The 45,103-nt window shown below is 67.1% G+C and carries 43 protein-coding genes, 1 tRNA gene and 1 pseudogene; 13 read left to right on the forward strand and 32 right to left on the reverse strand.

The features are described from left to right. Window positions 1-7 precede the first annotated feature (7 nt). A complete protein-coding gene (locus LI953_RS01385; protein WP_227074173.1) occupies window positions 8-1,000 on the forward strand; it encodes a succinylglutamate desuccinylase/aspartoacylase family protein in 993 nt (330 codons plus the stop codon). A 39-nt stretch (window positions 1,001-1,039) separates the two neighbouring features. Here LI953_RS01385 and LI953_RS01390 read toward each other — a convergent pair whose 3' ends face one another. The 6 genes from LI953_RS01390 to LI953_RS01415 form a co-directional block, all read right to left on the reverse strand. Then, on the reverse strand, window positions 1,040-2,047 hold the full coding sequence (locus tag LI953_RS01390; RefSeq protein WP_227074174.1) for an NAD(P)-dependent alcohol dehydrogenase: 1,008 nt from the start codon (window positions 2,045-2,047) through the stop codon (window positions 1,040-1,042). 18 nt (window positions 2,048-2,065) lie between these two features. Next, the gene (locus LI953_RS01395; protein WP_227074175.1) at window positions 2,066-2,884 is read right to left on the reverse strand and encodes an inositol monophosphatase family protein; all 819 of its coding nucleotides are present in this window, start codon (window positions 2,882-2,884) and stop codon (window positions 2,066-2,068) included. Next, window positions 2,881-4,170, reverse strand: a complete 1,290-nt coding sequence (gene hflX, locus LI953_RS01400; RefSeq protein ID WP_227074226.1) for a GTPase HflX — start codon at window positions 4,168-4,170, stop codon at window positions 2,881-2,883. Before hflX ends, LI953_RS01395 begins: the two co-directional genes overlap by 4 nt. Beyond that, window positions 4,170-4,499: an RNA chaperone Hfq gene (gene hfq / locus LI953_RS01405; protein ID WP_227074176.1), complete on the reverse strand. Its 330-nt coding sequence runs from the start codon at window positions 4,497-4,499 to the stop codon at window positions 4,170-4,172. The genes hflX and hfq overlap by 1 nt, the downstream gene beginning before the upstream one ends. A 152-nt stretch (window positions 4,500-4,651) precedes the next feature. After that, window positions 4,652-5,647 (reverse strand): lipid A deacylase LpxR family protein, encoded by a 996-nt coding sequence (locus tag LI953_RS01410; protein WP_227074177.1) that lies wholly within the window; start codon window positions 5,645-5,647, stop codon window positions 4,652-4,654. Window positions 5,648-5,712: 65 nt separating this feature from the next. Next, window positions 5,713-6,381: a DsbA family oxidoreductase gene (locus LI953_RS01415; protein WP_227074178.1), complete on the reverse strand. Its 669-nt coding sequence runs from the start codon at window positions 6,379-6,381 to the stop codon at window positions 5,713-5,715. Window positions 6,382-6,494: 113 nt separating this feature from the next. On the opposite strand from LI953_RS01415, the gene LI953_RS01420 reads away from it, so the two are divergent. Continuing rightward, window positions 6,495-6,800 carry a hypothetical protein gene (locus LI953_RS01420; RefSeq protein WP_227074179.1) on the forward strand — a complete coding sequence of 102 codons (306 nt, stop codon included), beginning with the start codon at window positions 6,495-6,497 and terminating at the stop codon, window positions 6,798-6,800. Window positions 6,801-6,817: 17 nt separating this feature from the next. Here the strand turns inward: LI953_RS01420 and LI953_RS01425 are convergent, their stop codons facing one another. The 3 genes from LI953_RS01425 to LI953_RS15550 all read right to left on the reverse strand — a co-directional run bounded on the left by LI953_RS01425 (window position 6,818) and on the right by LI953_RS15550 (window position 12,288). Beyond that, window positions 6,818-7,225: a hypothetical protein gene (locus LI953_RS01425; RefSeq protein WP_227074180.1), complete on the reverse strand. Its 408-nt coding sequence runs from the start codon at window positions 7,223-7,225 to the stop codon at window positions 6,818-6,820. Window positions 7,226-7,354: 129 nt separating this feature from the next. After that, on the reverse strand, window positions 7,355-7,969 hold the full coding sequence (gene rpsD / locus LI953_RS01430; RefSeq protein WP_227074181.1) for a 30S ribosomal protein S4: 615 nt from the start codon (window positions 7,967-7,969) through the stop codon (window positions 7,355-7,357). 116 nt (window positions 7,970-8,085) lie between these two features. After that, a complete protein-coding gene (locus LI953_RS15550) occupies window positions 8,086-12,288 on the reverse strand; it encodes a Hint domain-containing protein (protein ID WP_227074182.1) in 4,203 nt (1,400 codons plus the stop codon). A 127-nt stretch (window positions 12,289-12,415) separates the two neighbouring features. On the opposite strand from LI953_RS15550, the gene rnr reads away from it, so the two are divergent. The 3 genes from rnr (at window position 12,416) to rpmG (ending at window position 16,434) form a co-directional block, all read left to right on the forward strand. Continuing rightward, window positions 12,416-14,674 carry a ribonuclease R gene (gene rnr / locus LI953_RS01440; protein ID WP_227074183.1) on the forward strand — a complete coding sequence of 753 codons (2,259 nt, stop codon included), beginning with the start codon at window positions 12,416-12,418 and terminating at the stop codon, window positions 14,672-14,674. Further along, complete coding sequence (locus tag LI953_RS15555) at window positions 14,671-16,194, forward strand: S41 family peptidase (RefSeq protein ID WP_227074184.1); 1,524 nt, start codon at window positions 14,671-14,673, stop codon at window positions 16,192-16,194. Before rnr ends, LI953_RS15555 begins: the two co-directional genes overlap by 4 nt. A 72-nt stretch (window positions 16,195-16,266) precedes the next feature. Beyond that, window positions 16,267-16,434: a 50S ribosomal protein L33 gene (rpmG, locus tag LI953_RS01450; protein ID WP_048877824.1), complete on the forward strand. Its 168-nt coding sequence runs from the start codon at window positions 16,267-16,269 to the stop codon at window positions 16,432-16,434. Between the two features lie 114 nt (window positions 16,435-16,548). Here the strand turns inward: rpmG and thiL are convergent, their stop codons facing one another. The 10 genes from thiL to LI953_RS01500 are packed head-to-tail and all read right to left on the reverse strand — an operon-like array spanning window position 16,549 to window position 24,829. After that, window positions 16,549-17,484 carry a thiamine-phosphate kinase gene (gene thiL / locus LI953_RS01455; protein WP_227074185.1) on the reverse strand — a complete coding sequence of 312 codons (936 nt, stop codon included), beginning with the start codon at window positions 17,482-17,484 and terminating at the stop codon, window positions 16,549-16,551. Next, entirely contained in the window at window positions 17,484-17,960 is a 477-nt protein-coding gene (nusB, locus tag LI953_RS01460; RefSeq protein WP_227074186.1) for a transcription antitermination factor NusB, read from the reverse strand. The genes thiL and nusB overlap by 1 nt, the downstream gene beginning before the upstream one ends. Continuing rightward, window positions 17,957-18,433: a 6,7-dimethyl-8-ribityllumazine synthase gene (ribH, locus tag LI953_RS01465; protein ID WP_227074187.1), complete on the reverse strand. Its 477-nt coding sequence runs from the start codon at window positions 18,431-18,433 to the stop codon at window positions 17,957-17,959. Before ribH ends, nusB begins: the two co-directional genes overlap by 4 nt. Further along, the gene (gene ribB, locus LI953_RS01470; protein WP_227074188.1) at window positions 18,430-19,551 is read right to left on the reverse strand and encodes a 3,4-dihydroxy-2-butanone-4-phosphate synthase; all 1,122 of its coding nucleotides are present in this window, start codon (window positions 19,549-19,551) and stop codon (window positions 18,430-18,432) included. Before ribB ends, ribH begins: the two co-directional genes overlap by 4 nt. 47 nt (window positions 19,552-19,598) lie before the next feature. Next, entirely contained in the window at window positions 19,599-20,213 is a 615-nt protein-coding gene (locus LI953_RS01475; protein WP_227074189.1) for a riboflavin synthase, read from the reverse strand. Beyond that, complete coding sequence (ribD, locus tag LI953_RS01480) at window positions 20,213-21,307, reverse strand: bifunctional diaminohydroxyphosphoribosylaminopyrimidine deaminase/5-amino-6-(5-phosphoribosylamino)uracil reductase RibD (RefSeq protein WP_227074190.1); 1,095 nt, start codon at window positions 21,305-21,307, stop codon at window positions 20,213-20,215. The genes LI953_RS01475 and ribD overlap by 1 nt, the downstream gene beginning before the upstream one ends. After that, the gene (gene nrdR / locus LI953_RS01485; RefSeq protein ID WP_227074191.1) at window positions 21,300-21,785 is read right to left on the reverse strand and encodes a transcriptional regulator NrdR; all 486 of its coding nucleotides are present in this window, start codon (window positions 21,783-21,785) and stop codon (window positions 21,300-21,302) included. Before nrdR ends, ribD begins: the two co-directional genes overlap by 8 nt. Window positions 21,786-21,792: 7 nt before the next feature. Next, entirely contained in the window at window positions 21,793-23,076 is a 1,284-nt protein-coding gene (glyA, locus tag LI953_RS01490; RefSeq protein ID WP_227074192.1) for a serine hydroxymethyltransferase, read from the reverse strand. After that, window positions 23,073-23,531 carry a ribose 5-phosphate isomerase B gene (gene rpiB, locus LI953_RS01495; RefSeq protein ID WP_227074193.1) on the reverse strand — a complete coding sequence of 153 codons (459 nt, stop codon included), beginning with the start codon at window positions 23,529-23,531 and terminating at the stop codon, window positions 23,073-23,075. The genes glyA and rpiB overlap by 4 nt, the downstream gene beginning before the upstream one ends. Before the next feature lie 35 nt (window positions 23,532-23,566). Further along, the gene (locus LI953_RS01500) at window positions 23,567-24,829 is read right to left on the reverse strand and encodes an NRAMP family divalent metal transporter (RefSeq protein ID WP_227074194.1); all 1,263 of its coding nucleotides are present in this window, start codon (window positions 24,827-24,829) and stop codon (window positions 23,567-23,569) included. Window positions 24,830-24,981: 152 nt separating this feature from the next. Between LI953_RS01500 and hemB the strand changes: the two genes are divergently transcribed. Together hemB and LI953_RS01510 are read left to right on the forward strand one after the other, a co-directional pair. Next, window positions 24,982-25,974: a porphobilinogen synthase gene (gene hemB, locus LI953_RS01505; protein WP_227074195.1), complete on the forward strand. Its 993-nt coding sequence runs from the start codon at window positions 24,982-24,984 to the stop codon at window positions 25,972-25,974. A gap of 2 nt (window positions 25,975-25,976) precedes the next feature. Then, entirely contained in the window at window positions 25,977-26,894 is a 918-nt protein-coding gene (locus LI953_RS01510) for an oxidoreductase (protein ID WP_227074196.1), read from the forward strand. Here the strand turns inward: LI953_RS01510 and LI953_RS01515 are convergent. Further along, window positions 26,878-27,549: a squalene/phytoene synthase family protein gene (locus LI953_RS01515; RefSeq protein WP_227074197.1), complete on the reverse strand. Its 672-nt coding sequence runs from the start codon at window positions 27,547-27,549 to the stop codon at window positions 26,878-26,880. The genes LI953_RS01510 and LI953_RS01515 overlap by 17 nt on opposite strands. A 52-nt stretch (window positions 27,550-27,601) precedes the next feature. Here LI953_RS01515 and LI953_RS01520 point away from each other — a divergent pair, with 52 nt between their 5' ends. The 3 genes from LI953_RS01520 to LI953_RS01530 all read left to right on the forward strand — a co-directional run bounded on the left by LI953_RS01520 (window position 27,602) and on the right by LI953_RS01530 (window position 29,798). After that, window positions 27,602-28,210 carry a superoxide dismutase gene (locus tag LI953_RS01520; protein ID WP_227074198.1) on the forward strand — a complete coding sequence of 203 codons (609 nt, stop codon included), beginning with the start codon at window positions 27,602-27,604 and terminating at the stop codon, window positions 28,208-28,210. Between the two features lie 108 nt (window positions 28,211-28,318). After that, complete coding sequence (locus tag LI953_RS01525) at window positions 28,319-29,371, forward strand: NAD(P)-dependent alcohol dehydrogenase (RefSeq protein WP_227074199.1); 1,053 nt, start codon at window positions 28,319-28,321, stop codon at window positions 29,369-29,371. A 7-nt stretch (window positions 29,372-29,378) separates the two neighbouring features. Beyond that, entirely contained in the window at window positions 29,379-29,798 is a 420-nt protein-coding gene (locus LI953_RS01530) for a VOC family protein (protein ID WP_227074200.1), read from the forward strand. A gap of 40 nt (window positions 29,799-29,838) precedes the next feature. On the opposite strand, the gene hpnJ is transcribed toward LI953_RS01530, so the two are convergent. Genes hpnJ through dxs form a run of 4 tightly spaced genes read right to left on the reverse strand, consistent with a single transcriptional unit; the run spans window position 29,839 to window position 35,017 of the window. After that, the gene (gene hpnJ, locus LI953_RS01535; RefSeq protein WP_227074201.1) at window positions 29,839-31,281 is read right to left on the reverse strand and encodes a hopanoid biosynthesis associated radical SAM protein HpnJ; all 1,443 of its coding nucleotides are present in this window, start codon (window positions 31,279-31,281) and stop codon (window positions 29,839-29,841) included. A gap of 10 nt (window positions 31,282-31,291) precedes the next feature. Next, on the reverse strand, window positions 31,292-32,419 hold the full coding sequence (gene hpnI, locus LI953_RS01540; protein ID WP_227074202.1) for a bacteriohopanetetrol glucosamine biosynthesis glycosyltransferase HpnI: 1,128 nt from the start codon (window positions 32,417-32,419) through the stop codon (window positions 31,292-31,294). A gap of 28 nt (window positions 32,420-32,447) precedes the next feature. Next, on the reverse strand, window positions 32,448-33,068 hold the full coding sequence (locus tag LI953_RS01545) for an ABC transporter substrate-binding protein (RefSeq protein WP_227074203.1): 621 nt from the start codon (window positions 33,066-33,068) through the stop codon (window positions 32,448-32,450). A gap of 17 nt (window positions 33,069-33,085) precedes the next feature. Next, window positions 33,086-35,017: a 1-deoxy-D-xylulose-5-phosphate synthase gene (gene dxs, locus LI953_RS01550; protein ID WP_227074204.1), complete on the reverse strand. Its 1,932-nt coding sequence runs from the start codon at window positions 35,015-35,017 to the stop codon at window positions 33,086-33,088. A gap of 286 nt (window positions 35,018-35,303) precedes the next feature. On the opposite strand from dxs, the gene ispH reads away from it, so the two are divergent. Beyond that, window positions 35,304-36,257 carry a 4-hydroxy-3-methylbut-2-enyl diphosphate reductase gene (gene ispH / locus LI953_RS01555; protein WP_227074205.1) on the forward strand — a complete coding sequence of 318 codons (954 nt, stop codon included), beginning with the start codon at window positions 35,304-35,306 and terminating at the stop codon, window positions 36,255-36,257. Window positions 36,258-36,268: 11 nt separating this feature from the next. After that, the gene (hpnH, locus tag LI953_RS01560) at window positions 36,269-37,429 is read left to right on the forward strand and encodes an adenosyl-hopene transferase HpnH (RefSeq protein ID WP_227074206.1); all 1,161 of its coding nucleotides are present in this window, start codon (window positions 36,269-36,271) and stop codon (window positions 37,427-37,429) included. A 58-nt stretch (window positions 37,430-37,487) separates the two neighbouring features. Here the strand turns inward: hpnH and LI953_RS01565 are convergent, their stop codons facing one another. The 7 genes from LI953_RS01565 to LI953_RS01595 all read right to left on the reverse strand — a co-directional run bounded on the left by LI953_RS01565 (window position 37,488) and on the right by LI953_RS01595 (window position 43,750). After that, window positions 37,488-38,138: a hypothetical protein gene (locus LI953_RS01565; RefSeq protein ID WP_227074207.1), complete on the reverse strand. Its 651-nt coding sequence runs from the start codon at window positions 38,136-38,138 to the stop codon at window positions 37,488-37,490. 64 nt (window positions 38,139-38,202) lie between these two features. After that, window positions 38,203-38,277, reverse strand: a tRNA-Lys gene (locus LI953_RS01570). An 84-nt stretch (window positions 38,278-38,361) separates the two neighbouring features. Next, window positions 38,362-38,850, reverse strand: coding sequence for a peptidylprolyl isomerase (locus tag LI953_RS01575; RefSeq protein ID WP_227074208.1), 489 nt, complete (start codon window positions 38,848-38,850; stop codon window positions 38,362-38,364). Window positions 38,851-38,909: 59 nt separating this feature from the next. Continuing rightward, window positions 38,910-39,416: a pantetheine-phosphate adenylyltransferase gene (gene coaD, locus LI953_RS01580; protein ID WP_227074209.1), complete on the reverse strand. Its 507-nt coding sequence runs from the start codon at window positions 39,414-39,416 to the stop codon at window positions 38,910-38,912. Further along, the gene (gene gyrA, locus LI953_RS01585; RefSeq protein WP_227074210.1) at window positions 39,409-42,123 is read right to left on the reverse strand and encodes a DNA gyrase subunit A; all 2,715 of its coding nucleotides are present in this window, start codon (window positions 42,121-42,123) and stop codon (window positions 39,409-39,411) included. The genes coaD and gyrA overlap by 8 nt, the downstream gene beginning before the upstream one ends. A 150-nt stretch (window positions 42,124-42,273) precedes the next feature. Beyond that, window positions 42,274-42,855 (reverse strand): guanylate kinase, encoded by a 582-nt coding sequence (gene gmk, locus LI953_RS01590; RefSeq protein WP_227074211.1) that lies wholly within the window; start codon window positions 42,853-42,855, stop codon window positions 42,274-42,276. Continuing rightward, window positions 42,848-43,750 (reverse strand): YicC/YloC family endoribonuclease, encoded by a 903-nt coding sequence (locus tag LI953_RS01595; RefSeq protein ID WP_227074212.1) that lies wholly within the window; start codon window positions 43,748-43,750, stop codon window positions 42,848-42,850. The genes gmk and LI953_RS01595 overlap by 8 nt, the downstream gene beginning before the upstream one ends. A 38-nt stretch (window positions 43,751-43,788) precedes the next feature. Here LI953_RS01595 and LI953_RS01600 point away from each other — a divergent pair, with 38 nt between their 5' ends. Further along, complete coding sequence (locus tag LI953_RS01600) at window positions 43,789-44,511, forward strand: hypothetical protein (protein WP_227074213.1); 723 nt, start codon at window positions 43,789-43,791, stop codon at window positions 44,509-44,511. Window positions 44,512-44,964: 453 nt separating this feature from the next. Here LI953_RS01600 and LI953_RS01605 read toward each other — a convergent pair. Further along, window positions 44,965-45,103 (reverse strand): annotated as a pseudogene (locus tag LI953_RS01605) (3-deoxy-8-phosphooctulonate synthase); the annotation flags it as partial.

Consider the following 45,103-nt stretch of genomic DNA (forward strand, 5'->3'; position numbering starts at 1 on the left):
GGCGGACATGAATGCCGGTCCCTCGCGCGAGCCGCTGCCGACAAACACGACCCCCGCCGGGCTGCCGGATTTCCCCATGGAGATCGCGCCGCCCGACCTTGCCCCGTTCATCGCCGGCAATACCGGCATCCCCGGCTTCACCTTGCGCGATTCAGGAGCGCCCGGCCCGCATGTGGTGATGGTCTCGCTGATTCACGGCAATGAATTCGCCGGGGCGATCGCCCTGGCCGAGTTGCTGCGCGATGGCTTCACGCCGCTGCGCGGGCGACTGACCATCGGCTTCGCCAATCTCGCCGCCTTCGCCCGGTTCGACCCCGCCAACCCGCTCACCTCGCGCTATGTCGAGGAAGACCTCAACCGCGTGTGGGACGATTACCAGCTCTTCGGCGTGCGCCGCTCGGTGGAGCTGGCCCGCGCGCGCGAGATGCGCCCGGTGATCGACAGCGCCGATCTGCTGCTCGACCTGCATACCATGCTCTGGCCCTCCGAGCCGCTGCTGCTCTGCGGCGCGGGCGCGCGCGGGCGGGCGCTGGCCCTGGCCGTGGGCACCCCAGACCTGGTGGTGGCCGATGCCGGGCATGCTGGCGGCAAGAGGCTGATCGATTACGGCCGCTTCACCGAGGGCGCCGAGCAAAAAGCCGCCTGCGTGCTGGCCGAAACCGGCGAGCATTGGACGCAAAGCGCCGTAGCCCAGAGCCGCGCCACCATCCGCGCCATGCTGCGCCATGCGGGGATGCTGGCGGGCGGCGCGTCGGCGGCGCATCCGCGCTTGGCCGAGGTGGTGCGCACCATCACCGCGCGCACCAATCGCTTCCGGTTCACCCGCGCCTGGCGCGGCGGCGAGATCATCGCGCGCGCCGGCACCGTGATCGCGCATGACGGCGACACGCCCATCGCCACGCCCGAGGATGAGCTGATGCTGGTGCTGCCCAGCCTGAAGGTCTCGCACGGGCATACGGCCGTGCGCCTGGCGCGGGTGAAGGCGCCGCCCGTTTTGTAAACAAGCGGCGCCCAAAAACCTTTTATTTTCGAAACGTCATTAAAACTCCAGGCAGATCTTGCCGAAATGCTTGCCCGACATCTCATGCCGGAAGGCCCCGGCGATGTCGTCGAGCGGGAAGACGCTGTCGATCACCGGGCGGATGCCGGTGGCCTCCAGCCCGCGCACCATCTCCATCTGCTGGCGGCGGCTGCCGACGATGATGCCCTGCAACTTCGCCTGCTTGGCCATCAGCGACGCCGTCGGGATCTCGCCGCTGCGCCCGGTCAACACACCGATCAGCGAGATATGCCCGCCGATCCGGACTGCCGCCACCGATTGCGGCAGCGTGCCCGGCCCGCCAACCTCCACCACATGATCCACCCCGCGTCCGCTGGTGATCTCACGCACGGCGCGCCCCCATTCCGGCGTCGTCTTGTAGTTGATGGTATGCGCCGCGCCCATGCCGCGCAGCCGCTCCAGCTTGGCGTCGGAGGACGAGGTGGCGATCACCTCCGCACCCATGGCGCGGGCGAGTTGCAGGGCGAAGATCGAAACCCCGCCGGTGCCCAGCACCAGCACCGTATCGCCCGCCTTCAGCCCGCCTTCCACCACCAGCGCGCGCCAAGCGGTCAGCCCCGCCGTGGTTAGCGTCGCCGCCTCGGCATGGCTCCAGCCGCGTGGGGCATAGGTGAAAAACGCCGCGGGCAGGGTCACGCGCTCGCGGGCATAGCCGTCCACGCCGTCACCCGGCACGGTGGCGAAATTGCCGACCAGCGGCGCGCCATCCAGCCAATGTGGAAAGAAGGTGGTGACGACATGATCGCCCGGCTTGAACTCGGCCACCCCAGCGCCCACGGCCTCGACCACCCCGGCGCCATCGGCCATCGGGATGCGCCCCTCGGGCGTGGGGATGTAGCCCATCGCCACCGCGAAATCGTGATAATTGAGCGAGCTGGCTTGCAGGCGGACCTGGATCTCCCCCGCCCCTGGCGGCGGCGGTTCGGGCATCTCCACGATGGCGAGATTGTCGAGCCCGGCGGGGTGCTTGATCCTGATGGCTTTCATTGGTCCTCCCTTGAGTGTTTAGCGCAGCAGCGCGTTAGCCAGAGCCTCCCAACTGGTGGCGTCGGGTGCCAGCAACAAGCCCCCGGTGATATGCGAAGGGCGATATTCCGTGCCGTCGAAATGCCGCGAATAACCGCCCGCCTCACGGTGCAGCAGCCAGCCCGCCGCATGGTCCCAGGGCAGCAGCTTGCGGAACATCTGCACATGGCAATGCCCGCCCGCCAGCATGCGGTATTGATGCGCGGCGCAGCGGTAATCCGTCACCGCCGCCAGCCGGTCCAGCCGGTGCAGCACATGGCTGCGCAGCGGCTCCTCCATGTAGCGCCAGGACATCGAACCGAACATCTGCCCCACTGGCAGCGGCTCAGCCACGCGCAGCGGGCGGCGCGTGCCATTCGCGGCCTCCAGCCAAGCGCCCTGCCCGGCCAGCGCCACGGCGCAATCATCGCTCACCGGGTCGAAGATGAACCCGGCCTTGACCTCATCTTCCTCGACCAGCGCCGCCATCACCCCGAACAACGGCAGCTCGGCGGCGAAATTCGCGGTGCCGTCGATCGGGTCCACCACCCAGACGCGCCCCGGCTCGGCCAGGCGCTCGATCCGCGCCGTGCCTTGCGCCACCGCCTCCTCGCCGATCACGTCATCGCCGGGGAACAGCGCGCGCAGCCCCGCATACAGCGCCCGCTCGGCGGCCTCGTCGGCCACCGTCACCGGGTCCAGCGGGCCGGATTTGCTGCGTACGTCGCCGCCGCCGAGATGCTTGAAATAGGGCATGATCTCGGTGCGCGACACCTCACGCAGCAACGCGATCACTGCGCGCTGCTCGGCCGGGGTCACTGTGCCTCGAACCGCGCTTTGTCGGCGGCGGAAAGCCGCAGGCGCAGCCGCAGGCGCAGCCGCACGAATTCCTCGCCATCCTCGCGCTCCAGCACCTCGCCATGGCGGTAGAGCCAGGCCAGCTTCGCGCCATCGGCAACCGGGATGCGCAGTTCCACGACCTCCAGCCGCGCGGCGAGGCGGGTGTCGATCTGCGCCAGCAGCCGGGGCAGCCCCTCGCCGGTCAGGGCCGAGACGGCGATGCCCTCGCCCTGCACCACATGCGCCACCCCGCCCACGGCATCGGCCTTGTTCAGCACCTCCAGCGTACGTGAAGGCCAATCCTCGTCCAGCGCGCCATCCTTCACCATGCGCCCCAGCACGGCGCGCACATCCTCGGCCTGGGCCTCGGTGTCGGGGTTGGAAATATCGCGCACATGCAGCAGCAGATCGGCCTCCGCCACCTCTTCCAGCGTGGCGCGGAAGGCCGCGACCAGCTCGGTCGGCAGTTCGGAGATGAACCCCACCGTGTCGGAAAGGATGATATTGCGCCCCGAGGGTAGGGTGAGCCCGCGCATGGTCGGGTCGAGCGTGGCGAAGAGCTGGTTCTCGGCCATCACCGCCGCCCCGGTAAGGGCGTTGAACAGCGTGGATTTGCCGGCATTGGTGTAGCCCACCAGCGCCACGATCGGATACGGCACCTTCTTGCGCGCGCCGCGATGCAGCCCGCGCGTGCGGCGCACCTCCTCCAGCTCGGCTTTCAGCCGCACGATGCGGTCGCCGATCAGGCGGCGATCCGCCTCGATCTGCGTCTCGCCCGGCCCGCCCAGGAAGCCGAAACCGCCGCGCTGGCGCTCCAGATGGGTCCAGGAGCGCACCAGCCGCGAGCGCTGATATTCGAGATGCGCCAGCTCCACCTGCAACGCGCCCTCGCGCGTGCGGGCGCGGGCGCCGAAGATATCCAGGATCAGCCCGGTGCGGTCGATCACCTTGGCGCCCCAGGCTTTCTCCAGGTTGCGCTGCTGCACCGGGGTCAGGGCCGCGTCCACCACCACCACATCCACGGCGGCGGCGCGCAGCGCGGTGGCGGCGATCTCCACCTGCCCCTTGCCCAGCAGCGTGGCCGGGGTGAGGGCGCGCAGCATGAAGATCTGTTCATGCACGATCACCAGCCCGATGGAGGCGGCGAGCCCCACGGCTTCAGCCAGCCGGGCTTCGGCCGAGCGCAACGGATTCCCCGTGCGCGCGGCGTCCTTATCCCAGGGCAGGAGGATGGCCGCCCGGCTGGGCGGCGGCGCGGTCTCGATCAGCCTTCGGAATCCGGGTCGTATTGCGGTTCAGGAGCACGGTGCAGCTTCAGCGTGCTGCCGCCCTCGGCCGGCGCGGGCGCGGCGCCCTCGGCGCGGCTGGCGTCGAACAGCATGATCGGCGCGCCCGGCATCACGGTGCTGATGGCGTGCTTATATACGAGCTGGGTATGCCCGTCGCGGCGCAGCAGCACCGAGAAATTGTCGAACCAGGTGATGACGCCCTGCAGTTTCACGCCGTTGACAAGAAACACCGTCACCGGCGTCTTGCTCTTACGAACGTGATTCAGGAATACATCCTGTACATTTTGTGATTTTTCGGTGGCCACGGCGGAATCCTTATTTTTGTCGCCTGTTCCGGCGATGTCTGGTTGATCTAGTCTAAAAGCCTGAAGTTTCCGGCGGCTGCGTGGCGCGCGCCGCCGGTGTCCGCGATTATATCGAAATTGTGCGCCGCGGCAACCACGTGCGCGCAGACCGGCTAGAACCGGGTGGAGATGGCCACCGAGCCATATTGGAAGGCCGGAGCCGAGTGCCGAAATTCCGGCGTTTCAATCGTCTCCACGGCGGAAATGCGCATACCCCCAAGGATGACCGCCGCACCGAATTCCAAATCCCCCTGCAGCGGAATGAGCGAGGTGCCGCGGCTGCTCGTGAAATCATTGCCCTGGATCAGCATGTCATGCGCCACCACGCGGCCCAGCACACCGCCAAACACATACCAGCTTAACGCCTGCGTCGGCGTATAGGCATCGGTGCCTGAGAGTTGCGGCTGGATCACCGCCGGGCCGAAATCGGCGTCCAGCCCCTGCCCAAAGCGCAGGATGCCGCCCGCCTGGGCATAAATCTCGGTATTGCCCACCTGCCCGGTCATCTGCGGCAGCACCTGCACATCCACCCCGCCGATCTGGCCGACATCCTCGCGCCAGATCCGTCCGCCATAGACATTGAGGGTCGGCTCGTTGCGCAGCTGATAGTGCCAGCCGCGGTTCGGGGTCTGGCCGATGATCTCATGGAAGCCGTTCTGCACCGACTGCCCCAGCGAATCCGGCCCGACCACGCCCAGCGCCACGCCCGCCAGACTGCGCGTCTCCGTGGTGTCCTGAATCAGCCCGACACGCAGGCTGAGCTCACCGGCATAGGGCCGGTCCTTGGGGTTGGGGTTATAGAGCTGCGTGTTGGTGGGGGTGAAAATCACCTGCTGCAGGTCGATCTCCATGCGCTGCGTGCCTTCGCCAAAAAGCCGCCGCCCCAGCCCGGAGACAAAGCCCGGCACATCACCCGTGGGGGTGACATAGCCCAACCGCTCGCCGGAGGTGTAAAGCCTGTCGGTGCTGGGAATGGAGAGCGCATCATTCTCGAGTTGTATGGTCAGGATGCCAGCCGGGTCAGGCGGCGGCGTCGCGGCGCGGGCGGCGGGCGCCAGCAAAACCAGCGGGCTAAGGGCAATGAGCGATGAACGCAAAAAAGTTTTCATTAGGTCAGGCACCAGTGCATGGTGGAGGTGTGACCAAGTTGTAACCCATAGCCGCGAGAATGGAACTACCGTTCTCGGCTCGTGCACAGCGCAAGATCGAGCAGACGCTCCAAAACCTCCGCCTCCTGCGCCCCGGCGATGGCGTGTTCGCCGTCGATCAGCAGACAGGGCACGCCATTAATTCCCAGCCTGTGCGCGTGGAGATTCTCGGCATGCACGGCATCCGCGCCCTCTTCGGTGGCGAGAAACGCCATCGCCGCGCCGGGGTCGGCGCCAAGCTGCGCCGCCAGTCCTGCAAGGACAGCATGGCTGCCAATATCCAGCCCCTCGACGAAATGCGCGGCGAAAATCCGCTCCACCAGCCGGTCCGCGACTCCGTGCCGCCCGGCCCAGCGCACGAGCCGGTGCGCATCCACCGAGCTTGGCGTGCGGCGGATGGCGGCGAAGTTGAAAGCAATTCCCTCCGCCGCGCCCAGCTCGGCGATCGAGGCATAAAGCCGGCGCGCGCGGTCCTCGGCGCCGAATTTGCGGATCATGTAGTCAGCGCGCGGCATGCCGGTGCGCGGCATGTCCGGGTTGAGCAAAAACGGGCGCCAGCTGAGTTCGACATCGAGATCCTGCCGCCGTGCGAGCAGGAAGGACAGCCGCTTCACCCCCAGATAACACCAGGGGCAGACGAAATCGTACACGACCTCGACAACCAGCCGCGCCGGAAGGGGGGCGAGGATATTCATGACAGCGCAGTCTAGCCGATATGCCGCCCGGCGGCGAGAGAATTAACCCGCCGGCCTTGCCCCGGCGGCGGCGCGGCGCGATATGGCGGGGCGAAATCTCTGGAGACCCGCTCGTGACACGTCTTTCCGCCGCCCTGTTCGCCGCTCTGCTGCTGCCCGCCGGAACCGCCCTGGCCAGAGAATCGATGACCCCGCCGTCCTCGGGCATCACCGTGCATCTGTTCGGGCCGAACTCGGTGCTGAACAACGTCATCCCCGGCGGCGATGGCGGCAATGGCGGCGCCACCGCCAGCACCCCGGAAAACGGCGCCAGCGCCGCGCCGGATAACGGCTCCCTGCTGCATGAAATGTTCGTCACCGGCGACCCGAGCGTGCCCAGCAGCGCCCGACTCTCCAAGGGCAAGACCGGCGGGCAGTAACACCCGCCGGCACCGGCTCAATCCAGCGCGCGCAATTCGTCGGCGCGCTGCTCCATGTGTTTGGCGACATCGTCCAGCCGCCAGGCCTCGATATCGTAGAACGTGACATAGCCGCGCTTCTTCACGTCGATCTCGCTGAAATGATCCGCGATCGGCGTGAGCCCGCCGGCCTTGGCCTGGGCCAAGGTCAGATGCCCGTCATGCGTGGTGTTGGCGGCATAGAATTTCATCAGCATCTCATCGGGGCCAAGGCCGCGATGGTGCCATTTACCACCCCCCGGCCCCCAGCCTCCGATCATGCCATCAGGCCCACCGAAATCGGGCGGGGTCGCTTGGGCGCTCTGCGGGGCGGCGGGCGCCGCGCTTTGCGCCAGGGCGAGGCCCGGCAGCAGCGCGATGCAGGAGGCAAGCAGAATACGGCGCATGGGGTGGTCTCCTTGTCGTGAACAAACGCCACCCTGATGCGCCCTGATTGTAACCAAGGTGTCTCCGCTCTGTGACAAACAAAAAACGGCGCCCTGAGGCGCCGTTTTCCGTAATCCGTCTGGTTCCGCTTAGCGGGAGTAGAATTCCACCACCAGATGCGGCTCCATCTGCACCGGGTAGGGCACATCGGCCAGCTTCGGCGCGCGCAGGAACTTGCCCTTCATCGCGCGGTGATCGACCTCGACATATTCCGGCACGTCGCGCTCGGCGGACTGCGCGGCATCGAGCACCACGGCCAGCTGCTTCGACTTCTCGCGCACCTCGACCACATCCTCGTCCTTCACCTGGAAGGAGGGGATGTTCACCTTCTTGCCGTTCACCATCACGTGGCCATGGCTGACCAACTGGCGGGCGGCGAACGGGGTGATCGCGAATTTCAGGCGGTACACCACCGCGTCCAGACGGCGCTCGAGCAGCTCGATCAGGTTCTCCGAGGTGTCGCCCTTACGGCGCACGGCTTCCTCGTAATATTTGTGGAACGCCTTTTCGGAGATGTTGCCGTAATAGCCCTTCAGCTTCTGCTTCGCCATCAGCTGCACGCCGAAATCCGACGGCTTCTTGCGGCGCTGGCCATGCTGGCCGGGGCCATATTCACGCTTGTTCACCGGGGACTTGGCGCGGCCCCACAGGTTAACGCCCAGACGGCGGTTGATCTTATACTTACTCTCGGTGCGCTTGGTCACGGCGCTGAAACCTTTCTTGTTAAAATTCCGCCAGTAGTCCCTCCCCTGCAAATGCAGAAAAGAGCGGGCGCGGGCGACCACCGCCCGTCCACGTTCCCGGCAACAACGCCGCCGCCTTAACCCCCGGCGGCCCGCCCGTCAACCGGCGGCCTCAGCCAACTGGGCGCAATCGCGGCCAAGGGCAGCGTAATGCACCGCCGCGCCCGGCCAAAGCGCAACTCCGCCCGCGCGCCCATCCAGGCGCCCGCATCCTGCGCGCCACGCGCCAGCCAGCCCTCGCCCAGCGCCGCGCCGGGCATTTCACCCAGGCACAGGCTGAGCTCGCGCCAATCCTCCGAGTCCGGGTCGGTCTCGGCCGGGGCGGCGGCGCCCGCCAACAGGGTGAGGCGCTCCACCGGCCGGGCGAATTCCAGCCGCGCCAGCCGCGCCGCGCCGGCGCGGGTGATCTCGGGCAGCAGCGTCTGCCCCTCGGCCACGGCCCGCAGCCGGGGCAGATAGGCCGGGCGGAACCCGGCCGCGAGCGCGACACCGTGCAGACGCTGCCGCGCCGCCGCCAGCCGCGCGCCCTTGGTGATGCTCGGCGCATAAGGCCGCGCCGCCGGGCTGCGCCGCCCCAGCTCATGATACAGCGCGCCGCGATTGCCCGCGCAAAAATAAGATTCGCAGCCCAGCCCCTCGGCCAGCAAGATGTCGTGCCGGTCCAGCTCGACATGAAAATATGTCGCCGCAGCCGCGCCGCGCTCGCGGCGGATCGTCGCACCGTTCACCAGATGCGTGACCGGGATCAGCACCCCGTCCACATACACGCCATGCAGCGGCGAGAGGCGCAGCATCCGGCGCGGCAGCCCCGGCCCGAAGGCGCCAGGCATGATCAACACCGGCAGTGCCGCGCGCGCCGGGTTGGGGCCGAAATCCAGCGTGCGCCAGCCGATCCAGCGCACCGGGCGGCGCTCGCCTGCCGCGGTGATCAGCGGGTCGCCGGGGCGCAAACTCTCCACCGGGCGGTAGCCATCGGGGCTGAGCAGCCGCGTGCCGCGCGCGAAGCAGGGCATCTCGCCACCCAGCGTGAGCAGTGAGCCGCCCGCCCCGTCCGCGACAACGGACATCGCAGGCTGGCCCGCCACCGTCTGCACCGCGAAGGCGGTAATCTCGGCGCCCAGCGTGTCGAACACCCCAATCGTCCCGGCGCTGTAGGTGACGAGGCTGGGCGCCACGCCCACCAGATCCACCGCGTCGCCGCCCTCCATGTTGGCGATGCCCGAGAGCCCCGCCGCCACATCATCCACCACCAACTCGGCGCCTGTGCCCGCGAAACTCACCGCCGCGCCGCTCACCGCGCCGCTCAGCTCCAGCACCGCGCCCGCGCCTACCGCCAGCTTCCCGGCATTGTTCACCACCCCGGCCAGCACCAACCGCCCGCCCAGCGCCTCGATACTGCCGGTGTTGCCGATGCTGCCCGCCGCCAGAACGCCATAGCCGCTGAGCAGCCCGCCGCCCTCGGCGGCGCTGGCGGCGCTGATCTCGCCACCTTGCAGCGTCAGCGTCTCCGCGCTCAGGCTGCCCGCCACACTCACCTGCCCAGCCACGCTCATCACGCCGCCATTTTGCACCAGCATACCCGCGCGCAACCCGGCGCCGAGGCCGATTCCAATCGTTCCGCCCGCCTCCTCGGTCAGCGCGCCGCTCACCGCCATGCTGCCGGTGCCGCCCAGCGTCAGCGCGCCCGCGCCGTCGTAGGATGACGCTGTCAACGTCGCGGCATCGGCCAGGGTCATGCCGCCGGCATTGCTCACCGCGCCCAGCACCCCCGCCCCGCCGCCATAGGCCAGCAGCGTGCCCGCCGCGCCGATGGAAGCCGCGCCCAGTGTTGCCGCGCCGCCGATCTCGAACATGCCCGAGGCCAGCGCCAGCGAACCCGCCGCGCTGAACTCGCCGCTGATGACCGCCTGGCTGGCATTGGCCAGGGTGATATTACCCGTGGAGGAAAACGCCGTGCCCAGCACCGCCAGCGACCCGCCGCTCAGCATGGCGTCGGCGCCCAGCGCCACCTCGGCCGCGGCGCCAAAAATCGCCTCGCCGCCGCCGTTCACCAGCAGCGCCGTGCCCGAATAGCCGCTGGCCTCCAGCAGACTATTGAACTCCACCGTGCCGGAGACCGACACCCCGCCCAGCGCGGCGGCGGCCGTGATCTCGGGCAGGCCGGTGCCGGGGCCGAACCCGGCCAGCTCGGCGGCGCTGAAGGCGGTGGCGGTGTAGCCGTTCACCGTGCCGGCGCTCAGCCCGGCGATGGCAATTTTCTCGTTGAGCCCGGCCAGCAGCCCGGTGCTGCCGGTGAAGCTCAGCGCGTCATTCACGCCAGTGCCGGTATAGCTCAGCCCCGCCAATTCGGCGTTCATCGCCTGCGCATTGGCCGCGCTCAGCGTGAGCGTCGCGGCCGGAGCCAGCGTGCCCAGGCTCAGCGTGCCATGCGCCACGGACACGGTGAGCGAGAGCGTCTGCGCCGCCGTGCCCGCGAGTTCGAGATCCAGCCCCGGCAGCGCCTGCGCCACGCCGGCGCTCGCCCCCAGCGCCGCGCCACTGCTGATGCTGGGCGCCGAGGGGCGCAGATAAATCACCGCGTCACCCCCGGCATCGAGCCCGGCGGCGGGCACATAGCCCGAGGGCAGCGCAGCATGGATGGTGTAGGACTGCGTGGTGCCCCCCGCATCCACGCCCGACACCGCGAAGGAGGACGCGCTTACATTATAGACGCTGAACCCGGTGAGGCCGGGGAAGATCAGCTCATCGCCCGGCGCGAAGCCGGTGATGGTGCCCGAGAAAAGCTGCGGCCCGGTGATGACGAACGCGCCCCCCGCCCCGCCCAGCGTGCCCGCATAGCCGCCGCTCACCGGCACCGCCCCGGCGCCGGGCAAAAAGTTGAGCGTCACATCGCTGGCGATGGTCAGCGGCGTGATGTTGAAAATGCCGTAGAGCGAGGCATCCTCGCCCAGCACCATCACGCCGCCCGGCGCCACATCCAGCGCCACCCCACCCGTGATCAGCCCGGCATTCACCCCCAGCGTCTCCCCGCCCAAGGCGAGCAGCGTGCCCGGCCCGGTGATCTCGGGCGCGGCGGAGAAATTGCCCACGGTGAGCGTGCCGCCGCCCTCCAGCACCGCCCCGGCGGCCAGCGACACCCCTAGCTCATAATCATTGCCCGCATTGCCATCCACGGTGAGCGACCCGGCGAAGTCGAGCAGCGCGCCCGCGCCGAGCGAAACCGGCCCGGCGATGACACCGCCCGCGCTCAGCAACGTGCCGGTCCCGGTGAGGCTGGCGGCGCTGAGCGTGCCGAAATCCAGGCTGGTGCCACCCAGAGTGAGCGCGTTCTGCGCCACTTGCAGCGCGCCATCGGGCGCCACGAACACTCCCGCCCCGGCGCTGAGATTACCGAGCATGGCGGTGGTGCCACTCACACTCAGCACCGAAGCGAGCGTGGTGTCGCCCGTGACCAGCGTGTCCGCGCCCGTTGCGTAAGTGCCGCTGGCCCCCGGCGTGCCCACGGTGTTGAGGTAGATATTGCCATAAGTCGCCATGCGCGGCAGCACGCCGTTCAGGTTCCAGGCGGTGTAATCGAGATGCTGCCCGCCGCTCACCGTTGGCCCGGCGAATTCCAGCCCGGGGAGCAGCGTGTTCAGCGCGCCCAACTCGTCGGCGGTGCAGCTCAGCACGATGGTGCCCGTGCCCACACCCGCAGCGCTGACCCCGCTCATCCCGGTGAGCCCCGGCAGCAGCAGCACGCCCTCGGCCACCGCCAGGGTCACGGCCAGCGCCTCCTGCTTGCCTAGCCCCATCGCCGCCAGCCCCGCCGCCGATGGGTCGGCCAGCAGCAGATCGGGCAGCGTCGTCGGCGTGCCAGGATGCAGGGTGACGATCTTCGCCGGATTGACAAAAGCGGGGCCGGTGGCGGGCGCCACGCTCACCGCGATATCGGTCTGCGCGCTCAGCGCCGCCGGGTCGGTCGCGCTCAGGCGCAGCACATCGGCGCTGGTCCCGGCGGGCTCTGTCACCTCCAGGCTGGCCAACGCCGCGTTCACCTGCGCCGCGCTGCCGGTCAGCGTAATCAGATTGCCCGCGCCGGACACCACGGCGCCGGAGGCCGCGCCAACCGCCAGCACCGCGCCGCTATTGGCGGCCGAAACTTGCACCGTCAGCGTGCCGCCCGCCACCGGGTCGCTCACCATGATCGCGGGCGCCAGCGCCTCCAGCGAGGACAAGGTGGCGTTGCCCGCCAGCACCGTCAGTGTCGCGGGCGCGGAGATGTTCAGCCGGCTGGTCACGTCCGGACCCTATACAATCTCCGGAATTAATCAATGTTAATGTTCAACCAATGGATGTATAGGCGATGCTAAAATTAACGCCGAAAAGGCATGGTCCTGCGTCGTTTCCACCCCCATACTGTTCCGCATGAAAACAAAGCACAAAACGCCCCGCGCCAAGACCAGCAAGGCCGCCACAGCCGCCGCAGCACCCGCCCTGCCGGGCCGCGACGCCCTGAAGCAGTTCCTCGCCGAGGCCGGGCAAAAGGTGCATCTGCGCGACGTGGCGCGCGCCTTCTCGGTGCGCACCGAAGACCGCAAGGCCCTGCGCGGGCTGATGAAATCGCTGGAGCATGCCGGCGATGTCGAGCGCGCCGGGCGCAAGCTATTCGCCGAGCCAGGCCGCTTGCCCGAGAGCGCGCTGGTCGAGGTCACCGGCATCGACCGCGACGGCGAGGCCCTGGCCCGCCCGGTGGTGTGGGACGGCCCCGGCCGCCCCCCGATCATCTTCATGCATCCCGAGGCCAAGGGGCAGGCGGCGCTCGCCCCCGGCGCGCGCGTCTATGCCCGGCTCAAGCGCGTCGGGCCGGATAAATACGAGGGCCGCACGCTCAAGCGCATCGCCGAGCAGGCGGGCAGCATCGTCGGCGTGTTTCACCCCACCGCGCATGGCGGGCGCATCGAGCCCACTGACCGCCGCCAGAAGACCGAATGGATCGTGCCCGCGGGCGAGACGATGGAGGCGCGCGAAGGCGAGATCGTGCGCGCCGAGCCCCTGCCCGGCCGCGTCTTCGGCCCCAAACCCGCGCGCGTGACCGAGAAGCTCGGCACCATCGACGATGCCCGCTCCGTCAGCCTGATCGCCATCGCCCAGCACGGCATCCCCCTGGATTTCACCGACGCGGCGGTGAAGGAGGCCGAGCGCGCCAAGCCCGTGCCGCTCGGCAAGCGCACCGATCTGCGTGAGCTGCCGCTGATCACCATCGACGGCCATGACGCGCGCGATTACGACGACGCGGTGTATGCCGAGAAAGTGGAGCACGGCTACCGGCTGATCGTCGCCATCGCCGATGTCGCGCATTACGTGAAGCCCGGCTCGGCACTCGACAAATGCGCCCGCGAGCGCGGCAATTCCTGCTACTTCCCCGACCGCGTGGTGCCGATGCTACCCGAGGCGCTCTCCAACGGGCTGTGCTCGCTGAAGCCGGATGAGGACCGCGGCTGCCTGTTCGTGGAAATGTTCATCAATGTGCATGGCCATAAGCAGAGCCATAAATTCGGGCGCGGGCTGATGCGCTCATCGGCGCGCAAGACCTATGAGCAGATCCAGGCCGAATTCGAGCAGAATCCCGCCATCCATGCCGATCTGTTCGCCGCCTATTTCGCGCTGCTGCAAGCCAGGCATGCGCGCGGCACGCTCGATCTCGACCTGCCCGAGCGCAAGGTGGTTCTGGGCGAGGACGGCCAAGTGCAGAGCGTGGCCCCGCGCCCGCGCCTCGACAGCCACAAGTTGATCGAGGAGTTCATGATCCTCGCCAATGTCTGCGCCGCCGAGGAGCTGGAGCGCCTGCACCAGCCCTGCATGTACCGCGTGCATGCCCCGCCCTCGCCGGAGAAGCTCGACCGGTTGCGTAACTTTCTGCACACGCTGGACATCTCGCTCAAGCCTGGCGACGAGCTGCACCCGCGCGATCTCGACCACATCCTGAAGCTGGTGGCCGACACCCCCACCGCCCCGCTGGTCAACGAAACGATGCTGCGCGCGCAATCCCAGGCCGAATACGCGCCGGAGAATATCGGCCATTTCGGCCTCGCCCTGAGCCGCTACGCGCATTTCACCTCGCCGATCCGCCGCTATGCCGACCTGCTTGTGCACCGCGCGCTCATCACCGGGCTGAAGCTGGGCAAGGACGGCCTCTCGCCCGACGACCTCGCCGGATTCGCCGCCACCGCCGAGCAGATTTCCGGCACTGAGCGCCGCGCCGCCCTGGCCGAGCGCGACTCCGCCGACCGCTATCTTGCGCTGTATTTGCAACACCGCATTGGAGAGTTGTTCTCGGGACGGGTATCGGGGGTGACGAAATTCGGATTATTCGTCACTTTAACGGAAAGTGGTGCGAGCGGTTTTCTGAGTATGGGATCTTTGCCTGATGATCATTGGATCTTCGATGAAGGCGCCCAGACTCTGTCAGGCCGGCGCAGCCGCCATGTGTTCTCCCTGGCCCAGCCCATCGAGGTGCGACTGAACGAGGCCCGGCCCGTGACCGGCGGGCTGCTGTTCGGGATGGCCGAGGCGCTGCCCGGGCTCTCAGCCCCGCGCCGGGGCAAGCCCGCCAAGGCCAAGCCAGGCAAGGCGGCACCGGGCAAGGCGAAGCCCAGCAAACCCAAGCAGAAGCGGGCAAGGTGAAGCGCGCGGCGTTCCTCTTCGTTATCTGCCTGTGCGGCGGCCTGTGGACGCGGGCCGCCAATGCCGCCGCTATTGGATTCGACGCCGCCACGGCTGGCGCCGTGTGGTCCGCCGCCCTCACCTATATCGCCCCCCGCGCGCTGGAGCCGCTCACCGTGCCGCAGATGACGCTCTGGGGCCTGAACGGACTCGCCGCCCTCGACCCCGACCTCAACACCACGTTGCAGGACGGCCAGGTGCGCCTCTACGGCCCCAATGCGCTGCTGCTGGCCGTGCCGACCCCGGCGGGTAACGACGCCAATGCCTGGGGGCAGCTCGCCGCGCAGATCGCGGCGGCCGCCTATGCCGCCTCGCCGGCACTGCAACAGGCGGGTACGCCGGAGGTCATCAGCAGCTTTTTCGATGAGCTGTTCAACCATTTCGATCCGTATTCGCGCTACGAATCGCCCCAGATTACAGCACAGAACCAGCTTATGATCATGGGCCTGGCCGGCACCGGCATCACCTTCGCCGCCGATTCGGGGCATGTGGTGATCGGCGCCATCGCCGCTGACAGCCCGGCCGAGAATGCCGGCCTCACCCCGGGCATGGTGGTGCTCTCGGTGAATGGCCGCCCCGCCTATACCGGCGCGCTCGACACGCTGAACGCCGAAATGAGCGGCATTGCGGGCAGCACCGCCACCATCGCCCTGCGCGACGACGCCGACAGCCCGCCCGCCACGCAGCAAGTCACGCTGAATTTCGGCTTCATCCCGCCGCCCACGGTGTTCGCCGAGCCCGCCCCCGGCCCGGGGCTCGCGGCGCTGAAGATCACCGGCTTCAACAAGGGCACCTCGACACAGTTCGGCTCCATGCTCGCGGCGCTGATGGCGCAGAATCCCGCCCCCATCGGACTGGTGCTGGATCTGCGCGGCAACCGTGGCGGCGTACTGCGCCAGGCTGTGCTGGTGGCTGATTCGCTGCTCTCCTCGGGCATGATCGTGCAGACCATCGGGCGCGACCCCGATGCCGACCAGAGCTTCAAGGCCGAGGGGGCTGACCTCACCAACGGCCTGCCGATCACCGTGCTGGTCGATGGCCAAACCGCCAGCGCCGCCGAGATCCTGACCGCCGCCCTGGCCGATAATGGCCGCGCCGTGGCCATCGGCTCGGAGACGCTGGGTAAGGGGCTGGTGCAGACGCTGGACAGCTTGCCCGATGGCGGCGAACTCTATGTCACCTGGAGCCGTGTGATCGCCCCGCGCGGCTGGCCGCTGCAAAGCCTGGGGGTGATGCCGCAGGTATGTACCAGCCTCGGCCCGGCGGTGCTGGAGAACGAGCTGGCGGCGCTCGACCGAGGACGAAACCCGCAGGCCGCCGCCGTGGCCGCCGCCCGCGCCATGCGCGCCCCGGCCGACATGGATGCCATTCTGCGCATCCGCAACCAATGCCCGGCCGATATCGGCACTGATCTCGATTTCACCGCCGCCGCGCATATCCTCACCAACCCCCGCGCCTATCAGGCCGCGCTGCTGCACTGAGGCGCCCCCTAAACCGGACTTGACGAAACCGCCGCACCTGCGCCATACGGCGCGCTCTGGAGATTCTTAATCATGGCAAAGTCTAACGTCGTTCAAATCAAGCTCGTTTCCACCGCGGACACTGGTTACTTCTACGTGACCAAGAAGAACGCGCGCGCCCAGACCCAGAAACTGGAGCTGAACAAGTACGATCCTGTCGTGCGCAAGCACGTCAAGTTCAAGGAAGCGAAGATCAAGTAAGCGCCGCCTTCGGGCAGCGCGTCTCCTTTCTCTGGCAACAAGCCCCCGAAGCCCCTGGCTGCGGGGGTTTTTGCGTGTCTGAGCGGCTAAATTAACCAGATTCTGGTTAATTCTCTAAAAATGCTTCCAACCCAGGGTCTTAAGGCTGATTTCGTCGCCGTTGGCCGCCAGCACGCGCACCCCGGCTCCAGGCTCGAACCAACCGATTCGCGCCACCGGCAACGCGCCGCAAGCCGCCCGCAGCGCCGCCTCGCCCCCTGGCGGCACCGCCAGGATCAGCTCGTAATCATCGCCACCGGTGAGGCGGGCTTCCAGCACCGCCTCGCCCAACGCGGCGGCCTCGGGCGAGGCTGGCACAAGCGCCGCCTCGATCACCGCGCGCAGCCCGGAGCAGTGCGCGATATGCGAGAGGTCCTGCACCAGCCCGTCGGAGACATCGATGGCGGCATGCGCGATCCCGGCCAGCGCCAGCCCGAGTCTGGGCTGCGGCAGCAGCGAGCGGCGCGTGAAGACGCCCGTGGGGTCTCCGCGCTCGCCCCGCCGGGCTTGCAGGCCCAGCACGGCATCGCCAATGGTGCCCGTCACCCAGATCTCATCCCCCGCCCTGGCGCCATCGCGGCGCAACGCCGCCCCCGGCGCCACCGTGCCGAGCAGAGTCGCGGTGAGGGCGATGCCGTGGCGGGAGGAGGACGAATCCCCGCCCAGCAATTCCAGCCCGAATTCGGCCTGATCCTGCCCCAGCCCGGCGGCGAAGGCCGCCAACCAGTCTTCGGGCAAAGCGGCGGGCAGCGCCGTGGTCAGCAGATAGCCGAGCGGGGCCGCACCCATTGCCGCGAGGTCGGAAAGGTTACGGCGCAGCAGCTTACGCGCGATCAGCGCCGGATCGTCGCCGGGCAGGAAATGCACGCCCTCCAGCATCTGGTCCACGGTGAGCACCAGCTCCCGCTCTGGCGGCGGGGCGAGCACCGCGGCGTCATCGCGCAGACCCAGCGCCGCCTCTCCCGCCAGCGGCGCGAAATAGCGCGCGATGCGGGAGAATTCGTCGGGCATTAACTCGCTGCCGGAAATTCCGCCGGGCGCAGCAGATGCGCCAGCCGGTCCAGCACGCCGTTGAGCATGCGCGGCTCATCGCCTGAGAAGAAGCCATGCGCCACGTCGAGATACTCGTTGATGACGACGCGGCTGGGCGGGCCGTCGCTCAGCCACAGCTCGGCCCCGCCGGCGCGCAGGGCGGCGCGCAGCACCGGGTCGAGCCGGTTGATCGGCCAGTTCTCGGGCAGGGCGTTGGCGATCATGCCGTCGATCGTGTCCTGCTGCTGGGTGGCGGTGCGGACGATGCGCGCGAAGAGCGGTACATCGGCCGCGGGCAGACGCCCCTCCTCCACCCCGCCCGTGCCCGGCGGGTCGCCGATGCGGTGGCGCACGAACTGGTCGATCACCGTCTCGCCGGTCTGCCCGGCCTGCTCGGCCTGATACAGCGCCTGCACGGCGGCGACGCGCGAGAGGGTCCGCGGGCGGGCGCTCATGCCAGGCTCCGTTTCAGGGCGATTTGTTTGAGGCAGGCCACGGCGGCCTCGGCACCCTTGTTCGAGCCCGTCTCATGGCTGCGCGCAAGGGCCTGGGCAAGGGTGTCCACCGTGAGCAGCGCGGTGCCCAGGCACAGCGCCTCGCGGGTGGCGACGCGCATCAGCCCGTCCATGGCGGCGGCGCAGATGAACTCGTAATGATCGGTCTCGCCGCGCACCACGCAGCCAAGCGCGACATAGCCGTCGAAATCCTGCACCGAGGCGGCGGCGATGGCTAAGGCCTGGGGCAGCTCATAGGCGCCGCCGACCTCGACCACGGTGAGCTCGGCCGCGACCTCGGCGAAGATCGCTTGCGCGGCGGCGAGCATGCCATCGACCACCTGGCGGTAATAGGGGGCGCTGATCACCAGGATGCGCGGCGCCGGGCCGGGCAGGCTGGGCGCGGCGGGCAGCGGGGCGTCGGCGGTGCTCATGCGGCGCCTCCGATCTCGCGCTGCTCGACGACGTTCAGCCCGTAGCCCTCCAGCCCGACGATGTGGCGCTTGGTGTTGGAAAGCAGGATCATGTTCTTGATGCCAAGATCGAGCAGGATCTGCGCCCCGATGCCGTAATCACGCAGGCCCGGCGGCGGATGCGTCCCCTCGACCAGGGTGCGGATACCGGCCGACATCGCCGCCTTGCGCTGCTCGCGCAGCACCACCACCACGCCGCGCCCCTCTTTCTCGATCGCCGCCATCGCCCCGCGCAGCGCGACGAAATGCTCGCCGCCCAAAACGTCGGAGATCAGGTCCATGCCGTGCATGCGCACCAAAACCGGGGCCTCGCCGGAGACATCGCCCTTGACCAGGGCCAGATGCTCCAGCCCATCCACCTTGCTCTCAAAGGCGATCAGCTTCCACGCGCCGCCATTGGGGGCCTGGACATTGCCCTGCTCCACCCGCTTCACCAGCCGCTCATTCATGCGGCGATAGGCGATGAGGTCGGCGATGGTGCCGAGCTTAAGGTTGTGGCGCTGGGCGAAGGCCACGAGGTCCGGCAGGCGGGCCATGGTGCCGTCATCGTTGATGATCTCGCAGATCACCCCGGCCGGGATCAGCCCGGCGAGACGGGCGATGTCCACCGAGGCCTCGGTATGCCCGGCGCGCACCAGCGTGCCGCCATCGCGCGCCATCAGCGGGAAGATATGACCCGGCGAGACGATGTCGTTACGGCCCATCTCGGGGTTGATCGCCACCGCCACGGTGCGGGCGCGGTCAGCGGCGGAGATGCCGGTGGAGACGCCCTCCTTGGCCTCGATGGAGACGGTGAAGGCGGTCTCATGCCGCGTGCCGTTGGCCTGGGTCATCAGCGGCAGGCCCAGCGCCTCGCAGCGCGATTTGGTCATCGCCAGGCAGACCAGCCCGCGCGCGTGCTTGATCATGAAATTGATGGCGTCCGGCGTGGCGAATTGCGCGGGGATGACGAGATCGCCCTCGTTCTCGCGGTCTTCATCATCCACCAGGATGAAGATGCGCCCGGCCCGGGCTTCCTCGATGATCTCGGAAGCGGGGGAGATGTAGTCGTGCAGATGCGAAGATTTCAGGCCTTCCATGGGCGGTATTCCTTTAGGCCGGCGCGCGGGGGCGGCGGCGGTGCGATTTAGGCGGTCTTGAAGCTGAGCTGACGGGCGACATAGCGCGCCAGCATGTCGATTTCCACGTTCACCATCTCGCCGGGGCGCAGGCTGCGGAAATTGGTGTGCGCGGCGGTGTGGGGAATGATGTTGACGCCGAAGCGGTTTCCCTCGACCTCGTTGACCGTGAGCGAGACGCCGTTGATGGCGATGCTGCCCTTGGCGGCGACATAGGGGGCGAGCGCGTCGGGCAGCTCAAACGCCCAGCGGATGGAGCCATGCTCGGGCGTGGCGGAGACCACCTTGGCCAAGCCGTCGACATGGCCGGAGACGAGATGGCCGCCGATCTCGTCGCCCAGGCGCAGCGAGCCTTCCAGATTGATCTCGGTGCCCGGCTGCCAATCGCCCAGCGTGGTCTTGGAGATGGTCTCGGCCGAGACCTCGACCGCGAACCAATCCGCCCCGGCCTCGACGACCGTGAGGCAGACGCCCGAACAGGCGATGGAGGCGCCGAGCGCCTTCTCGGCGTGCTGCCAGGCCGCGTTATCGGGCGTGGCGATGACGAAGCGGGCATCCTGGCCGGTGCCGAGCGGAGTGACCGCGCGCACGGTGCCGATGCCGGTGATCAAACCGGTGAACATTAGGTGATCTTCCTGAAATTGGTGAGCACGTCCTGCCCCCATTGCTGGCGGGAGACGGCGCGGAACCGCGGCATCTCATCGAGCCGGGTGACGCCGAAGGCCTGGGCGGCGGGCCAGCCATCGCCGCCGAGCACGGCGGGGGCGTGGAACCAGGAGAGCCGGTCCACCAGCCGCGCGCGCAGCAGGCTGGAGGCGATCGAGGCGCCGCCCTCGACCATCACGCGGGTTAAGCCATGTTTGGCCAGAGCCTGCATGCCGGCGGCGAGATCCACGCCGATGGTGCTGGCGGGCAGCTCGATCAGCTTGACCCCGGCGCTTTCCAGCGCCTTGGCGCGCAGCTTGTCGGCGCCGTCGCGGTGCAGAATCCAGAGCGGATGCTCGGTGGCGGCGCGCACCAGCTTGGAGAGCAGCGGCGTGCGCAGATGGCTATCCACCACCACCCGCACCAGCGGCGCGGCGCGGAAGCCGTCCAGCCGGCAGGTGAGCTCGGGATCGTCGGCCAGCACGGTGCCGACGCCGACCATCACCGCATCGTGCCGCCCGCGCATGGCGTGTACGGCGCGCCGGGCCTCGGGGCCGCTGATCCATTGCGATTCGCCCTTGGCGGTGGCGATGCGGCCATCCAGCGTGGAGGCGAGCTTGAGCCGCACCAGCGGCCGCCCCGCGCGCTGCACCAGGGCGAAGCCCTCGCTCACTGCCTCACATTCGGGGCGCAGCACGCCCTCGGTCACCTCGATCCCCGCCTCGCGCAGCCGGGCCAGACCGGCGCCGTTCACCTTCGGATGCGGGTCGATGGCGCCGACCACCACGCGCGCCACCCCGGCGGCGATCAGCGCCTCGGTGCAGGCGCCGGATTTGCCGGGGAAGGCGCAGGGTTCCAGCGTCACATACACAGTCGCCCCGCGCGCGGCCTCGCCCGCGGCGGCCAGCGCCACGCGCTCGGCATGCGGGCGCCCTCCCGGCGCGGTAGTGCCGCGGCCAAGCACGCGGCCATCCTTGACGATGACGCAGCCGACCGAAGGATTGGGCGCGGTCTGCCCCAGGCCGCGGCGGGCCAGGGCCAGGGCCGCGCGCATATGGGATTCGTCACTCATGCCGGGCGTCATCCTCCGTGGCCAGCGGGGCGCCGTCCATGCTGCCGAGGAACTGCTCGAAATCCTTGGCCTCGCGGAAATCGCGGTAGACAGAGGCGAAGCGGACATAGGCGACGGCGTCGATGCCCTTTAGCGCGTCCATCACCGCCTCGCCGATTTCGTCGCTCTTGATCTCGGTCTCGCCGCTGGCTTCGAGCTTGCGCACGATGCCGTTGACGATGCGCTCCTGGCGCTCCTCATCCACCGGGCGCTTGTTCAGCGCCACGCGGATCGAGCGGGCCAGCTTGTCGCGGTCGAAGGCGACGCGCCGGCCATCGGCCTTGAGCACCACCAGCTCGCGCAGCTGCACCCGCTCCACGGTGGTGAAACGCTGGCCGCACGCCGCGCAGAAGCGGCGGCGGCGGATGGCGCTGCCGTCCTCGGTAGGACGGCTGTCCTTCACCTGGGTATCGGACTCACCGCAGAACGGGCAGCGCATGCCAGACTTACCGGTAGATGGGGAAACGGGCACAGAGCGCCTTCACCCGCGCCCCGACCGCCGCTTCCGCCGCGTCGTTGGTGCCGTCATTGGACTTCGCCAGCCCGTCCAGCACCTCGCCGATCATCAGGCCGATCTCGCGGAACTCGGCCTCGCCGAAGCCGCGCGTGGTGGCGGCCGGGGTGCCGAGGCGGATGCCGGAGGTGACGGCCGGCTTCGCCGGGTCGAACGGGATGGCGTTTTTGTTGGCGGTGATATGCGCGCGCTCCAGCGAGGCTTCGGCGGCCTTGCCGGTGGTGTTCTTGGGGCGCAGATCGACCAGCATCAGATGGCTGTCGGTGCCACCGGTGACGATCGCCAGCCCCTGCTCCACCAGCGTCGCCGCCAGCACCTTGGCATTGGCCGCCACCTGCTTCTGATACGCCACGAATTCCGGTGTCAGCGCCTCGCCGAACGCCACCGCCTTGGCAGCGATGACATGCATCAGCGGGCCGCCCTGCAGGCCGGGGAAGGTCGCGGAGTTGATCTTCTTGGCGATGTCCTCGTGATTGGTGAGCACCATGCCGCCGCGCGGGCCGCGCAGGGTCTTGTGCGTGGTGGTGGTGACGACATGCGCGTGCGGCAGCGGGTTGGGATAAATGCCCGCCGCGACTAGGCCGGCGAAATGCGCCATGTCCACCATGAAATAGGCCCCAACCTCATCGGCCACGGCGCGGATGCGTGCGAAGTCGATGAAGCGCGGATAGGCGGAGCCGCCGGCGATGATCAGTTTCGGCTTATGCTCGCGGGCCAGGCGCTCCAGCTCCTCGTAATCGAGCAGGCCGTCTTCGCGCCGCACGCCGTATTGCACGGCGTTGAACCATTTGCCGGACATGTTGGGCGCGGCGCCATGGGTGAGATGCCCGCCCGCCGCCAGCGACATACCGAGGATGGTGTCGCCCGGCTGGATCAGCGCCAGGAACACCGACTGATTGGCCTGGGAGCCGGAATTTGCCTGCACATTGGCGAAACCGGCGCCGAACATCTTCTTGGCGCGCTCGATGGCGAGGTTTTCCACCTCGTCCGAGGGGCCGCAGCCGCCGTAATAGCGCTTGCCGGGGTAGCCCTCGGCGTATTTATTGGTGAACACCGAGCCCTGCGCGGCCAGCACGGCGGCGGAGACGATGTTCTCGGAGGCGATCAGCTCGATGCCGTCCTGCTCGCGGGCCAGCTCGCGGCCGATGATGGCCGCGATTTCAGGGTCGGTCTGGGTGAGCGGAGCGGAGAAGAAGCGCGCGAGGGTCTGCGTCATGGCGTGGGTTCCGTGGTCTTGTTGATCTTGGCGAGGCGGCGCTCATGGCGGCCGCCCTCGAACTTGGTGGCGAGGAAAGTTTTCACAATATCCACCGCCACTTCCTCGCCGGTGATGCGCGCGCCGAGGGCGAGCACGTTGGCGTCGTTATGCTGGCGGGTGAGGCGCGCGGTGGTGACATCATGCACCAGGGCGCAGCGTATGGCCGGGTTGCGGTTGGCGGCGATGCTCATGCCAATGCCGGTGCCGCAGACGAGCAGGCCGAAATCGGCGCGCCTCTCGGCCACGGCGTCGCACACTGCATGGGCGAAATCGGGGTAATCCACGCTTTCCGGGCCGTTGGTGCCGTAATCGAGGAGCTGGTGGCCGGCCTCGGCCAGCAACACGGCGAGGCGCTGCTTGAGCGCCACGCCGCCATGGTCGGCCCCCAGGGCCAGGATCAAAGAACGAGTCATGCGGACCCCTTAACACGCTGGGACGGCATGGGAAACTAGCCGAAGAACAGCCCGCCTATGCCACCCAGCACGCCGAAGCCGCAGGTGACGGCGCAGACCGCCCATACCACCCAGAGATACCAGCCCTTGAGGCGCTGCGCGGCGGGCAGCGTGACCATGGCGAGGCGCACGAGGAAGCCCAGCACCACCGGCAACAGCAGCGCGTTCATCACCTGCACGCCCACGTTCAGGCTCACCAGATTGGGGGCAAACCCCACCGCCAGCGCGCCCCCGATGACGCAGAGCGCATAAACGCCATAGAACCATTTGGCCTTGAGCGGGTGGTATTCGAGCGAGCGGCGATAGCCGGAGACCTCGCCCAGCCCCCAGGCAAGCGCGAGCGAGGCGACGATGGCCGCCACCAGCCCCGCGCCCAGCACGCCGAGGGAGAACACCACCTCGCCAAATTCCTTGCCGAGGTAAGGGGTCAGCGCCTCGCTCATCTGGCCGACGGTGGAGAGGGTGGCCTGCGGGGCGTGCGGGCGGATAGCCGCGGCCGCCGCCACCAGCACCGCCGCCATCACCAGCTGAGTGACCACCGCGCCGATCCCCGTATCCCAGCGCGCGGCGCTGAAATGCTCAGCCTTGAGGCGTTTATCAGCCACCGCCGATTGCTGGTAGAACACCATCCAGGGCATGATCACCGCGCCGATATTGGCGGCGACGAGATATTCATAGCTGGCGTTGAACACGGGCGGGTGCAGGGCCTCGGTGCGAAGTTGGGCGAGATTGGGATGCGCGATCCAGGCGACAAAGAAAAACGCCAGCTCGAACAGCCCCACGGCGATGGCCACACGCTCCACCCGGCGGTAGGAGCCGGTGACAACGATGGCGAGCAGCACCGCCGCCGCCATCGGCAGCGAGACGTAATGCGGGATGCCGAACAGATCGCCCACCCCGGCCACGCCCGAAAACTCGGTGAGCAGCGCGCCGATGGTGGCCACCGCCAAGCCGGAAGCTGAGAACCACGCCCAGCCAGGGCCGAACGCCTCGCGGATCAGCTCGCCATGACCCTTGCCGGTGAAGATGCCGAGGCGGACGGTGAGCTCCTGCACCACATAGAGCACCGGCATGAGCAAGAATTGCGGCAGCAGCAGCTTGTAGCCCCATTGCACCCCGCTCTGCCCGGCGGTGATGATGGAGCCGACATCGGTATCGGCCAGCATGACGACGAGGCCGGGGCCGAAGACGGCCATGAGCATGGCCCAGGAGGGAAGCCCGCGGCGTGAGGCGGCCGGAGCTTGGGTAGCGGTGGGCATGAGCGCGGGATCCTCTCCGGGGCGTTGTAATTGCAAATCATTCTCACTTCTAATTCTGCGAATTAGTTTCAATTACGTCCCCTTGTCAATCATTGATCTGGATCAAGCCGCGCGCATTTCTCTGCCAGCCCGAACCGGTTTAGGATGGCCGCATGATTATGCAACGATTCCCCGCCACCCGCCTGCGCCGCAACCGTTTTGATGACGCCACACGCCGCCTGGTGGCTGAACACCGCCTCACCGTCGATGACCTGATCTGGCCGATTTTCGTGCGCGAGGGCTCTGGCCCGGTGCAGGAGGTGAATGCCATGCCGGGCGTGTTCCGCGTTGGGCTGGATGGCTTGGCCAAGCATGTGGAGGAAGCGGCGAAGCTGGGGATTCCGGCGATCGCGCTGTTCCCCGCCACCCCTGCCGAGAAGAAGACGCCCGGCGGCGAGGAGGCGGTGAACCCGGAAAACCTGATCTGCCAGGCGACGCGGCTGCTCAAGCGCGAATACCCGCAGATCGCGCTGGTGGGCGACGTCGCGCTCGACCCCTATACCGACCACGGCCATGACGGGTTGCTCGACGAGGGCTACGTGACCAACGATGCCAGCGTGGAGATGCTGGTGCGCCAGGCGGTGAACCAGGCCGAGGCCGGTATCGACATTATCGCGCCCTCCGACATGATGGATGGGCGCATCGGGGAGATCCGCGCCGCGCTGGACGAGGCCGGGCTGATCAACACCCGAATCATGAGCTACGCCGCCAAATACGCCTCGGCCTTTTACGGCCCGTTCCGCGACGCCATCGGCTCCTCGGGCGCGCTGAAGGGCGACAAGAAAACCTACCAGATGAACCCGGCCAACACCGAGGAAGCCCTGCGCGAGGTGGCGATGGACATCGCCGAGGGCGCGGACATGGTGATGGTGAAGCCGGGGATGCCGTATCTCGACGTGATCCGCCGCGTGCATGAGAAATTCGGGATGCCGGTGTTCGCCTATCAGGTCTCCGGCGAGTATTCGATGATCATGGCCGCCGTGCGCAATGGCTGGCTCGACCATGACAAGGCCGTGCTGGAGAGCCTGCTCGCCTTCAAGCGCGCGGGCTGCGCCGGGGTGCTGAGCTATTTCGCCGTGCATGCGGCGCGGCTGCTGCGGGGCTAGGCATGGCGCTGTGGCCAGGGGCGCTTCTGCCGGACCTCTCCGGCTTGGTCGCGGTGGTGACCGGGGCGAATAGCGGCATCGGCTATTACACGGCGCTGGAACTGGCGCGGGCCGGGGCAGATACGGTGCTGGCCTGCCGCAACGCCGAGAAGGGCGAGGCGGCGGCGGCGCGGATCAATGCCGAGACGCCGGGCCGGGCGCGGTTCATGGCGCTGGACCTGGCGGATCTCGCCTCGGTGCGCCGGTTCGCCGCGGGGTTTGGCGGGCGGCTGGACCTGCTCATCAATAATGCCGGGGTGATGAAGCCGCCGCGCCGGCGGCTCACCGCGCAGGGCTTCGAGCTGCAATTCGGGGTGAATTTTCTCGGGCATTTTCTGCTCACCGCGCTGCTGCTGCCGGCGCTGCGGCAGGCACCGTCGCCGCGCGTGGTGCAGGTGTCGTCCATCGCCCACCGGCGCGGGCGGATGAATTTCGACGACCTTCATTATGAGCGGCGCTATGAGTCCTGGGGCGCGTATCAGCAATCCAAGCTGGCGATTCTGATCTTCGCGCAGGAGCTGCAACGCCGGTCGGATGCAGCCGGATGGGGGCTTTGCTCGCTGGCGGCGCATCCGGGCATCGCCAGCACCGCGCTGGTGGCCAACGGGCCGGGGCGGCGCAGCCTGACAGGGCTGGGCTTTCTGCTCGGCAAGCTCTGCGTGGTGCAGTCCGGTGAGGCCGGGGCGTGGCCGCTGATCCTGGCCGCCACCGACCCCGCCGCCCGGCCCGGCGGCTATTATGGCCCGCGCGGCTGGGGCGAGTATCGCGGCACGCCGGGGCTGGCCAAGGCCGAGCCCAAGGCCCTGGACCCGCAGGCCGGGGCGCGGCTGTGGCAGGCGGCTGAAGCGATGACCGGAGCGGTGTTTACACCCGCCCGGTGAGCGCGGCGCGCAGCACGGCGAGGCGGTCGGCCAGGCCGCGCGCGCGGTAGGGACGGCTGAGATCGCGCCGCGCGAACACGGCGGGCAGCGCCGCCGCCAGCGCCGGGCGCGGCGGCTGCGCGGCGAGCAGGGCGCGGGCCTGGGCGGCCAGGGTTTCGTCCGGCGTGGCATCCTCGGGGCGCAGCCTGGTGGCGCGGAGCAGGCCGGAGACCGCATAGGCGGTGCCCAAATCCTCCACCACGGCGGAGTCGGCGCCGAGCCACTTGCCCGCGATGCGCGCCAGCCTGCCGCCTGTGCCGCGCGCATAGGCGAGGAAGGAGTCGGCATCGAGCAGCGCGGTTTCCTGCTCGCGCGCCTCGATCAGCGCCAGCAGGTCGTCGCGCGCGAACACCCCGGCGCGCAACGCCGCCGCGAGCGGGGTGGCCAGTTCGTGCTGGCGCTCCGCGCCTTCCACCACCTCGCGCCACCATTGCAGACGGATCAGCGCCAGCAGCGGCTCCGAGGCGACCTCGTGCGCGCGGGCCAGCTCGTGGTTGAATAAATAGAGCAGCGCCAGGGAGTCGCGCTGCGCCGCCGGGGCGAACAGCGTGCAGAAGTAGCGGTCCGGGTCGGCGCGGCGCAGGCGGAGGAGGAAACTGTCGCTTGACGGGGGCATCAACTCTCCATAGCTAATCCGCACCAAGACACAAACCACTGGAGAGTGCCCCATGGCGTTTGAACTGCCGACCCTGCCCTTCTCGATCAATGCGCTGGCCGAGGCCGGCATGTGCCAGGAGACCCTGGAGCTGCACCACGGCAAGCACCACAACGCCTATGTGACGGCGCTGAACGGGCTGGTGGAGAAGAACACCGCCCTGCAAGGCAAGAGCCTGGAGGAGCTGGTGAAGCTCGCGCATGGCAATGCCGAGCTGACCCCGGTGTTCAACAATGCCGGCCAGCACCTGAACCACAGCCAGTTCTGGCTGAGCCTGAGCCCCAAGGGCGGCAAGCTGCCGGGCAAGCTGGAAGCCAAGATCATCGAGGATTTCGGCTCCGTCGAGGCGTATAAGGAAGCCTTCAAGCAGGCTGGCGTCACGCAGTTCGGCTCCGGCTGGGCGTGGCTCGTGCTATCGCCCGAGGGCAAGCTGAAGGTGACCAAGTCGGCCAACGCCTCCACCCCGTTCGTCACCGGCGAAGGCAAGGTGCTGCTGACCTATGACGTGTGGGAGCACGCTTACTACGTGGATTTCCGCAACCGCCGCCCGGATTACATCTCCAACTTCCTCGACAAGTTGGCGAATTACGAATACGCCGAAGCCAACCTGCTGGCCGCGTAAAACCGAAAACCCCCTGGCAAAACCAGGGGGTTTTTTATTGCCGCACGCGTTGGGTTGAAAACGTGGTATGCGGCTCCGATATCCGGCGCGTTCAACAAGGAGATATTCATGCTCGTTTGCACTGGTTACGCCGCCGAATCCCCCAGCGCCCCGCTCGCCCCCTACAGCTTCACCCGCCGCGCTCCCGGACAGCAGGATGTCGAGATCGAGATCCTCTATTGCGGCGTCTGCCATTCCGACCTGCATTTCGCCCGCAATGAATGGGGCTTCACCGCCTACCCCGCCGTGCCGGGGCATGAAATCGTGGGCCGGGTGAAGAGTGTGGGCGCCGGGGTGAGCAAGCACAAGGTCGGCGATCTCGTCGGCGTGGGCTGCATGGTGGATAGCTGCCGCACCTGCCCCTCCTGCCAGGAAGGGTTGGAGCAGTATTGCGATGGCGGCCTCGCGGGCCAGACCTATGGCGGTGTCGAGAAGCAGACCGGCGAGCCCAGCAAGGGCGGCTATGCCGAGCGCATCGTGGTGGATGAGAGCTTCGTGCTGCGCATCCCCGAAAACCTGAACCCCGCCGCGGCGGCGCCGCTGCTCTGCGCGGGAATCACCCTGTATTCGCCGCTGCGCCATTGGGGCGCGGGACCGGGCAGGAAAGTGGGGATCATCGGCCTGGGCGGGCTGGGCCATATGGGCGTGAAGCTGGCGCGCGCGATGGGCGCGCATACGGTGGTGTTCACCACCAGCCCCGGCAAGGTGGCGGATGCGCGCCGGCTCGGCGCGGATGATGTGATCATCTCCAAAGACCCCGAGCATATGGCGCAGCACGCCGAGAGCTTCGACCTGATCATCGACACCGTCTCGGCCAGCCATGATCTGGCGCCGTATTTTGGAACATTGAAGCGCGAGGCGACGCTGGTGCAGGTAGGCGCGCCCGACAAGCCCCTGCCCTTCAACGTGTTTCCGCTGCTGATGAAGCGCCGCAACTTCGCCGGCTCGCTGATCGGCGGCATTAAGGAGACGCAGGAGATGCTGGATTTCTGCGGCCAGCACAACATCACCGCCGATGTCGAGATGATCCCGATCCAGGCGATCAACGAAGCTTATGAGCGGATGCTCAAGAGCGACGTGAAGTACCGGTTCTGCATCGACATGGCCTCGCTGAAAGCCTAGGCCCGAAGTGGTCGCCCCCCTCCTCACCCATATCCTGGAAACGTCGCTCTATGTGACGGAGCTGGAGCGGGCGGAGGGGTTTTACCGGCATGTGTTCGGCTTCGAGCCGATCCACCGCGACCACCGCATGGTGGCGCTGCGCGTGGCGGCGCAGAGCGTGCTGCTGCTGTTCCGGCGCGGCGCCACCGAGGCGGGCAGTGACACGCCGGGCGGGCATATCCCCCCGCATGGCGGCGGCGGGCAGCTACATCTGTGCTTCGCCATCCCCAAGGCTTCGCTGGCGGAATGGGAGACGCATCTCGCGGCCTGCGGCGTCGAGATCGAGAGCCGCGTGAGTTGGAAGCTGGGCGGTGTCAGCCTGTATGCGCGCGACCCTGACGGCCATTCGGTGGAATTGGCGACGCCGGGGCTCTGGACGAATTATTAAACAAAAAAAGCCCCGGTTTTCACCGGGGCTTTTTCTTGGCTCAGGCGGCGGCCTTGTTGGTCTGCCGCTCCTTGAGGAAGGCGAAGAACTCCACGCCCTCACGCAGGCGGCGCACCAGCATCTGCGGCGAGGTCGCCATCTCCTTGAGGATGGAGAGGATCTTCGAGGGGCGGAAATAGAACTGGCGGTAGATCTCCTCGACCGCGTCGAAAATCTCCTGATGCGACAGATGCGGGTAGTGCAGCGGAGCGATCTGCACGCCATGCTCGTCGATCAGCTCGGCGTGCTCAACGTCGAGCCAGCCCTCCTTCACCGCCTGGTTATAGAGGAAGGTGCCGGGATAGGGCGCGGCCAGCGACACCTGGATGGTGTGCGGGTTGATCTCCTTGGCGAAGGCGATCGTCTCCTTCAGGGTCTCGCGCGTCTCGCCAGGCAGGCCGACGATGAAGGTGCCGTGGATCTTGATCCCGAGCTTGTGGCAATCGGCGGTGAAGCGCTTGGCCACATCGATGCGCATGCCCTTCTTGATGTTGTGCAGGATCTGCTGGTTGCCGGACTCATAGCCCACGAGCAGCAGGCGCAGGCCGTTTTCCTTGAGCACCTTGAGAGTGTTGTACGGCACGTTGGCCTTGGCGTTGCACGACCACGTGACGCCCAGCTTGCCCAGCTCGCGCGCGATGGCCTCGGCGCGGGGCAGATCGTCGGTGAAGGTATCATCGTCGAACATGAACTCCTTCACCTGCGGGAAGAGTTCCTTGGCGCGCTTGATCTCGGCAATCACGTTCTCCACCGAGCGGGTACGGTATTTATGCCCGCCCACCGTCTGCGGCCACAGGCAGAAGGTGCAGTGCGACTTGCAGCCGCGGCCCGTATAGATGGAGATATAGGGGTGCTTGAGGTAGCCGATGAAGTAATCCTCGATGCGCAGATGCTTCTTGTAGACATCGACGACGAAGGGCAGCTCGTCCATGTTCATCAGCAGCGGGCGGTCGTCGTTCTTCACGATCTCCCCGGCCTCGTTGCGCCACCAGATGCCCTTCACGTCCCGCAGCGCGGCGCCTTCAGCGATCTCCTTGATCGTGAAGTCGAACTCATTACCGCAGACGAAATCGAGCACCTTGGCGCGCTCCATCGATTCCACCGGCTGCACGGCCACCTTGGCGCCGATGAAGCCGACCAGCATCTTCGGGTTCAGCGCCTTGAACTCCTCGGCCACCTTCACGTCGTTGGCGAAGGAGGGGACGGAGGTATGGATGATCAGCAGGTCATGCGTCTTGGCATGGGGTAGCACATCCGCCATCGTCAGCTTGGCGGGCGGGGCGTCGATCAGCGTGGAATCCGGCAGCAGGGCCGCGGGCTGGGCCAGCCAGGTCGGGAACCAGAAGGATTTGATCTCGCGGCGCGCCTGGTAGCGTGAGCCGGCGCCGCCATCGAAGCCATCGAAGGAAGGCGGTTGCAGGAACAGGGTTTTCAGCTTCGTCATCTCTTCTCTCTCAGCGGGGCGCGACCTTGCCGGAATCGGCATGCATGACCTGGCCGCGCCAGTCCACATGGCGGCCAATGAAACTTGTGACATAAATGATGGCGGACACCAGATCGCGCAACAATAAAAGCCAAAGCGCGCCAGATTTTGGCAGGCGCAGGGCGGTGTCGATATCGCGCGCGGCCAGATAGCGGGCGGTAAACACCAGGGCGAGGAGCAGCCAGGACCACACGGCGCCGCCCGCGAAGACCAGGGCCAGCACCGCCCAGAACAGGGAATATTGCAGCACCGAGGCGGCATAAGGCAGCGGCACCAGGGCGCGGATGGTGCGCGCCCAGCGCAGCTCGTGCCGGAACAAGGCGGGGAAATCGGCCTCAGGCACGGTGGTGGCGGGGATGACATGGGCCAGGGCCAGCTTGTACCCGTGCGCCAGCACCAGCCGCCCGAGCACCTGATCATCGGCGAGGTTGTTCGCCACCGCCGCCAGCCCGCCGATCTCGGCCAGCATGGTCTTGCTCAGCGCCATGGTCACGCCCAGGCAGTCCTGCCGGCCGAGCTGTCTGGCCAGCAGCGCGCCGGGCAGGAAGGTGTAGTTGATCTGGCAGGCGCCGAGCAGCGAGGCGAGCGCGGGGGTGCCGGGCAGCCCGGTATACAGCGTCGTCACCAGTCCGACGCCGGGCTCCTGCAGCGCGGCGAGCACGCGGTCGAGAAAATGCACCGGCACATGGATATCGGCATCCGACATCACCAGTGTTTCATGCTTGGCCGCTTGCAGCATGTTGATGAGGTTGGAAACCTTGCGGTTACTCCCATGCTGGGTGGGGTCCACCACCACCGCCACGTCGCGTTGCGGATGGCGGGCGCGCAGCGTTTCCAGCACGCCGAGCACCGGGTCCGCCGGATTCTGCACGCCGAAGACGAGCTGGTAATCCGGGTAGTCGAGCAAGAAGAAGGATTCCAGCGCCAGCTCGGTCAGCGGCTCGACCCCGCAAAGCGGCTTGAGCACCGAGACGGGCGGGCGTGAGGCCGGCGCCGGCGCCAATGCATGCGCGAAGCGTACGGCCAGACGCGTGCCGACCAATAATTGCGCCACGCCGACCAGCGCGCAGAGCGCGGCGATCACTGCCAGGATATGCATGGTCAGGCGCGGCCGGGCTGCGAGCGCATCACTGGCCCGCCGAACCGCTCTGCAGCGCGGCGATCTTGCTCTTGAGCGCCTGGATCAGGGCCGAGGCGTCGCCCGATTTGACGAGCGAGGCGAAATCAGAGGCATGCACCGCAACCTGGCTGATGGTGCCGCCGAGCAGCACGTCGTTGATCTGCCAGCCCGCGCCGCTATTGGCCACCACATAGTCGAGCTCCACCGGGTCGCCGCCATCGCCGGGCAGGAGCTGGGTCTCGATGATCTTCTTCGCGCCCAGCGCCTTTTCATCGGGCAGCAGCTTGAAGCTCTGGCCGTTAAAGGCGTTGAACTGGGAGACATAGCTGGCAACCGTGAACTGCTCGAAGAGCTTGTTCAGCTCCTCCTGCTGCGCGGCCGGCAGGGTGGACCACAGGAAGCCGACCGAATTCTTGGTGACCTCCTGCAAATCATAGGCTTTGCGGACGATGGGAACCAGCGCGTCATACCGCGCCTGGAACCCCTGCCCGGCCGACCCGGCCTTCATTCCGGCGATCAGCCCGGCATCCAGCGTGTCAACGGGCGTGGCCTCGGGCGTGGCGGCCTGGGCCAGCGGCGCCAGGGCGAGGCCGAGCGCCAGCAAGGGAGTGGTGAGGAGTGCTTTCATGCGGTCCTCCTAGAGGATCACTGTGCCGGAATTGCGACGGCGCCATGCAGGGATTCGATCCCTAATGCCGAAATCGCGTGGGTCACGATGTGGCTCGCCGTCAGCCCGGCATCGATCAACTGGGCCGCCGGGGTATTGTGGTCGATCAGCCGGTCGGGCAGCGTCATTGGCCGGAATTTCAGCCCCTTATCGAAGGCGCCGGTCCAGGCCAAATGATGCGCCACGGCGGCGCCGAAGCCACCCGCCGCGGCTTCCTCGATGGTGATCAGCACCTCGTGGTGGCGGGCCAGTTGGTCGATCAGCGCGGTGTCGAGCGGCTTCATGAAGCGGGCATCGGCCACCGTGCAGGGGAAGCCGCGCGCGGCCAGCTCGTCGGCGGCGGTGTTGGCATCCGCGAGGCGCGGGCCGAGCGCGAGGATGGCGATCTTGCCGCCTTCGCGCAGGATGCGGCCCTTGCCGATCTCCCACACCGTGCCGCGGGCCGGCAGCTCGATGCCCACACCCTCGCCACGCGGATAGCGGAAGGCTGAGGGGCGGTCGTTGATGGCGGCGGCGGTGGCCACGGCGTGCATCAGCTCGGCTTCGTCCGACGGCGCCATGATCACCATGTTCGGCATCGGGCCGAGGAAGCAGAGGTCATAAGCCCCGGCATGGGTGGCGCCATCGGCGCCGACCAGCCCGGCGCGGTCCATGGCGAAGCGCACCGGCAGGTTTTGCAGCACCACGTCATGCACCAGCTGGTCGTAACCGCGCTGCAGGAAGGTGGAGTAGATGGCGCAGAACGGGGCCAGTCCCTCGGTCGCCATGCCGGCGGCAAAGGTCACGGCATGCTGCTCGGCGATGCCGACATCGAACATCCGGGTCGGGAATTTGGCGGCAAACTTGTCCAGCCCCGTGCCCGGCGACATGGCGGCGGTGATGGCGACGATGTTCGGGTTGGCCTCGGCCTCGGCGATCAGCGCCTTTGCGAACACATTCGTATAAGTCGGCGGGCCGGGCGGGGCTTTCTTCTGCTCGCCGGTGACGACATTGAATTTTTGCACGCCGTGGTACTTATCCGCCGCCGCCTCGGCCGGGGCGTAGCCCTTGCCCTTCTGGGTGACGACATGCAGCAGCACTGGCTCGGCGGCCTCCGAGTCGCGCAGGTTGCGCAGCACGGGCAGCAGATGCTCCAGGTTGTGGCCATCGATCGGGCCGACATAATAAAAGCCCAACTCCTCGAACAGCGTGCCGCCGGTGAGGATGCCGCGGGCATATTCCTCGGCGCGGCGGGCGGTGCGCTCCAGCGTGCGCGGGAAGCGCTTGGCCATCTTGGCCGCGAAATCGCGCAGCGACATGAAGCTGCGCGACGAGATCAGCTTGGAGAGATAAGCGCTCATCGCCCCCACGGGCGGGGCGATCGACATGTCATTGTCGTTGAGGATGACGATCAGGCGGGACTTCATCGCCCCGGCATTGTTCATCGCCTCATAGGCCATGCCGGCGCTCATCGAGCCGTCGCCGATCACGGCGATCACGTTGCGCGGGTCGGGTTCATGCTTGAGGTCCCGCGCCACGGCCATGCCCAGCCCAGCGGAGATGGAGGTGGAGGAATGCGCGGCGCCGAACGGGTCGTATTCACTCTCCGAGCGGCGGGTGAAGCCCGACAGCCCGCCCGGCTGGCGCAGGGTGCGAATGCGGTCGCGCCGGCCGGTGAGGATCTTGTGCGGGTAGCATTGGTGGCCGACATCCCAGATCAGGCGGTCGCGCGGGGTCTCGAACACCGCGTGGATGGCGACGGTCAGCTCGACCACGCCCAGCGACGAGCCCAGATGCCCGCCCGTGGTGGAGACAGTGTCGATGGTCTCGGCGCGCAGCTCGTCGGCAAGCTGCTTGAGCTGGTCGGTGGAGAAATTACGTAGGTCGGCGGGATACTTAACCCTGTCGAGGAGCGGGGTCTGCGGCGGCATCAGTGAGTTCCCCCGTTACGCCGCGCCAATTGATTCCGCATAATAATGTCGTCCTTCGCTCTAACCTTTAGTCCAACCCCAGCCGGCCCGCCGGGCGGGGTGTCTGGTACTCTGAAATTCTTCCACACATAAGGGGCTGTGGACCGAAAAGCCAGCCACCCCACGGGAGCGGGCAGCCGGTATGAAAGTTCTTCTTAATACGAAGCTTGCGGATTGGCGAGGCAATGACCTATTGCATGGGCGATAAACCCACACGGCGTGACCCACAGGCAACAGGATTGACGACATGGATGGTGCCCATACGACAAAGACGATGCGGGTGATCCTCGCCCAGCCCCGCGGCTTCTGCGCCGGGGTGGAGCGGGCGATCGACATCGTGGAGCGCGCCCTGACCAAGTTTGGCCCGCCGATCTATGTGCGCCATGAAATTGTGCATAACCGCCATGTGGTCGAGGATTTGCGCGCGCGCGGCGCCGTGTTTGTGGACGAGCTGGACGAAGTGCCGGAAGGCGCGTGGACCGTGTTTTCGGCCCATGGCGTGGCCCGCAAGGTGGTGCAGGCGGCCGAGGACCGGTCTTTGCCGGTGATCGACGCCACCTGCCCGCTGGTTGCCAAGGTGCATGCCGAGGGGCGGCGCTATGCCAGCCAGGGCCGTGAGATCGTGCTGATCGGGCATGCCGGCCATGCCGAGGTGGAGGGCACGATCGGGCAGATCGACGGCACGGTGTATCTGGTGCAGACCGTGGAGGACGCGGAGACGCTGCGGGTGAACGACCCCGAGAAGCTCGCCTATATCACCCAGACCACGCTCTCGGTGGATGACACGCGCAGCATCATCGCGGCGCTGAAGGCGCGCTTCCCCGAGATTACCGGCCCGGATGTGAAGGATATCTGCTACGCCACCCAGAACCGCCAGGAGGCGGTGCATCATCTGGCTAAGCTGGTGGATGTGATCCTGGTGGTGGGGAGCAAGAACTCCTCCAACTCCAACCGGCTGCGCGAGATCGGCGCCGAGCTGGGGCACCCGGCTTATCTGATCGACGACGCCGCCGCCCTGCAGCCCGAATGGTTTATCGGCGCAAGCACGGTGGGGCTGACGGCCGGGGCCAGCGCGCCGGAAGTGCTGGTGCAAGGCGTGATCGAGGGGCTGAAGCGCTTCGGCAAGGTCGAGGTGGAACTGCTCGACGGCACGCCGGAAGACGTGAAATTCAAACTGCCGGCCGAAGTGGCCAGCCTGTAAGGACGTAGAGAATGGGTGTTCCGCTAAATCAGGCGCTGAAGGTCGGCGCTTACGTGCTCAAGCAGCATCTCAAGGGCAATAAGCGCTATCCGCTGGTGCTGATGCTGGAGCCACTGTTCCGCTGCAACCTCGCCTGCTCGGGCTGCGGCAAGATCGACTATCCCAACGAGATCCTGAACCAGCGCCTGTCGTTGGAGGATTGCATCAAGGCCGCCGAGGAATGCCCGGCGCCGATCGTCGCCATCGCCGGCGGCGAGCCGCTGCTGCACAAGGAGATGCCGCAGATCGTGGAAGCCTATCTGAAGATGGGCAAGTTCGTGATCCTGTGCACCAATGCGCTGCTGCTGGAAAAGAAGATCGACCAGTACAAGCCGCACAAGAATTTCTGCTGGGATATCCACCTGGACGGCGACAAGGACATGCATGACCGCGCCGTGGACCAGGAGGGCGTGTATGAGCGCGCGGTGGCGGGCATCAAGCTGTCCCTCTCCAAGGGCTTCCGTACCTCCATCAACTGCACGCTGTTCGATGGCGCGGACCCGGACCGGGTGGCCGGCTTCCTCGACACCGTGGCCGATCTCGGCATCGAGGGCGTGATGACCTCGCCCGGCTATGCCTATGAGCGCGCGCCGGACCAGCAGCACTTCCTCAACCGCACCCGCACCAAGGAGCTGTTCCGCGCCATCTTCCGCCGCGGCAAGGAGAGCAAGAAGCGCGGCAAGGTGTGGAAGTTCACGCAATCGCCGCTGTTCCTCGACTTCCTGGCCGGGAACCAGACCTATGCCTGCACGCCCTGGGGTAACCCGACGCGCAACGTGTTCGGCTGGCAGCGCCCCTGCTACCTGCTGGGCGAAGGGTACGCCAAGAGCTTCCAGGAGCTGATGGACACCACCGAATGGGATAAATACGGCGTCGGCAATTACGCGAAATGCTCGGATTGCATGGTGCATTCGGGCTTCGAGGCAACCGCGGTGCTGGATTCGGTGAAGCGCCCGTGGAAGATCGCCAAGGTGGCGCTGGCGGGCATCCGCACCGAGGGGCCGATGGCGAAGGATATCCCGCTCGATAAGGCCCGCCCGGCGGAATATGTGTTCTCCCGCCATGTGGAGGGCAAGATGGCCGAGATCCACGCCGCCAAGGAAGCCCGGCACGCGGCGGAGGCGGCGGAGTAATAGATTTTTCCGGGTCGTCTTTACTGCGACAAGACGGCCCGGAAATTCTTATAAATTTTTAATACGTGCTGGGCGGCAGGGTTTGCACCCGCCGCAGAAGGGCCGCACGCGCCGCCTTGGCCGCGCGGCCAAGCGCCAAGAGGTCCGGCAGTTGGCGCGGGTGGCGCAGCACGGAGCCGAGCACGCGCAGCAGATCGACACTGCCATCATCACGCAGCGCCACCAGCGCCGCCGGTGGCAAATCCAACTCCGCCGGGTCGGCCACAGAGCGCAGTACGGCGAAGGGCAAGTCCCGCGCCTGCGCCACACGGGCCACCGCGCCTGATTCGAGATCGATGGCGGCGGGGTGGATGCGCCGATAGAGCAGCGATTTATCATGCACCGAGGCGGCGATCTTCTGCCCGGCGAGAATCGGCAGGCCCGTGGAGCCGCCAAGGAATTCCATCAGCCTGAGATCGCAGACATAGGTGCGGTTGCCCTCGATCACCGCCGGCGGGACCAGCACGCTGCCTGGCGCCAGGCCGGGCTTGAGGCCGCCCGCGAGGCCGAAGCTGATCAACCCCCGCGCGCCCGCCTGCACCAGCGCCTGCGCCGAGCGCTCGGCGCCCAGCGGCGTGCCGCCGCCGACTTGCACGAGAAAGCCCGCCTGCCGCAGCCAGCTGGCCTCCGCGGTCAACCCGGTAATGATGCCGATCTTGCCCCGCTCCATAACGAAACCTTAGCAGATGACGCAGGCGCTGCGAACAGCGAAGCCGAGGGCGGGAGGGAAAACTTGGTGAGCCCGGTGGGGGTCGAACCCACGGCCGTCCGATTAAAAGTCGGATGCTCTACCACTGAGCTACAGGCTCTTAAGTATTTAAAAAGGGCGCCGCGCGGACGCCCTTGATGGGGGCAAGAACCATTTTTCCGCCCCCCAAGTCAAGTGCGGAGGATCAGGCCACGACCATCTTGATGATGGAATCCGGGTCCTGCACCTGGCCGTTGGAGCCGGTGCCCTTTTTGATCTGCTGCACCGCGTCCATGCCCGCCGTCACCTGGCCGACGATGGTGTACTGGCCGTCAAGGAAGGTGGCCGGGGCGAAGCAGATGAAGAATTGCGAGTTGGCGGAATTCGGGTCCGCGGTGCGGGCCATGCCGACGGTGCCGGTGAGGAAGCTGGCATCGTTGGTGAACTCGGCCGGCAGGTTGGGCAGCGGCGAGCCGCCCATGCCGGTATTGGTCGGGTCGCCGGTCTGCGCCATGAACCCGGCGATGACGCGGAAGAACTTGCAGCCGTCATAAAAGCCCTGGGCGCTGAGGGTGCGCAGGCGCTCGGCGGCGTGCGGCGCCAGATCGGGGCGAAGCTGAATCGTGACGTCGCCATATTTCAGCGTCATCTTCAGCGTGTTGGAGACGGGGGTGTCGGCTTGCGCTTCGCTCATGGAAACTCCGGTTGAGAGAGGGATTGCGGCGGCGGCGGTAAGAAGTTTGCGGCGGTCGATCATGCTTCACCTTTCAGCTTGGCGATGGTTCTTTCGGCCGTGAGCTTCGGCACGAAGCTCGAAATGTCGCCGCCAAAGGAGGCGACATCCTTCACAAATCGCGAGGAGATGAATTGATGTTTCTCGCTCGCCATCAGGAACACGGTCTCGATGCCGGGATCGAGGCGGTAGTTCATCCCGGTCATCTGGAATTCATAGTCGAAATCGGAAACGGCGCGCAGGCCGCGCACGATCATTTGCGCCCCTACCTCGCGCGCGAAGGTGATGAGCAGCGAGGAGAACGGCCGCACCTCCATCGCGATCCCGGCACGCTCGGCGATCGGGCGGATTTCGGCTTCGACCAGCGCCACGCGCTCATCCAGACTGAAGATCGGCCCCTTGCCGATATTCACCGCGACGCCGACCACCAGCTTGTCCACCAGCTTGGCGGCGCGGGTGATGATGTCGATATGCCCGTTGGTAATGGGGTCGAACGTGCCCGGATACAGCGCGATTCGTTCAGCCATCTTCAGCCTCCTGCTCGAGCACGGGGAATACGCTGGTCACGCGCTCATCCTCATCCAGCCGGAACAGCGTGACGCCCATGGCGGCGCGGCCGGTGATGCGGATCTGGTCCACCGGCACGCGGATCAACCGCCCGCCATCGGTGACGAGCATGATGTCGTCGCCAGGGCGCACCGCAAAGCTGGCGGCCACGGCGGTGCCGTTGCGGCGGGCGTTGAGGGTGATGTTGGCGATGCCCTGGCCGCCACGCCCGGTGGCACGGTATTCATAAGCCGATGAGCGCTTGCCAAAGCCCGAATCGGTGACGGTGAGAATGACCTCCTCGCCATCCGCCAGTTCGCGCAGCCGCTCCTCGGAGAGGGTGACATCAGCCACCGCCTCCTCCGCCTCGGCCGGGGCTTCGCCCTCCTCCTCGGCGCTGCGGCGCTGCTTGAGGAAGGCTGCACGCTCCTCGACGCCGGCCTCGACATGGCGCAGCACCGAGAGGCTCATCACCTCGTCGCCCGCGCCGAGCTTGATGCCGCGCACGCCGGTGGAATCGCGCCCCGAGAACACGCGCAACGTCTCATCGGTGATCTGGAAGCGGATGCAGCGGCCGAGCTTGGTGGCCAGGAACACATCATCGCCATCGCGGCAGGTGGCGACGCCGATCAGGTGGTCGTTCTCGTCCAGCTTCATGGCAATGAGGCCGGAGGCGCGGACATTCTTGAAATCCGACAGCCGGTTGCGGCGCACATTGCCGCTGGACGTGCCGAAGACGAGATGCAGGTTCTCCCACAGGGTTTCATCCTGCGGCAGCGGCAGCACGGTGGTGATCTGATCACCCCCTAATTCGGGCAGCAAATTGACCAGCGCCCTGCCCTTGCCCGTGGCGCCGCCCTCCGGCAGGCGCCAGATCTTCTCACGGTAAACCTTGCCGCCCGAGGAGAAGAACAGAACGAATTGATGCGTATGCGCATTGAAGCTGCGGGTGACGATGTCGTCGCCGCGCGTGCCGGCGGCGGAGCGCCCACGCCCGCCACGGTTTTGCGCGCGGAACACGTCGAGCGGCGTGCGCTTGATGAAGCCGTCGCGCGTGATGGTGATGACCATCTGCCCCGGCTCGATCAGGCTCTCATCGTCGAGATCGGCGTCCACATCCTCGATCGAGGATTTGCGCGGGCTGGCGATCTTCTCGCGCGCGGTGGTGATTTCGTCGCGCATCACCTCTAGGCGGCGGATGCGCGAACCAATGATTTCAAGATATTCCTTGATCTTCTCAGCAACTTCCGAAAGTTCACTGTGGATCTTCTCACGCTCCAGCCCGGTGAGGCGGGCGAGGCGCAGCTCCAGGATCCCACGCGCCTGCGCATCGGTGAGATGAATGGTGTGCGTCTCCGACACCACATTGCCCGCATCGTCGACCAGCGCCAGCAGCGGCAGCACATTTTCGGCGGGCCATTCGCGCGCCATCAGCATCTGCCGCGCGGTGTTGGCGTCCGGGCTGTTGCGGATGATCTTGATCACCTCGTCGATATTCGCCACCGCGATGCCAAGGCCGATCAACAGATGCGCGCGGTCACGCGCCTTGGAAAGATCGAACCGGGCGCGGCGGAGAATCACTTCCTCGCGGAACTCGATGAACAGGCTGAGCAACTCTTTCAGCCCCATCTGCCGGGGTTTGCCCCGGTCCAGCGCCAGCATGTTGATGCCGAAGCTGCTTTGCAGATTGGTCATCCGGTAAAGCTGGTTCAGCACCACCTCGCCGGTGGCATCGCGCTTCAGCTCGATGACGATGCGCATGCCCTCGCGGTCGGACTCGTCGCGCAGATCGGCGATACCCTCGATCTCCTTGGCCCGCACCAGCTCGGCGATGCGCTCCAGCAGCGTCGCCTTATTCACCTGATACGGAATCTCGGTGACGATGATCGCATCGCGATCCTTGCGGATTTCCTCGATGGTGGCGCGGGCGCGCAGGATGATGGAGCCGCGCCCCGTCTCGAACGCGGAACGGATGCCGGAGCGCCCGAGGATGATGCCCGAGGTCGGAAAATCCGGACCCGGCACGATCTTCATCAGCTCTTCCAAGCTGATATCCGGCTGCGCGATCATCGCCAGCACCGCGTCCATGATCTCGCCCGGATTATGCGGCGGGATGTTGGTGGCCATGCCGACGGCAATGCCGTTGGAGCCGTTGATCAGCAGATTCGGGAAGGCAGCGGGCAGCACCCGCGGCTCGTTCTGGCTTTCGTCGTAGTTGGGCTGGAAATCAACCGTGTCCTTGTCGATATCGGCCAGCAGCAGCATCGCCGAGGGGGCGAGGCGCATCTCGGTGTAACGCATCGCGGCGGGCATATCGCCGTCGATAGAGCCGAAATTCCCCTGCCCGTCGATGAGCGGCAGGCGCATCGAGAAATCCTGCGCCATGCGCACGGCGGCGAGGTAAATCGCGCTGTCGCCATGCGGGTGGTAGGCACCCATCACGTCACCGGTCATGCGCGCGGATTTGCGGTAGGGCTTGTCTGGCGTGTTGCCGGCCTCGTGCATGGCATAGAGAATGCGCCGGTGCACCGGCTTCAACCCGTCCCGCGCATCGGGCAGGGCGCGGCTGACGATGACGGACATGGCGTAATCCAGGTAGGATTTCCGCATCTCCAATTCGATGGCGACAGGCTCCTGCCCGCGCGGCAGCATCGGCTCCGCGCCGGGGTCTTCGGTGGTATCGGTCATATCAGATCAGAGATTCGCCGCGCCGCACCATCGGGCCGGTCGAGGCGCCTTTTAAGGCATTGAAAAGATGAGAAAAAATATCCCGCATAGTCTGCTATTCCTAGCACGGCGCGGGGCGTTTTACAAATTCGCGCCCCGCGGGGAAGCGGCCTAAACCTGCCGCTTCGTCTCCAGTCGGCAGGCGCGGAGAATAGCGCGCAGATCGGCCAGGGCCACGTCGAGGTCGTGGTTCTCCACGATGTAGTCGAATTCTCCGGCATGGGAGATCTCGGCCTCGGCATGGGCCATGCGGGCCTCGACCTGCTCGGGTGTGTCGCCGCGCTTGGTCAGGCGCTGGCGCAGCACCGCCAACGAGGGCGGCTTGATGAACACGCCGACCACGTCACCGCCCATCGAGCCGCGGAGCTGGTGAAAGCCCTGCCAGTCGATATCGAACATCACATCCTGCCCGGCGGCGAGCGCGGCCTCCACCGGGGCGCGCGGGGTGCCGTAAGAGCGGCCGAAGACGCGCGCATATTCCAGCAGCTCATGCTGCTCGACCATTTCGTCGAAGCGTTCCTGGGTGATGAAGTGGTAGTGCTTGCCCTCCTTCTCGCCGGGACGGCGGTCGCGCGTGGTCACACTCACCGAGAGCGAGAGCTCGTCATCCTGCTCCAGCAGCAGGCGCGAAAGGGTGGTCTTGCCCGCGCCGGAGGGGGCGGCCAGCACCAGACAGACGCCGCGCCTACTCAATGTTCTGCACCTGCTCACGCAGCTGCTCGATGGCGGCTTTGAGCGCGAGGCCGATATTGGTGAGCGGCACGGAGGCGGATTTGCTGCACAGCGTATTCGCCTCACGGTTGAATTCCTGCATCAGGAAATCCAGCTTGCGGCCCACACCCGCGCCTTCGCGCAACAGGGCGCGCGCGGCCTCGATATGCGCGGAGAGGCGGTCGAGCTCTTCGCGCACGTCGGATTTCGTGGCCAGCAGGGCGATTTCCTGGGCGATGCGCTCCTCGGGCAGGTTCGGCGTGCCACCGATGATCTCGGCCAGCTGCGCGGCCAGGCGGGCGCGGTGCAGCTCGGGCTGCTTGGCGGCTTCCAGCCCGGCGGCCTCGTGCAGCGCGGCGATCTCGCGCAGATTGGCCAACACAATCTCGGCCAGCTTGCGGCCCTCGGCGGCGCGCGCCTCGGCCAGCCCGTCCAGCGCCGCCACAAATCCGGCACGCACGGCGTCCTGCAACGCGGCGCGCTCCTCCTCGCTCTCCTCCTGCGCCGCGGCGCTGCGCATCACGCCCGGCAGAGCCAACAGCAATTCGGCCCTTGGTGGCAGCGCGCCGGGGATGTCATCGGCCAGCTCGATGGCCAGAGTCTTGATCCGCTCCAGCGCCGCCATGTCGGGCATGATCGCGGCGGCCTGCTCGCGCTTGAGGCTCAACGTGCCCGCGACATTGCCGCGCTTGAGGCGCTTGGCGGCCAGTTCGCGCAGCGGGAATTCCAGTGCCTCCAGCCCCGCGGGCAGGCGCAGCTTCACATCCAGGCCGCGCCCGTTCACGCTGCGCAGCTCCCACACCCAGGCGGTGCCGGCCAGCTCTCCCTGGGCGCGGGCAAACCCGGTCATCGAGGCGATTTTTGAAATCTCGGTCATGGGCTGGCCTCATAGCAGCAGGCTGCTAGACTGCCCATATGTTGAATCGGCCCCCGCGCGTGGTCTGGTGCCTGGGCATGTATGCCAGCGGTTCCACCTGGACCTTCAACATGGCCCGCGAGGTGGCGCGGCAACTGCACCCAGGCGAGCAGGCCGAGGGTGTTTTCGCCGAATCGCTATGGCAAGTGCTGCGCCTGCCTGCCGGCATGACCATGGTAAAAACGCACCACCTGCCCCGGCCCGCCGCGGCGCTGCTGGGGGCACGGGCGGGGCTGATCCTGCTCACCCTGCGCGACCCGCGCGACGCCGTGACCTCACTGATGCAGCATATGGGGCGCGACTTCTCCCGCGCCCTGCGCGAGGCCGAGGCCTCAGCCCAGTTCTGCGCACGCTATGCCGCCGATCCGCGCAGCCTGGTGCTGCGCTATGAGGATGGCTTCATCGATACGCCCGAGACCATCGACCGGCTGGCCGAGCGGCTGGGCGGCGCCCTGCCCATCGCCGCGCGAGACGACCTGTTTGCGCAATCGCGCCGCGAGGCGATCGAGGCCAAGATCTCGAAACTCGCGGCATCCCCCACCGCCACGCGCAGCCCCAAAACCCCCGCCGACCTGATGGATCTTGATACGCAATGGCATCTGCACCACGCGGGGCGCACCGGCGAAAGTGGGCGCTGGCGCCGGATGCTGCAACCTGAGGCGGTGTCCAAGGTCGAGCGGCAACTCGGCGGTTTCATGCGACGGTTTGGCTATCTGGGCTGAATTTCACCGTCGCGTTGTGCGCCGCCGGCCTTCGCTGCATTGCAAAAAGATTTCACGCCGCATCGCAATATACGGAAACAATTTTCATCAACATGTCACTTTGCTGCGCTGCACGCAAAAATTTCACCGACACGACTGATTTTTAATCATTTCGAAACCGCCTTGGCTCTAGGACGCAGCGGCATTTCGGGCTAAACACGCGCCCACAACTTTAGAGGGTTGGAGAATGACCTCGAAAACATTTCACGGGCTCATGCTTTGGGCCGTGCCGCGCTTTCGCCGGTCGGAAGCCATTTGCTCTGAGGCACAGACCCAAGATTCCAGGCCGAGCCAGGGGGCTGGGCTGCTCTACCAATTCGCCAGCCTAACCCCGGAGCCCCCGCCTCACCCGCGCCACGCCCAGGCGCGCGAGCCGGAGTTCTGCCACTGAGGTAAAGGCGCGCGCGGCGGCGCTCAGCGCGGGGCTTTGGCCAGCGCGTCGAACGCCATCAGCCCGCGCACCAGCGCCTCGAAATCCTTCAACGCGATCATGTTCGGGCCGTCGGAAGGCGCATGATCCGGATCGGGATGCGTCTCGATGAACAGCCCCGCC

The organism is Acidocella sp. KAb 2-4 (assembly GCF_020567705.1).
Lineage (GTDB): Bacteria > Pseudomonadota > Alphaproteobacteria > Acetobacterales > Acetobacteraceae > Acidocella.

Excerpts from the sequence above, each read along its gene's own strand:
- LI953_RS01385 (WP_227074173.1), top strand. The coding sequence starts at position 8 with ATGAATGCCGGTCCCTCGCGCGAGCCGCTGCCGACAAACACGACCCCC.
- LI953_RS01390 (WP_227074174.1), bottom strand. The coding sequence starts at position 2,047 with ATGAAAGCCATCAGGATCAAGCACCCCGCCGGGCTCGACAATCTCGCC.
- LI953_RS01410 (WP_227074177.1), bottom strand. The coding sequence starts at position 5,647 with ATGAAAACTTTTTTGCGTTCATCGCTCATTGCCCTTAGCCCGCTGGTT.
- LI953_RS01415 (WP_227074178.1), bottom strand. The coding sequence starts at position 6,381 with ATGAATATCCTCGCCCCCCTTCCGGCGCGGCTGGTTGTCGAGGTCGTG.
- LI953_RS01425 (WP_227074180.1), bottom strand. The coding sequence starts at position 7,225 with ATGCGCCGTATTCTGCTTGCCTCCTGCATCGCGCTGCTGCCGGGCCTC.
- rnr (WP_227074183.1), top strand. The coding sequence starts at position 12,416 with ATGAAAACAAAGCACAAAACGCCCCGCGCCAAGACCAGCAAGGCCGCC.
- rpmG (WP_048877824.1), top strand. The coding sequence starts at position 16,267 with ATGGCAAAGTCTAACGTCGTTCAAATCAAGCTCGTTTCCACCGCGGAC.
- thiL (WP_227074185.1), bottom strand. The coding sequence starts at position 17,484 with ATGCCCGACGAATTCTCCCGCATCGCGCGCTATTTCGCGCCGCTGGCG.
- nusB (WP_227074186.1), bottom strand. The coding sequence starts at position 17,960 with ATGAGCGCCCGCCCGCGGACCCTCTCGCGCGTCGCCGCCGTGCAGGCG.
- ribH (WP_227074187.1), bottom strand. The coding sequence starts at position 18,433 with ATGAGCACCGCCGACGCCCCGCTGCCCGCCGCGCCCAGCCTGCCCGGC.
- ribB (WP_227074188.1), bottom strand. The coding sequence starts at position 19,551 with ATGGAAGGCCTGAAATCTTCGCATCTGCACGACTACATCTCCCCCGCT.
- LI953_RS01475 (WP_227074189.1), bottom strand. The coding sequence starts at position 20,213 with ATGTTCACCGGTTTGATCACCGGCATCGGCACCGTGCGCGCGGTCACT.
- ribD (WP_227074190.1), bottom strand. The coding sequence starts at position 21,307 with ATGAGTGACGAATCCCATATGCGCGCGGCCCTGGCCCTGGCCCGCCGC.
- nrdR (WP_227074191.1), bottom strand. The coding sequence starts at position 21,785 with ATGCGCTGCCCGTTCTGCGGTGAGTCCGATACCCAGGTGAAGGACAGC.
- glyA (WP_227074192.1), bottom strand. The coding sequence starts at position 23,076 with ATGACGCAGACCCTCGCGCGCTTCTTCTCCGCTCCGCTCACCCAGACC.
- rpiB (WP_227074193.1), bottom strand. The coding sequence starts at position 23,531 with ATGACTCGTTCTTTGATCCTGGCCCTGGGGGCCGACCATGGCGGCGTG.
- LI953_RS01500 (WP_227074194.1), bottom strand. The coding sequence starts at position 24,829 with ATGCCCACCGCTACCCAAGCTCCGGCCGCCTCACGCCGCGGGCTTCCC.
- hemB (WP_227074195.1), top strand. The coding sequence starts at position 24,982 with ATGATTATGCAACGATTCCCCGCCACCCGCCTGCGCCGCAACCGTTTT.
- LI953_RS01510 (WP_227074196.1), top strand. The coding sequence starts at position 25,977 with ATGGCGCTGTGGCCAGGGGCGCTTCTGCCGGACCTCTCCGGCTTGGTC.
- LI953_RS01515 (WP_227074197.1), bottom strand. The coding sequence starts at position 27,549 with ATGCCCCCGTCAAGCGACAGTTTCCTCCTCCGCCTGCGCCGCGCCGAC.
- LI953_RS01520 (WP_227074198.1), top strand. The coding sequence starts at position 27,602 with ATGGCGTTTGAACTGCCGACCCTGCCCTTCTCGATCAATGCGCTGGCC.
- LI953_RS01525 (WP_227074199.1), top strand. The coding sequence starts at position 28,319 with ATGCTCGTTTGCACTGGTTACGCCGCCGAATCCCCCAGCGCCCCGCTC.
- hpnJ (WP_227074201.1), bottom strand. The coding sequence starts at position 31,281 with ATGACGAAGCTGAAAACCCTGTTCCTGCAACCGCCTTCCTTCGATGGC.
- hpnI (WP_227074202.1), bottom strand. The coding sequence starts at position 32,419 with ATGCATATCCTGGCAGTGATCGCCGCGCTCTGCGCGCTGGTCGGCGTG.
- LI953_RS01545 (WP_227074203.1), bottom strand. The coding sequence starts at position 33,068 with ATGAAAGCACTCCTCACCACTCCCTTGCTGGCGCTCGGCCTCGCCCTG.
- dxs (WP_227074204.1), bottom strand. The coding sequence starts at position 35,017 with ATGCCGCCGCAGACCCCGCTCCTCGACAGGGTTAAGTATCCCGCCGAC.
- ispH (WP_227074205.1), top strand. The coding sequence starts at position 35,304 with ATGGATGGTGCCCATACGACAAAGACGATGCGGGTGATCCTCGCCCAG.
- hpnH (WP_227074206.1), top strand. The coding sequence starts at position 36,269 with ATGGGTGTTCCGCTAAATCAGGCGCTGAAGGTCGGCGCTTACGTGCTC.
- LI953_RS01565 (WP_227074207.1), bottom strand. The coding sequence starts at position 38,138 with ATGGAGCGGGGCAAGATCGGCATCATTACCGGGTTGACCGCGGAGGCC.
- LI953_RS01575 (WP_227074208.1), bottom strand. The coding sequence starts at position 38,850 with ATGAGCGAAGCGCAAGCCGACACCCCCGTCTCCAACACGCTGAAGATG.
- coaD (WP_227074209.1), bottom strand. The coding sequence starts at position 39,416 with ATGGCTGAACGAATCGCGCTGTATCCGGGCACGTTCGACCCCATTACC.
- gyrA (WP_227074210.1), bottom strand. The coding sequence starts at position 42,123 with ATGACCGATACCACCGAAGACCCCGGCGCGGAGCCGATGCTGCCGCGC.
- LI953_RS01595 (WP_227074212.1), bottom strand. The coding sequence starts at position 43,750 with ATGACCGAGATTTCAAAAATCGCCTCGATGACCGGGTTTGCCCGCGCC.
- LI953_RS01600 (WP_227074213.1), top strand. The coding sequence starts at position 43,789 with ATGTTGAATCGGCCCCCGCGCGTGGTCTGGTGCCTGGGCATGTATGCC.